Source organism: Methylobacterium brachiatum, from assembly GCF_020523825.1.
Taxonomy (GTDB): Bacteria; Pseudomonadota; Alphaproteobacteria; order Rhizobiales; family Beijerinckiaceae; genus Methylobacterium; species Methylobacterium brachiatum.
Genome location: NZ_JAJALK010000016.1, coordinates 57,672 through 100,681, shown reverse-complemented (window position 1 = coordinate 100,681; position 43,010 = coordinate 57,672). Strand labels below are relative to the sequence as shown.

The window sequence follows — 43,010 nt, the reverse complement described above, 5'->3', positions numbered from 1 at the left end:
CTCGTCAGGCTCATAACCTGAAGGTCACAGGTTCAAATCCTGTCCCCGCAACCAAATCTCTTTCGATGACTCGACCCATCGGAAAACCCGGCTCACTAACGCGAGCCGGGTTTTTCGTGTTCGGGGCCATGCTTGCCAAACGGGCTGATCGAGGAGACGGTTCAGACGTGGGATGATCCTGCATCCTCGCGTAAAGCTGCTCCCATGCCCCCGACCTTAAACCTGCCCCAGGCCGCCCGACGCTCCTTGGTCGATTCCGCGATCGAACTTATCCGCACGCAGATCGAGACCGGCCGCTGGAAGGTCGGGGCACGCATCCCGAAGGAGGCGGAACTCGCCGAGATGCTGCAGGTCGGGCGGAACACCGTGCGGGAGGCCGTGCGGGTGCTCTCGCATGCCAAGGTCCTCGAGGTGCGACAGGGGGACGGGACCTATGTCCGCCTCAACGTCGACCCGGCGGAGGTCATGCGCCGGGTTACCCATGCGAGCCTGCGCGACCATTTCGAGCTGCGCGCGCTGCTCGAGACCGAGGCCGCACGCCGGGCCGCGACCCGGCGGGACGCGGACGACGTGCGACGGCTCGAGGAGCTGCTGGCGGCGCGCGGGGAGCGTCCCCAGGACGGCGATCTCGCGGGCTTCATCGAGCGCGACATCGCCTTCCATGTCGCGGTCGCCCGAAGCGGCGGCAACGCCGCCCTCGTAGAGCTCTATCGCTACTTCGCGCTGGCCTTGCACGGCAGCACGAGCGCGGCGCTGGCCGACCGGACCTTGCCCGAGCCGGACCTCGCGGCCCATCGCCGGGTCGTCGATGCGATCCGGGACCGCGATGAAGCCGGTGCCGCGGAGGCCGCCCGGGCGATCGTCAGCCCGATCCTCGACGCGCTTGAGCGTGACGGGCCGGCTGCTGCCGATCGCTGATCGCGCTCCGTTCAGCCGGTCGCGCGCAGGGCCTGCCTGGCCAGCGCGACCGCCTCCTCATCGGTGGCGCAGGCGGCCTGCGGTGTACCGAAGGCGCGGACCAAGCCGGGGAAGGCCGCGTCCAGAGCCGCGCGCCGATCTCGGTCGGGCTCGACGATGATCAGGGCGCGGCAGCGCTCCGCCAAGGCGTCCTTGTTCCGCTTCAGCCACAGCCCGCGGGCGACCCGGTCGTCGTGCGGCTCGTCGTTTTGGCGCCCCTCATAGATGAGCACGAAGGGGGTGTTGCGCCCGAGAAGCGCGTCCATCTCTCGGCACCAGGCCGGTGCGTAGCCGGGCGTGCAGGCATCCCCATTCCGCATCCGCACGACGGGAAAGGCCGAGACGTCTTGAAGGGTGAAGGCCGCACGGTCCATGCTCCGGACTCCTTGGAATTGCGCTAAAAGATAGTTTCATCCAATCATCCTACCTTTGTTGACCGGCGGCGGCAATCGCCGTAGCGCTGGGCTCCCCAGACAGGAGCCCGACCATGTCTCCGCGCCCGCAGGATCCGCACGCCGTCGCCCCAATCGGCCAGAAGCCGCGCGCGAACCCCCGATCGTCCAAAGCGACATGCGTGCTGGCCGTGATCCTGTCCGGCTCCCCGGCGGCCCTCCACGCCGAGGACCATGTGCCCGGCGCGGGGCAACCCGGCGTCGCGTCGAGCCGGACCGCGGCACCCCGCCACCGAGCGGGCGCGGCAGCCGAAGCGGAGAGGGCGGCCGTTCACGAGCGCCCCGGGACCGATGCCGCCATCGCCCTTCCGGCCTCACGGTCACCGGCCACGGGATGACCGGGACGGATCCGGTCCCCGGCCTCGTGGCGCGGGTCTCGGCCACCGGGACGAAGACCGACACGCCACTCCTCGCGGTGCCGCAGGCCGTGTCGGTGATCCCCCGGGCGCAGATCGACCAGCAGGCGGCCCGGAGCGTCGGCGATTCCTTGCGCTACACGCCGGGCGTGTTCGCGGACACGCGGGTCGGCGGCGTGCTGGAAAGCGTGTTCCTGCGCGGCTTCGGGGGCTTCGCGGCGGGCGCGACCAACCCGCAGATCCTCGACGGCCTGCCGCTCGTCAAGGGTGGGAACTGGGCCGCGCAGGTCATCGACCCGTCCGTGCTGGAGCGCGTCGAGGTGCTGCGCGGACCGGCCTCGGTCCTCTACGGGCAGGCGAGCCCGGGCGGCATCGTCAGCATGGTCAGCAAGCGACCGACCGAGCAGCCTTTCCGCGCGGTCACGCTCACCACCGGCAACCGCAACCGGGCCGAGGCGGCCTTCGATCTCGGCGGGCCGATCACCGCGGACGGACGCTGGGCCTATCGCCTGAACGGCCTCGGCCGGCGGGTCGACACGCAGGTCGATTTCTCACGGGAGCAGCGGCTCGTGCTGGCGCCGGCGCTGGCCTGGCGGCCGGACGACGACACGCACCTCACTCTGCTGGGCTTCTACCAGAACGACCCGCACAACAACTTCGCGGGCTGGCTCCCGGCCGAGGGGAGCCTGTTCCCCAGCCCGGCCGGCCGGATCCGGCGCCGCTTCTTCCCGGGCGAGCCCGGCTTCGATGCGTACGACCGTCAGCAGGCGATGATCGGCTACGCCTTCGAGCACCGCTTCGACGAGACCTGGACCGTCCGCCAGAACCTGCGCTACGCCCATATCGATACGCGCTTCGAAGGCGTGGCGATCAATTACTTCGCCCCGTTCGGCGCGATCGCGCGCCTGCTCGAACGCTCGGCCTCCTGGTCGCGAGAGGCGGTCGACGGTGTGTCGCTCGACAACCAGACGCAGGCCGATTTCGCCACCGGACCGGTCGGCCATACGATCCTGCTCGGTCTCGGCTATCAGGGCTCCCGGGCGGACGTGAACGCCTCGGGCTTCGGCCCGGTGCCGCCGATCGACTTTACGGCGCCGGTCTACCGCCGGCCCTTCGCCCTTCCGGCTGCGCTCCCGCGCACCCGTCAGGACTGGAGCCGCGTCGGCCTCTACGCCCAGGACCAGATGCGCCTGGACCACTGGGCGGTCACGGTCGGGGGCCGGCAGGATTGGTCCCTGCTCGATACCGCCAACCGCCTGACGGCAGGGAGTTCTCGCCAGGACGACGAGGCCTTCACCGGCCGGGTCGGTGCGGTCTACCTGTTCGACAGCGGCCTGGCGCCGTATGCGAGCTACGCGACATCGTTCGAGCCGACCCTGGGCACCGGGTTTTCGGGTGCCCCGTTCAAGCCGACCCATGCGCGGCAGACCGAGGCCGGGGTGAAGTATCAGCCCCCCGGCCTGGACAGCTTCGTCGCCGTCTCGGGCTTCGACATCACCCAGGACAACGTCGCCGCCGCCGATCCGGCGCATCCGTTCTACAGCGTCCAGACCGGCGCCGTGCGCTCGCGCGGCATCGAGTTCGAGGCCCGGGCGACCCTGTCCGACAGCCTCGATCTGATCGGCGCCTATACCTATCTCGACACCACCGTGCGCCGGGACAGCAACCCGGCGCTCGTCGGCAAGCGCTTCGTCGCCGTGCCCGACCAACTGGTGTCGCTCTGGGCGCATTACCGGTTTCCGGGCGGGCCGCTCGCGGGCCTCAGCCTCGCCGGCGGGATCCGCGTCATCGGCCGGAGCGCCGGCGATCCGGCCAACAGTTTTTCCGTGCCGGCCGTGACCCTGGTCGATGCGGCGATCCGCTACGATCTCGGCGCCGCCGATCCGGGGCTCGCGGGCTGGCAAGCCTCGATCAACGCCGCGAACCTGTTCGACCGGACCTATGTCGCCTCCTGCTTCGCGGCGGGCGGCTGCTTCTACGGGAACGGCCGGACTGTCATCGCCAGCCTCGGCTACCGCTGGTGAGGGGTTAAGTCTCGATGGTGCATCATCTTCTCCCGAAAGCCGGCAACCGCCTTTCGGGATGATGCGCTACCGGGTGCCCGCCCGGCGGGTGCGGCGCTCGGCCTTGCGGGTCGCGGTCTCGCGCAGATGCTGCTCGATGGCGTCGTTGGCGCGGCCGCGCATGTGCCGGATCGCCTCGACGTCGTCGAACGTGTCGGGGAAGCGGCGCGACAGCCACAGATAGGCGCTGGCGAGACGGACGGTCCGCTCCTGGTAGTCGAGTTCCCCGGTCAGGCTCGCCCGCAGGGCCGGGACCGTGGTGCGCGCCGCCCGGGCCTGGCTCCAGCGCTCGAGCATGCCCATGGCGATCTCGTCGCGCCGGTTGATCGGGCAGACCGAGAAGGCGAATTTTTCCTCGATCGGCAGCCGCGCCCGGTCGATGACCCGCGCGACCTCCAGGATCTCCTCCAGGGCCGAGGGCTGGAACGGCGAGCCGGCATAGAAGGTCGCCCGGGCGAAATGCGTCAGCACCTCGTGGAGGCTCTGGGTCTGCATCTCCTCGGCGACCGAGCGGATCGCGCCGAGATCCGGCCGGACGAAGAAGCGCGAATCGGCCGCCGGCGCCGTGGGGGCGCCCGACAGGGCGATCCGGATCGGCTCGATGGCGACCGCGTCCGTCGCCGCCACGTAGCCGACATCCTGGTGGCCGTAGCGGCCGGCCCGGCCGGCGATCTGGCGGATCTCGGAATTGGTCAGGCCGCGCTCCTTCGTGCCGTCCCACTTGCGCACGGTCGAGAACACGATCCGCCGGAGCGGCCCGAGATTGAGCCCCATGCCGATCGCGTCGGTGGTGACCAGCACGTTGGCCTCGCCGGTGCGGAAGCGCGTGGCCTCGGCCCGGCGCACCTCCGGCGACAGGGCGCCGTAGATCGTCGCCACCCGGTGCCCGCGGGCGACCAGGATCTCGCGGTTCTCGTGCACGGCCCGGCGCGAGAACGCCACGACCGCGTCCCCGGGCTCGACCTTCTCCAGGGGGACCGGCGTGTCGAGCAGCAGCAGCGGCGACTTGCGGGTGAACGGGATCACCTCCAGCGACTCACCGGCGGCCTCGGCGGCGCGGCGGACGTAGGACAGGGCGTCGTCGGAGCCGCACACGACCACGGTCCGGGCGGGCACGCCGAACAGGGCGTTGGTCCAGGCCCAGCCGCGATCGGGATCCGACAGCATCTGGATCTCGTCGATCACCGCCACGTCGATCGGGCGGGTCAGGTCGGCGGTCTCGATGGTGCGGGCGGTGTGGGTCGGCTCCGGCTCGCCCAGGACCTCCTCGCCGGTGACCATCCCGGCCCGGAGCCCGCGCTCGCGCAGGGCCTCGTAATTCTCCAGGGCGAGCAGCCGCAGGGGCGCCAGATAGGTGCCGTTGGCGGCCGCCGTCAGCATCTGCAGGGCCGCGTAGGTCTTGCCGGAATTGGTCGGTCCCATGTGGAACAGGATCCGGCGGTTCAGCCGGCGGGCGGCGGCGAACCGCTCGATATAGGCGCCGAAGCCGACCTGATCGCGCAGGCGGCGCAGGCGCGAGCCCTCGCTCGCCACCGCCTTGGCGTGGCGCCGGACGGGGGTGAGGGTGTCGTTCAGGGAGCGCGCCAGCTTCGGCCCGTAGGTGAACACGCGGGAGCGCAGCGAACGGTCCAGATGGGCGATATAGGCGGCCGCGTCGGCCCCGACCTCGCGCAGATCCTGGATGATCTGTGCCCGCAGGCGCTCGACCGGCTTGCTCAGGGTCCGGGTGACCTCGCCGGCGCGTTCCGCCACCGTCGCCCGCAGGGTCTCGAGGCGGTGCGCCGGATCGTTCCGGGCCGCCATGCGGGCCAGGATCTCGGCCGCCGCCGGGTCCGGGGCGCTGTCGATCCGCAGGTCCAGGCGGCCATTGTCGAGGAGCGGAATCTCGGTCCGGATGGTCCAGATCACCCGGCGGTCCCGCAGGATGGCGGCCCTGAGCGCGGGGATCGCCTGTCGGACCGCCGGGACGCCGGTCTCCGCGAAGGCCCGGGCCTTCTGGCGGGCGCGCAAAACGTCGGCGATCCGCTCGTCGTCGACCTCGGCACCGAATTCCGGGAGTTCGAGATCGGCGCGCAGAGTCTCCAGATCGATGGAATCCGGGGAAAGCCCGAGCCGCGCCACGGCCTCGGACAGGTAGACGGTCGTGGGACGGAGACGCTTGCGCGCCATGAACTCACCTTCGGCCGCGGCGCTCACCGGTCGGCGCTGGACCCCGCCGTCGAACGCGTTCCTGACAAGCATCCTTGCCCGACAACCATCCTTGCGCCAGTCCGACCCCCGACGCCATCCCCGGCGCGTCAGGCTTCGTGCGCCGCCTCGGTGAGCCAGGCGCAGAAGGCGCGCACGGTCGGGTCCTCGGCCCGGGCCTCCGGGACGTAGGTGTAGTAGCTCCGCGCCGGCAGGGACGGGCCCGCGAAGGGGCGGGTCAGGCGGCCGGCCGCCAGGTCGTCGGCGATCAGGCGCTCCGGGCCCATGGCCACGCCGAGACCGTCGAGGGCGGCCTGCAGGGTCAGGTAGAAATGCTCCAGGGTCACCGAGGCCTGGGGGACCAGGTCCGGCACCCCGGCGGCGCGCAGCCAGTGCGGCCAGACCTCCGGGAGCGTCGCCGCGTGCAGCAGGGTGTGGTGACGCAACTGCCCCGGCTCCTGCAGGGGCAGGCGCTGCAGCAGGGCCGGGCTGCAGACCGGGATGCGCCGCTCGGTGAGGAACGGCTGCGCGACATGGCCGGGGCGTGTTTGCGGCCCGCCCCGGATCGCCACGTCGAACGGGTCGGCGAGGTTCGCCAGCGGCACGTTGGAGGTGGTCAGCCGGACCTCGATGGCGGGATGGGCGACCTGGAAGCCGGACAGCCGCGGGATCAGCCAGCGCAGGGTGAAGGTCGCGAGCGCGTTGACGTGCAGCAGGCGCGGCCGGCCGCGCTCGACCTGGCGGGCGGTCGCCAGGGCGACCCGGTCGAGGGCGGCGCCGATCTCGGCGGCGTAGCTGCGCCCGGCCTCGGTGAGCACCACCCGCCGGTTGTGGCGCTCGAACAGCGGCACGCCGAGCCAGCCTTCGAGCATCTGGACGTGCCGGCTCACCGCCCCGTGGGTCACGCGCAGCTCCTCGGCGGCCCGGGTGAAGCTGGCGTGCCGGGCCGCCGCCTCGAAGGCCTTCAGCGCATTGAGCGGCGGCAGGCGGCGGTGCATCGCTGTCAGGTTTCCTCACGCGAGCGTCAGCATAAGGCGTTTGTCAGCCGGGCGCGAGATCCGCATCCTGTGGTGGCCGCACAAGGATCCCAGGATGGCCCGCGCCTCGGACTTCACCGCCCCGCTCGACGACGCCCCGGACCGGGCGGCCAAGCGCATCGACGACAAGCGCACCCTGGTGATCGCCGGGATCAACCACGCCCTGCACGACGGCTACACCGACCTGATCTACGTGCTGCTGCCGGTCTGGCAGGCGGAGTTCGGCCTCGACTACGTCGCGCTGGCGCTGCTGCGCTCGCTCTATAACGGCGCGCTCGCGGCCCTGCAGATGCCGGCGAGCCGGCTCGCTCAGGCATTCGGCGCCCGCACGGTGCTGGTGCTCGGCACGCTGCTCAGCGCGGGCGGCTACGCGCTGGCCGGGGCATCGGGCGGCCTGATCGGCCTCTGCGTCGGCCTGCTGCTCGGGGGTGCCGGCAGCAGCACCCAGCACCCGCTGGCCTCCACGGTGATTGCCCGGGCCTACGGGGCCGCGGCGCGCGGTCCGCTCGGCACCTACAATTTCGCCGGCGATCTCGGGAAGGCGGCCGTGCCGCCGCTGGTCGGCTTCCTGCTGACCCTGTCGGGCTGGCGCACGGCGCTCTGGGTGATCGCCGGGCTGGGCGTCGCGGTCGCGCTCGGCGTCGGCCGCTGGCTGCCGCGTGAGTCCAGGTCACGCACGAAGCGGGCGAAGGCCGCAATCGGCACCCGTGACGGGGCCGGCGCCCGGCCCGGCTTCGGCCTCCTCGTCGCGATCGGCACCCTCGACAACGCCGCCCGCCCGGCCTTCCTGCTCTACCTGCCGTTCCTGCTGCAGGAGAAGGGCGCGGCCCTGACCACCGTGGGGCTCGCGCTCTCGCTGGTGTTCATCGGCGGGGCGCTCGGCAAGGCCGTGTGCGGCCGGCTCGGGGAGCGCCTCGGCGTCACCCGGACCGTGCTGCTCACCGAGACCGGGACCGCGGCCGCGATCCTGGCGGTGATCGCCCTGCCGCTCGCCCCGGCGCTGATCCTGCTGCCGCTGCTGGGCGTGATGCTGAACGGCACCTCGTCGGTCCTGTACGGCACGGTGCCGGAACTGGCCCCGGGCGGCCGGGTCGAGCGGGCGTTCGCGGTGTTCTACACCTGCACGCTCGGGGGCAGCGCGCTCGCGGCGCCGCTGCTCTACGGCCGGCTCGGGGATGCGGCCGGCCCCCGCTGGGCCGCCGTGGCGGCCGCCGGGACGGCGCTCGCCGTGGTGCCGCTCATGCTGGCCCTGTCCCCGCATCTGGCCCGGGGGAGGGAGGCGCGGAGGTTCTGACTCCGGCGGGGGCGGGGCGGGCCATCCGACCCTGCTTCCGTCCGTGTGTGCAGCCGATGTCTCCGGGAAACCGTATCCATCACGGCGCGGCGGGGCAGAGCACCCCGAGCGTGCTCACCCGGACCGGCTCGGACCGGCCCTCGACCGGGATCTCCCGGATCGCCGTCGGCGCGGTCTTGGCCGCGCGATAGACCGCCTCCGAGATCACGGCGACGCAGCCAAGGACCTTGGTCAGGCCCTGCAGGCGCGAGGCGACGTTGACGGTGTCGCCGAGCGCGGTGAAGCGCGCATCGGTGGCGTCGCCCATCTCGCCGACGATCGCCAGGCCGGCATGGACGCCGATCCCGTACCGGAGGGTGTGCTCCAGGTCGGCGGCCAGAAGCTCGTTCAGGGTGGCGACGTGCTCGGCGATCAGCTCGACCGCCCGGAGCGCGTCGCGGGCCGCCGGCTCGGGGTCGGTCTCGAGGCCGAACAGGGCCAGCAGCCCGTCGCCGAGGAACTGGTTGGTCGAGCCGCCGGCGTCCCGCACCGCGTCGCCGACCGCCCCGAGGAAGCGGTTGATGATGAACACCGTGTCGTAGGGCAGGCGCTCCTCGGCGAGCCGGGTCGAGCCGCGCAGGTCGACGAACATCGCCACGATGAAGCGCTCCTCGCCGGATTGCGCCCGGTCGAGCAGGTCCGCCTGCCGCACCCGCGGCGGCAGCGGGAACAGCGGCACCACAGCGAGGTCGGCCTCGGGCCGGAACTGGCAGGCGAGGCGCACCCCGGGCCCGGCGGCGATCCGCTCCAGCACGGCGCGCTCGGCCCGGCCGGCGGGGGGCGTGTCGGCGCTGCCGTCGAGCACGCGGATCCGGCAGGTCGAGCACCGGCCGCGGCCGCCGCAGACGCTGGCATGGGGGATCCGGTTGCGCCGGCTCGCCTCCAGCACGCTGGTGCCGCGGGGCACCCGGACCACCTTTCCGTCGGGATAGCTGAGCCGGATCGTCCCGCGCTTGACCTCCGCGAGGGTCCGGACGCCGCGGGCGGCGATCACCGCGGCGACCAGGCCGGCATAGGTCAGCAGCATCCCGTCCCGGATCGCGCCGAGCCGCGCCACCTGGTCGGGCAACCCGACATGGACGGGCTTGAGCGCCGCGGCGCGCCAGGCCGGGTCCTGCGCCAGGGCGAGGATTGTCCGGCCGCCCTGCACGAAGCCGAGCAGCGCCAGGACCGGCACCAGCACCGCGACCGCCAGGAGCCAGGGCGCGGCGCGCCCGAAGGCGGGCTTCAGCTGCAGCCAGAAATACAGTCCGGAGCAGCCGTGGATCCAGGCGATGACCAACATCGCCGCCTGCATCGCGCCCTGATGCGGCGCCGCGACCCAGAAGGCGTAGAGTTCCTGCGCGTAGCCCTTCTCGAGCCCCTCGGTGGCGAAGGCGATCCGGGTGCCCACGACGTGGCTGACCAGCAGCGGCGGGATCAGCAGACCGGAGACCATCTGCACGACCTCGCCGGGACGCCAGCGGAAGTAGCGGGCGGCGTAGAGCGCCTGGAGCCCGAGCAGCAGGTGGATCACCAGCGCGCCGTAGAGCAGGGCCAGGCCCAGCGGGTTGAGCCACAGCGCGGAGGCGACGCCGAGGCCGTCCTCCATGGCGTCGAGGGAGACGTTGCCGAGCGCGTGGTTGGTCAGGTGGGTCAGGATGTAGGCGAACAGGACCAGCCCGCTCCAGAGCCGGAGGCGGCGCAGGGTCAGGCCGGGCCGGATCCGGGCGCGCAGCGGGATCGGGGCGGCCTGCGAGCCTCCGGCGGAGGTTCGGAGCGTCGCGATCGACGAGGTGCGCGTCATGCTGGAGGTCCGACGAGATCGGCAGCGGGCCCGGTCTGGCCGGCCTGTCCTACCAGCAAACCGCACCCGCGGCCTCCGTTGTATTTCTACTTGCCGGCGAGTTTCGGGCCGGGACCGGTCTCGGCATCCGGCGTGAAGCCTTCGAAGAGACGGAATGGAGCCGTGCCGTATGCCGGATCCCGTCGGCGGATCGCCCCGCCTGCCCGCCGATTCGGCGCCGGGTCCGGGGCGGCAGCCGCGCGTGCAAAAAGCCGTCACCCGAACCGCCCGCCGGGCGTTGCCCAGGCTGGATGACACCCGCCGCACGACACCCGGACAGACCCGATGCCCGACCCGTTCTTCGCCCGGAGCGCCGCCGCGGTGGCCGCGGACCTGATCGGGGCGGGGCTCTGGGTCGGCGAGGCGGGGGGCATCATCGTCGAGACCGAGGCCTACGACCGGACCGATCCGGCCTCCCACAGCTTCGCCGGCCCGACGAAGCGCAATGCCAGCATGTTCGGGCCGCCGGGGCACGTCTACGTCTACCGGTCCTATGGGCTGCACTGGTGCCTGAACCTGGTCTGCGAGCCGGGCAGCGCCGTGCTGCTGCGGGCGATCGAGCCGAATGCCGGCCTGGCCGCCATGGCGGAGCGCCGGGGCACCGACGATCCGCGGCTGCTCTGCGCCGGGCCGGGCCGCCTGTGCCAGGCGCTCGGCATCACCGGGGCGATGGACGGCCTGCCGGTGGCACAGGCGCCGTTCCGGTTCGCGCCCCGGACGCAGCCCGTCACGGTCGCGGCGGATCGGCGCATCGGGATCACCCGCGGCGCCGAGACGCCCTGGCGATTCCTGCTCGCCGGCTCCCGGTTCGTCAGCCGGCCAGTGCGGCGGGTCGACCGGAATGCGGGGTGAGAGGCGGGCCCCGGACGGGGCGCGCCGTGTGTCGGAACCGGACGGACCGTGGAAAGCCCTGCTCTGCGCTTGGCCGGCACGGCAACCTCATGTATAGGTTTGTTCCGTGTGGACTGCATTTTTTGCAACTACAGGTCGGGAAGATTTCAGAAATACAAGCATTCGGACTTTCGGTGAGCCAGGACAGCCAGAAGGCTTTTGATATCGTCAGCCGCCTCAAGCTGGCGTCGAAGATTCCCGACATCCTTCGTGAGATGAGAGCGGCGGGCGCGTATTTCGGATACGACGCCTTCATCATCACCAACCTGCCGGCGGAGCACGAGATCTCCACGCAGGGCTGCGCGCTCGTGCCGGCCTGGCCCGAAGGCTGGCGGAAGCGCTATTTCGAGCGCGATTACCTGCGGATCGACCCGGTGGCGAACCACGTCAAGCGCACCACCGAGCCGTTCCTCTGGAGCGAGGCGCCCTATCGGTCCGACGAGGTCGCGGCCGCCCGGGTCATGGGCGAGGCGACCGAATTCGGGCTGTCGGAGGGGTTCTGCGTCCCGATCCACCACCTGGCCGGGCCGGGCGGCGGCGTCAGCTTCGGGGCGCGCCGGCTCGACCTGTCCGAGGAGGCCAAGGCCGCGCTGCATCTGGTCTCGATCTACGCCTACCAGCGGGCCGAGACCCTGATCCGTGAGGGCGGCCGGACGCCGCTGCGCAAGGCACCCCGGCTCACCGCGCGGGAGATCGAGTGCCTGCGCTGGACCGCGGCCGGCAAGACCAGCTGGGAGGCCTCCGAGATCCTCAGCACGTCGCAGCGGACCGTCGAGTTCCACCTCAAGAACGCCGCGCGCAAGCTCGATGCGGTGAACCGCGTCCAGTGCGTCGCGGAAGCCATGCGGCAGGGCATCATAGCGTAGCCGCGCGGCGGCTGTCGACCTCGTAATTTTACGAGGCTCATTCGGACCGGCGGCCCGGCATCACTCCCCCGACAGGGGGAATGATCCATGGTTGTGGTTATCGACGACGACAATATTTCTCAGCACGGGGCGTTGCTGGAGAAGATCTATCGGTTCCGGCACGCGCTCTTCGTGGACCGGCTCAACTGGGAGGCGTGCCGCCGGCCCGATGGCCGCGAGATCGACCAGTTCGACGGCCCCGGCTGCATCCACCTGGCCTATCTCGAAGGCGGCGAGATCACCGCCTATACGCGGCTCCTGCCGACGACCCGGCCGCACCTGCTGACGGAGGTCTATCCGCACCTGGCGCAGCGCGGGCCGGCGCCGCGGGGCGCCACCGTCTACGAGTGGACCCGCTGCGGCACGCTGCCGGCCCGACGCGAGGGGCGCACCGGCCTGATCGACCCGGCCACCGCTGGGATCTTCACCGCCGCGGCCGAGGTCGCGCGGGCGCGCGGCCTCGACGGATTGCTGGCGCAGACGCACCCGATCCTGGTCAACCGGCTGATGTCCTGCGGCTGGGACGTCGAGCCGCTGGGGCTGCCGACCCGCTACAGCGGCCACGCGATCCTGGCGGTGTACGCCCGGCTGATGCCCGACACGGTGGCGTCCTCCCGCGCGTTCTTCGGCCTCCAGGCCTCGCCCTTGCACGAGACGTCCCTGCACGCCCCGCGGGCGCCGGCGGTCCGGCTGCCTGTGCCGGCCGAGCGGAGGCTGCACGCATGAGCGTATCCGACATCCTGAACCGGGCCTGCCAGAGCGAGGGCGAGGAGCCGGCGATCGTGCGCCTGGGCCACCACGCGATCGAGCTGTGGCGCGCCGCAGAGGAGATCGGCGATCCGAGCCTGCTCGCCGCCCTGCGCCCCCTGGTGGAGCATATCGGCCGCGCCCTGGCGCGCGACGTCGCGGACGAAGCCTGCATGGACGACACGCTGCACTGAGGAACGCAGCGACGGGCTGCGGGCGAGGCCGACGGGAAGCGACGGATCCCCCGCCCGCGCCGCCACCTCAGGATGCGGGAGCGGGTGGGGGATCCGGCCACGGCCCGCAGGGTGCCGGAATGGCGGGCGGGCGTGAATCCGGCGGTGAAACACCCGAACATCCGTCCCCGGTGCGACAACCTAAGAGCCCCCGAGGGGCTTGCTGGTCCCCGGCGGGATGTGGTCAGAAATCCCGCTGTCCGGATCGCAGGAGCGAACGTGCGGATGCCACGGCCCTGATGCCCCTCGCCGACGAGCCTGCGCCGGGTCTACCGGGTGTGTCGCCGTTGCCGATGCTGCCGGTCGCGGACTTGTCCGGCCGGATCCTCGGGCTCGGCGCCGGGGAGCGGCTGGTCCTCGTCGGCATCGGTCTCGACGGAATCGGACCGTATCTCGACGCCTCCGAGGCCGCGCACAGCCTGCTGGTGCTGCGCATCGCCGGGCGCCGCAGCGCCGCCGCGATCCTCGACGGGCTGCTCGACGACCTCGCGGATCTCACCCTGGCGCGCTGGCCGGACTGGCAAAGTCCGCCGCACGCGCCGACCGCCCCCGAGCCGCACGGCCCCTGGCTCAAGGCCGCGGCCAAGCACGCCGCCGCGGGACGCCCGCCCCGGTTCCGCCGGGCGGCCCGGAGCCTGGAACTTGCGCAGCTGATGCGGGCGGTGGCGCCTTCGGGCCTCGTGCTGGTGGCCGAGCTCGATCCGGCCGCCCCGGAGCGCGCCGCTCCGGTCATCGAGGTGCTCGAATGGTGCCGCCGCCACGGCACCGCCGTCGCCGCCCTGTTCCCGAGCGCGCCGCCGCCGGTGCCGCCCTACGACCGCGCGCTCTACGGCGCCCACGCGGTCCAGCGGCCCCCGGCTCCCGTGGAGGCCCGGTTCCTCGCCCCGCCCTCGCGCGCCCATCCGGCGAGCGCGGTCGAGAAGCGCGTCGAGGCGGCCCTGCGGGCGGATGCGGAGCTCGGCCCCCTGTTCTCCGGCAACGCGACGGTGGCGCTGCCCCGGTTCGGCACGCGGCCGCGGGTCGACCTGCTCTGGGCGGCGGGCCGCGTCGTGGTCGAGCTCGACGGCCCCGAGCACCGCCTGGACCCGACATTCAGTGCCGACCGCCACCGCGACTACGAGCTGCTGGCGGCCGGCTACCTCGTGCTGCGCATCACCAACGCGCAGGTCGAGACCGACCTGCAGCGCGCGGTGGAGAAGATCCGCGACGTGGTGCGCCTGCGCCGAACGTCCGAGGGAGCGATGATCCGATGAGTGCGCCGACACCTGCCCAGACCCTGATCCTGTGGTGCCTGCTGGCCCGGCACGGCCGGGCGCCGCAGGGGGAGGTGGTGCCGGCGGTCAAGAAGGCCGACCGCGAGGCGCTGGCCGCCGCCGGGCTGATCGCCGTCGAGAAGAGCGGGCGCTCCTTCGTCCTCTCCGTGACCGACCGGGGCTGGCACTGGGCCGGCACCCATCTCGACGCCGCGCTGCCGCCGGCCTTCCGGGTGATGCAGGACTGGCTGGCTCGGCTCGGCGGCCATCTCGAACAGAGCGGGCGGACGCTCGCCGACTTCATCGGCGCCCCGCCCGAGCCGGCTGAGCCCGCCGAGACGGCTCCGAAGAAAGCGTCGGCCAAAAAAGCCCCCGCCAAGAAGGCTGCCGGCGAAAAAACCGCCCGGCCGTCCGCGAAGAAAAAACCCGGGGCGGCCGCCCTGCGCGCCCGGATCGAGGAGGCCTATCTGGCCCTCACGGGCGGTGCCCGCGCCCGGGCCGTCCGGCTCAGCGACGTGCGGGCGCAGCTCGCCGAACTCGACCGCGCCACGGTCGATGCCGGCCTCGCCCGCATCCTCAAGGGCGACAAGACCGCCCGGCTGAGCCAGCTCAGCGACCCGAAGGCCCTGACGGCGGCCGACCGCGAGGCCGCCTACAGCCCGGCCGGCGAACCCTTCCACCTCCTCTGGATCCAGGCATGACCGACGCCCTCGACGCCCTGCGCCGGGTCGATTTCGACTGGGTGCGCACCCTCGACAGCGTCTGGACCGAAGCCGAGCCCACCGGCGGCCCGAACGAGGCCCTGGTGCCGCTGCTTGTCGGCCAGATGCATGACGAAGCCCGGACGGCCGGTCAGCGGGCACCCGCCCGCGTGCTCGTCGGCCAAGCCGGCATCGGCAAAACCCATCTCGTCGGCCAATTCCGGCACGCGGTCTGGAATTCGGGCGGCTGGTTCGTGCTGCTGGACGTGCTCGGGCTCACGGATTTCTGGCGCAGCGCGGCGCTCAGCTACCTCACTGCCCTGCTGCAGACCATGCCGGACGGGCGCCGGCAATCCGACGCGGTCCTGGCCGGTGTCGCCCGCCGGTTCAAGGTCGAGGCGCAGGTCGAGGCGGCGTTCAACACGCCCAACATGGATACCCGCCGAATCGTCGACCTGCTGGTCATGGCGCTGATGAAAGTCGATGCCGCACGCGCCTTGCAGCATCAGGACGTGTTCCGGGCGCTCTGCCTGCTGCGCGCCCAGGATCTCGGTACCATCGGCCTCGCCCATGCCTGGCTGCAGGGCTACGACGCCGACCCGGCCGAGCGGGCAGCCCTCGGCTTCAAGACGCCGCCGCCGGCTCCGGTCGATCTCGTGCGCGGCATGGCCTGGATCATGGGGCTCGGCGGCCCGACGCTGGTCGCCCTGGACCAGATCGACGGCGTCATCGACGCCAGCCGCCTCGCCGCCACGGACGACCTGGACGCCACCGTGAGCCTCACCGAGGTCTTGGCCGCGGGCATCCTCGAATTACACGAGGTTGGCGGCCGCGGCATGACCCTGATCAGCTGCCTGCCAGACTCTTGGTCGCGCCTGGAGGAACGTGGGCTCAAATCCTTCCGCCACCGCCTCAAGCCGCCGATCGCGCTCCAGGGGATGAACGACAAGGTCGCGGCCGCCGCGCTGATCCGCGGCCGTCTGGCCCCGGCCTATCGGGCCGCCGGCTTCGTGCCGCCGCATCCGGAATGGCCGTTCAGCCCCGCGGCGATCGCCGCCGCCGCCGAGGCCGGGATGATGCCGCGCACCCTGCTGATGCGCTGCGACGCCGTTCGCCGCGCCTGCCTGGCCCGGGGGACCGTGCAGGTCTGCCACGATCTCCTCCACACCGAGACCGGGCAGGCCAAGGCACCGCCGGAGAACGAGTTCAACCTCGACGCGGCCCGCAAACACGCCGGGATCGACGGGCTGCTCGACGACGAGGGCGGCCTCGGCGACCTGCTGCGCGCCGCCTTCGACCTCTACGCCCTGGAGGACGACCCGGAGGATGCCCTGGATGTGGCCAGCAAGGGCGAGCCAGAGCAGCGGATTCCGCCGCTGCACGGGCGCCTGACCTTCATCCACCGGGACGAGAACGACCGGGAGCGGCATGTCTGCTACCGGGCGCTCCAGCACCAGAACGCCATCGCGTTCCAGGCCCGCCTGCGGGCGGCGCTGACGGCGTCGGGCATCTCGACCCGCATCCCCGACCGGGAGTTGCTGATCGTCCGGCGGGGCCCGGTGCCCGGGGGCGACAAGACCCGGCACCTGGTCGACACCTTCAAGGCCGCCGGCGGCCTCCTGATCGACCCGGACGAGGCGGATCTGCGCACCTTCGTGGCCCTGCGCGACCTCAAGGCCAAGGCCGACGCGGAGGACCGCCGCGACCGGTTCGAGGCCTGGCTGCGGGCTCAGAAGCCCGTGCGCGCCACCGCGCTGTTCCACCAAGCCGGCCTCGCCGAGCCGGCCAAGGTTTCCGCGCCTGCGGCGTCCGCCCCGGCGACGAAGCCTGCGGACCCGGCGCCCAAGAAGGTGCCGACGGCGCAGCCCGCGGCGGTCCCCAAGGATCCCGTCAAGCCGCAGCCCGAGAGCCGCGCTGCGCCGGAGGCGATCCCGGTCGGGCGCCGGATCAACGCCGACGCCCAGCCGGTGAGCCTGCCGATCCGGCTGCTGCCGCGGCACACGGCGATCATCGCGGGCTCGGGCTCGGGCAAGACCGTGCTGCTGCGCCGGCTCGTGGAGGAGGCGGCGCTCGCCGGCATCCCGGCCATCGTGATCGACCCCAACAACGACCTGTCGCGGCTCGGCGATTCCTGGCCCGAGCGGCCCGCCGCCTTCACCGACGCGGATGCCGCCCAGGCGGCGGCCTATGCCGAGCGGGTCGAGGTCGTGGTCTGGACCCCCGGGGTGAATGCCGGCAACCCGCTGTTCCTGTCGGTCCTGCCCGACTTTTCCGGCATCGGCGCGGATCCGGACGAGCGCCAGCAGGCGGTCGAGATGGCCGCCGAGACGCTCGGCCCGCTGGCCGGCGCCAGGAAGGGCCTGCAGCGGGGCGTGCTGGCCGACGCCCTGCGGGTCTTCGCCGAGCGCGGCGGCGGCAGTCTGGGCGACTTCATCACCCTGCTGGCCGACCTGCCCGACGGGGTGAGCGACATCGGCGAGGCCGTCAAGCACGCGGCCAAGATGGCCGACGAGCTCCGGGCCGCGGTGGCGACCAACCCGCTGCTCAGGGTGAGGGGCGCGGTGCTCGACCCCAAGCTGCTGTTCTTCGGGGCCGATCCGGCCCGCACCCGGGTCTCGGTGATCAACCTGTCGGGCCTCGGCTCGGAGGCGGCGCGCGAGGATTTCGTGAACCGGCTGCAGATGACCCTGTTCGGCTGGATCAAGCGGAATCCGAGCCCGCGCGGCATGCTCTACGTGGTCGACGAGGCCCAGACCTTCCTGCCGGCCCAGCGGGCGAGCCCCAGCCTGGGCAGCGGCATCAAGCTGGTGGCGCAGGGGCGCAAATACGGGCTCGGGCTCGTGGTGGCGACGCAGGTGCCCAAGGGCCTGCACAACCAGATCGTCTCGAACTGCACGACCCAGTTCTTCGGCCGCCAGAGCGCCCCGGCGACGATCGCGGCCGCCCAGGAGATCATGGCGGCCCATGGCGGCGCGGCCTCCGATATCGGCCGATTGGGCGCGGGCGAGTTCTACTTCGCCACCGAGGGCTCGGGCCGCCCGGCCAAGCTCACCACGCCCCTGTGCCTGAGCTACCATCCGGCGAACCCGCCGACCCCCGAGCAGGTGGTCGCGGCGGCCCGGCGCTCGGCGGGGGCGTGACCCCGGGCCCGAGCGGATGACGGGCCTGAGCCGGGGCCCTTGCGGGCGCGCATCCCTTGATTAAGTGTACCGGCGTACATTTAACGGGGGATCGATGGCGCGCATCGACGAGCCCGCCGGCTGCGTGAGGAAGCGCCCGCGCGGACGACCGACCCGGGACCGGCCGGATGGCCGGCAGGGGCTGCTGCGGGCCGCGACCTACGCCTTCGCGGCCCACGGGTTCGACGGGGCGGATATCCGCAGCATCACGCTAGCCGCGGATGTGAGCCCGAACCTCGTGCGGGTCCATTTCGGCAGCAAGGCCGAGCTCTGGGAGGCCTGCCTCGACGCCATCGTGGCGGCGGCGCAGCCGACCATGGCGGAGGTCGCCGCCCTGGCCGCGGATCCCGGGCAGCCGCTCTACGACAGGCTCCGGGCCGTGATCGGCCGCGTCGCCGCCTTCTACGCGGCCCATCCCGACGTGCGCGACTTCGTCAGCCGGCACGGATCGGAGACGCCCGAGCGTGCCGCCCTGCTGACCGAGCGCCTCCTCCGGCCGGCCTACGAGACCACGCGCGCGCTGTTCGCCGCCGGCATCGCGGCCGGGATCGTCCGCAGCAGCCATCCGGCGCTGTTCTTCGCCCTCGTCAACAACGCGGTGAGCCAGCCGCCGGCCTTTCCGACCCTGCTGAACAGGCTCGCCCCGGAGATCGACCTCGCCGAGGCCCGGGCCCGCATGACCGAGACGGTGATCGCGAGCCTGCTGCACCCGGCGACCGACTCCGCACGCGCCCCCGCCACCCCCGCTCCAGAGACAGGACCGAACGAATGTCCCGCTTCCTGACCAAGCTCAGCCTCGCGACCTGCGTCCCCGCGCCGGAATCTCGCTGAGCGCCGGGCATCGCCGGCGCCCGGACCCGCCGCGCCCCACACCCCGGACGAAGCCAAGGATCTGTCCCATGGCACCGACCGCCTCCATCCCGCAGCCCCGTCCCCTGCCGATCGTCGGCAACCTGCCGGAGATCGACCCGAACGCCCCCGTGCAGAGCCTGATGCGCCTCGCCCGGGCGCACGGGCCGATCTACCGCCTGTCGCTCGGCGGCCGGAGCCTCACCGTGGTGAGCGCGCAGGCGCTCGTGAACGAGCTCTGCGACGAGGACCGGTTCGAGAAGAAGCTGCACCGGCCGCTGGAGATGCTCCGCGACCTCGGCGGGGACGGGCTGTTCACCGCCCGCAACGACGAGCCCAACTGGGGCAAGGCCCACCGGCTGCTGATGCCGGCCTTCGGGCCGCTGGGCATCCGCGCGATGTTCGACCGGATGGAGGACATCGCCGACCAGATGCTGCTGCGCTGGGAGCGGTTCGGGCCCGAGGCGACCATCGACGTCGCCGACTCCATGACCCGGCTCACCCTCGACACGATCGCGCTCTGCGCGTTCGATTACCGCTTCAACAGCTTCTACCAGAACGAGATGCACCCCTTCGTGGCCGCCATGGTCGGCGCGCTGGAGGAGGCGGGCGCCCGCGCCCGGCGCCCGGAGGTAGCCACGAACCTGCTGCTGCGCACCAAGCGGCGCTACGAGGCCGACATCGCCCTGATGCACCAGGTCGCCGACACGCTGATCGCCGAGCGCCGGCGCGACCCGGAGGCGGCCACGCGCCACGACCTGCTCAACCTGATGCTGGAGGGGCGCGACCCGGAGACCGGCGAGCGCCTCTCGGACGAGAACATCCGCTACCAGATGGTGACCTTCCTGATCGCGGGTCACGAGACGACGAGCGGCCTGCTCTCGTTCGCGCTCTACCTACTGCTGCGCAATCCGGACGTGCTGCAGAGGGCGCGGGACCAGGTCGACGCGGTGCTGGGCGACGGTCTGCCCCGGGTCGAGGACCTGCCCCGGATGCGCTACGTCGAGCAGATCCTGCAGGAGACGCTGCGGCTGTGGCCGACCGCCCCGGCCTTCGCGGTCGCCCCCAAGGCGCCTACGGTGATCGGCGGCCGCTACCCGGTGACGCCCGCCGACACGCTGCTGATCCTCGCGCCGATCCTGCACCGCGACCCGGCGGTCTGGGACGACCCGGAGGCGTTCCGGCCTGAGCGCTTCGCCCCCGAGGCTGCCGAGAGGCTGCCGCCCAACGCCTGGAAGCCCTTCGGCAACGGCATGCGCGCCTGCATCGGCCGCGGCTTCGCGCTCCAGGAGGCGCATCTGGTGCTCGCCCTGATCCTGCGGCGCTTCGAACTGACGGAGGCGGATCCGGGCTACACGCTGGAGATCGCCGAGACCCTGACGCTGAAGCCGCACGGCTTCCGCATCCATGCCCGCCGGCGCGGGGCCGGGCGACCGCGCAGCGCCGTCCCGACGGCACCGCAGCGGCCGATGACGGCCGGCCGCACCGGTACGTCTATGCGGGAGGCGACCACGCCGCTGCTCGTGCTCTACGGCAGCAACACCGGCTCCTGCCAGGCCTTCGCCGAGCGCATCGCGGGCGAGGCCGCGGGGCAGGGCTACGCCGCCACGTCCGCGCCGATGGACGACTACGTCGAGCGGCTGCCGAAGGAGGGCGCCGTCATCGTCGTCACCGCGTCCTACGAGGGGCATCCCCCCGACAATGCCAGGCGGTTCCTGGCCTGGGTCGAGGGGCTCGGACCCGAGGCCCTCGCGGGCGTGCGCTTCACCGTGTTCGGCTGCGGCAACCGGCAATGGGCGCGCACCTACCAGGCGATCCCGAAGCGCACCGACGCGGCCCTCGCCAAGGCCGGCGCGCAGCGCGTCCGGGAGCGCGGCGAGACGGATGCCGGCGGCGATTTCTTCGGCGGCTTCGACGCCTGGTATGCCGGGCTCTGGGCCGATCTCGGCCGGGCGCTGGGGCAAACGGGCGGCCGAGGGGGCGATCAGGAGGCGGCCGAGCCGGCCGGGACCGGCCTCGACGTGGAGATCCTGCGCTCCGGCCGGGAGACGGCCCTGCACCTGACCGACCTCAACCCGGCCCGGATCCTGGAGAATCGCGAGCTGGTCGACACGGCCTCGCCGCTCGGCACGTCCAAGCGGCACATCGAGATCGCGCTGCCGGCGGGCATGAGCTACCGGACCGGCGACTATCTCGCGGTCCTGCCGCGCAACCCGCGCCCGGACGTGGAGCGGGCGCTCCGGCGCTTCGGCCTGGCCGGGGATACGCGGATCCTCATCCGCAAGGGGGCGGGCACCGCCACCGCCCTGCCGGCCGGCTACCCGGTCTACGCCGCCGAAATCCTGGCCGATTACGTCGAGCTCGGCCAGCCGGCGACCCGGGCGCAGGTCGGCCAGCTCGCCGCGGCGACCCGCTGCCCGCCCGACCGCGAAGCGCTGGAAAAGCTGGCGCAGCCGGAGGCCTACGCGGCCGAGGTGCTGGAGAAGCGCGTGAGCCTGCTCGACCTCCTGGAGCGCGTCCCGGCCTGCGAATTGGCGTTCGGGGCGTTCCTGGCGGCGCTTCCGGCGATGCGGACGCGGCAATACTCGATCTCGTCCTCCCCTTTGCGCGATCCCGCGCGCTGCTCGCTGACCCTTTCGGTGCTCGACGCCCCCGCGCGGGCTGGCGGGCGCCGGCATCGCGGCGTCGCCTCGACCTACCTCGCCGGCCTGGAGCCGGGCGCACGCCTCTCGGTGGCGGTGCGGCCCTCGCAGGCCGCCTTCCATCCGCCCGAGGACCCCACCGTGCCGATCGTCATGATCTGCGCGGGCAGCGGCATCGCGCCGTTCCACGGCTTCCTGCAGGAGCGGGCGATCCAGAAGGCGAATGGCCGGCCGGTGGGGCCGGCCCTGCTGTTCTTCGGGGCGACCCACCCGGACGTGGATTACCTCTACCGCGACGAGCTCGCCGCCTGGGAGGCGCAGGGCGTCGTCTCGGTCCGGACGGCCTTCTCGCGGGCACCGGACGGCGACGTGCGCTACGTCCAGCACCGGGTCTGGCGGGACCGGGCCGACGTCGCCGACCTGTTCCGGGCCGGCGCCACGGTCTTCGTCTGCGGCGACGGCGAGCGGATGGCCCCGGCGGTCCGGGCGACCTGCGTGCGGATCTACCAGGAGGCCCGGGCCGTCACGCCCGAGGAGGCGGAGGCCTGGGCCGACACGGTCGAGCGGGAGACCGGCCGCTACGTCGCCGACGTCTTCGCCTGACCGCCCGCCGGAACCCTCGGCAGTTGCGGCTTGCGCCGCGCGGTGCTTCATTCCCGTCGAAACGCAACGGGAAGCACACGATGGGGCCTCGGCAAGTCGATCCGGGCGCTCTATCCAGCCGTCGCGTGAGGGATTCCCAGACGAACGCCGGGGTCGAGCAGCATCCATGCGTCTGTGCCTGATCGGAGTGCTCAGTCTCGTCTTCGCGGCCTCCGTGCAGGCCGCGACGCCGGCGGGGCCGTACTGGATCGTGGCCGGCTCGTTCGCGAATCCGGACTACACCCAGGTGCAGGACGCGGCGGTCCAGCGCGCCTCGGCGGCGGTCGCCCGGTGCGGGCTGGAGCCGTTCAACGATTTCTCCGGCAAGTTCGTGGGCTTCAGCAAGGGATTCGATGTCGTGGTGGTCGGCGGCTACGCGACCCGGGCCGCGGCCGAAGCCGATCTCGCGCGCCTGCGCCCCTGCGTGCCGACCGCCTACATCCGCCAGGGGCGCTATGCCGGCGAGTGAGCGCGACGGATCGGGGCTCCGCACAGGCGGGAGGAGGGGGGACAGGATGCCGGCGGCAATCCTTCGGTGCGGCCGTATCGTGGCCCTGGCGGCCCTCGGCCTCGCGGGCGCCGCGCCGTCTGCTCGGGCCGGCTGCAACTGGGCCGACGTCGTGAAGGCCGACGAGGCCCGGGCATCGACCGTGCGGGCGGGCGCGCTGCGCACCTACTTCGTCGAGGGCGACCCGAACAAGGGATGCCCGGACCCAAGCCCGGCCTGCCGGGGACGCGCCTATCTCACCGACGGCGACGCGGTGCTGACCAGCCGGAGCGCGGGGGGCTTCACCTGCGCCGGCTTTACCAGCGCCAAGGGCGTCCTGACGACCGGCTGGCTGCCCACCGGCGCCCTGGCGGCCCTGCCCGAGACGGCGGTCGCTCCCGCGGACCTCGTCGGGCACTGGATCGGCCAGGACGCGGACCTGACCATCGCGCCGGGGGCGGGGGACGCCCTCGCGGTCAAGGGCGAGGCCTCCTGGGGGCGGAGCGATGCGCGCCGCGGCGGCGAGGGCCCGTTCCATATCGGCGCGGTCGCCGGCACGGCGCGGCCCGAGAACGGCGTCCTGGCCTTCACGATGGGCGAGGACAAGACGCTGCCCTACGCGGCCGGGGATCCGGACGATTGCCGCGTCCGGCTGTGGCGGCGCGGCCCCTATCTCGTGGTCCGGGACAACAATGCCTGCGGCGGCGCCAATGTGAGCTTCACCGGCCTCTATGCCCGCCGGAGCGCGGCCCCGCCGCCGCGATGAGCGCCGTTCGATCCGCCTCGGACACCGCGTGCCCGGCGCCGCAATCAAGGGATCGCCCGTCCATGGTTCTGTTCCGAAGCCTGTCGCTCCTCGCCCTCCTGGCCCTCGCATCCCCCGCGGCGGCGCAGGGCCTGGACGTCCCGGTGACCGTCGGCGGCGAGGCCGAGCTGGATGCCTGCGACGCGGTCGGCGAGATCGTCGGCCTCGACCCGCGGGGCGACAACTTCCTCTCGGTGCGCAGCGGCCCCGGCGGCACGCCGTACCGGGAGATCGACCGGCTGCACACCGGCGACAAGGTCCGCCTGTGCGAGGCCCGCGGGCCCTGGAGGGGCGTGGTCTATGCCCCGCGCGACCGGACCGGCGGGGCGGAGTGCGGCGTGTCCTCGTCGATCCCGCGGCGCGCGCCCTACGCGGGCCCCTGCCGCGCCGGGTGGATCCATTACCGGTACGTCCGGAGCATGGCCGGCTGATCCGGCTCCTCGCGGCGCCGAAGGCGGACAGGACAACATTCTGTTGACGCGCCGGTCCGAGAAGGTAGAAATCCTGTCGCGCTGCGAAGAACACATTGAATTGTGCCCGACCTTTACGGGCGCAGGTCTGAAATCAAACGCTGCAATGTCTGTCAGGCCGTCCGTTCCGTCGTCGATCATCTTCCCGTTCTTGCGTCGCATCACCCCGGATCCTGTGCGCGTCAGGAGATGACCATTTCCGAGCCGTCGAAGCCGCCGCAGGCGCGGTCACGTCCCAGCGCCGTCCTGAAGCTCGTCGCGGCCACCGTGCTGCTGCCGCTCTGCCTCATGATGCTCGGCCTCTGGGAGCGGGAGCGCGGCGCCGACGACTGGGCCGCCTTCGCGGCCGAGGGCCGGCAGCTGGACCGGATCGTCGCGGATCTCGAGGCGCGCGCGCCCAAGGACGGGCGCATCGACTGGAGCATGCAGTTCCGGCGCAACGGCCAGCTCTACGGCGGCCCGCTCGCCCTGGACCAGGCCCGGGCAGCGCGGAACGAGGTCGCGACCCTGACCACCGTGATGGAATGGCGCCGCCTCCTGCCGCCGGTGGTGATCGTCGGGGGCGCCATCGCGGCCGCGCTCTCGATCCTGGTGCTGCTCGCCGGCACGCTGCTCGGCCAGGTCGGGCGGACGTCGCGCGATGCGCTGGTGCGCGGCTTCTCGCTGATGCGACGGGTGATCCCGACCGCGCTCTCGGCCCAGATCCTGGCGGCGACCGCCGGCTTCGTCGCCGCCGTGACGTTCGAGGCGGGCATGCTCGTCCAGACCGGCTTCAGCGCCGGCGCGCTGAAGCTCCTGGGGCTCGCGGTGGTCGTGGTCGGCGGCGCGGTGGTCGTCGCGGGCAGCACGGTGCTCGGCCTGCGGCGGGCGCTCAGCGCCTTCGAGCCCGATCCCCTGCCGATCCTCGGGCGCGTCGTCACGGCCGCGGAGGCGCCCGGCCTGTGGCGGCTGACCGAGGCGCTCGCCGACCGGCTGGGGGCGCTCAAGCCCGACGCGGTGGTGGTCGGCCTCGGCGGCGGGTTCTTCGTCAGCGCCGGCCCGGCCGAGCTGGAGCCCGGGGGCCAGCGTCTCGAGGGCCGGATCCTCTACCTGCCGCTACCCTACCTCGCCCTGATGCGGGTCGACGAGACGGCCACGATCCTCGCGCACGAGCTCGCCCATTATGCCGGCGGCGACACGGCCTACAGCCAGCGCTTCCTGCCGATCTACGCGGGCGTCGGGCGCTCCCTCGACGCGGTGGCGGCGGGCCATCACGGCTCGTTCAGCCTGCTCGGCCCGTCCCTGCGCCTCGGCGTCTTCGTGATGGAGCGCTTCCACCTCGCCGTGCGCCACTGGAGCCGGGCGCGCGAGTTCGCCGCCGACGCGGCGGGCGCGGGCGCCACCTCGGCCGAGGCCGCGGCGCGGGCGCTCCTGCGCACCGGCGCCGTGCAGCCGCGCATCGCCGAGACGCTGGACGCCGCCGCGCAGGCCCCCGATTCGGCGCCCGCGGACCTCGTGGCGGCCGTGCTCGACCGGGTCGCCGCCCAGGGGCTCGACGATCCCGGGGCGCATCTGGAGACCGAGCAGCCGCACCCGACCGACACCCATCCGACGACCCGCGACCGCGTCGCCGCCCTCGGGCTGACGATTGACGCGAACCTGATCGCCGCCGCCGCGGCCCGGCCGCCCTCGGACGCGCCCGGGCAGCTCGCCGCCTATTTCGCCGATCCGGCCGGGCTGTGCCGGGCCGCCACGGCCGATTTCCTCGCGGCGGTGCGGGCGCAGGATGCGGCGTTCCGGGCACATCTGGAGGCGACCGCCGCGGAGATCGAGGCCGACGAGAAGGTGCTGCACGAGAACCGCCGGCCCCAGGCCATCGTGTTCGTGACGGCGGGCATCCTGTTCGGCGTCGCGGCGCTGGCGCTGGCCCTGTTCGGCCTCCCGGGTCTCTCGCCGCAGGAGGCCCGGATCGTGGCCGCCGTGGCGCTCGTCTGCGGCGTCGCCCTCGGCGGCCCCGGCCTCTACCGGCTCCGGGACGGCGAGCGGGTCATCATGGCCCTGCGTCCCGAGGGGCTGCACGTGCCGGGCCTCGACCGGGCCATCGCCTGGGACGACATCGCCGACCTCGACATGACGCTGGACCGGCTCACGATGGTCACCCGCCTGCTGCTGCCGCCGGAGGTCGCCGTGCCGCAGCGGATCCCGGGCGGGCGCGGCATCAAGGTCGATCCGAAGCGCCGCATCGTCACGCTCAAGCACGGCCTGCCGCGCAAGATGAAACCGCAGGACTTCGCCGACCTGATCGGCCGCTATCGCGACGCCGCGCAGGCCCGGCGGATCCTGGCCGAGATTGCCGCCCGACCCGTTCCTCACGAGAGCCAGGTTGCCTGAGGCTGCATGACCGCGTCCCCGAACCGCTCCGAACCCTTGCGCCTGCCGCCCCAGGGCAACGGCTGGAGGGGCGCCCTCCGGGCGCTCATCGGCTTCGTGGCGCTCGGCGGTCTCCTGGTGGCGTGCCTCGTCCACACCACCCCGACCCTGCTGACGGATTGGCAGGTCCACGCCCGGGCGCGGGCCGTCCCCAACGCGCAGGTGAGCGCGGGCACGTGCAAGACCACGGTGATCGTCCATGTCTGCGACGTCACCGTGAGCCTTCGGACGCCCACCGCCACCGTGACCCGGGAGGTCAACTACCTGTTCACCGGCCTGCATGTCGGCGATTACAGCATCGCGGTGATGGCCGACCCGGAGCGTCCGGACCTCGTCACCACCGATCTCGGCCTCGATCAGCTCTGGAACCGTACGATCACCGTCTTGGCGATCGTGCTCGGGCTGGCCGGGATCATCGCGGCGGCCGGGTTCGCGATGATCCGGAACAGGCGGGCGGCGTCGGCTGCCGCCGCGGCGTGAGGCGGAGCGGTCCGTGGCGATGCGGAGTCCCATTCCGGCGGGGCGGCCTCAGGCCCCCGGGCTCGACCGGGACGCGCCGGCCGGCCTGTCGCGGCGGGCGCTCCGGTACCGCGTGAGGAGAAGCCGGCACGGCAGGATTGCGGCGAGACAGGCCATCCAGGCCGCGAGCCAGATCTCGTACAGAGCGGCGTCCATCGCCGATTCCCCGTCGAGGCCGAGCAGGGTCGCGAGATCCTGCGGGATCCCGGGATCCGTCAGGATCACCAGGCGCAGGGCCAAGGGCGAGAGCAGCGTCGCCGCCAGGATGAGGCAGCCCGCCCGGTACAGCGGGCGGCCGGCGCCCTCGAGGGCGCCGGCAAGGCCGCCCAGCAGCGCCGCGCCGAGCCAGAGCGCGGCCGGCAGCAGGCCCGAATCCTGCTCCGGCCCGGCGGGCAGGGCCGGAAACAGCAGGAAGAACGGCGCGAGGCCCAGGCCGAGCAGCAGGGCCAGGGGCGGGGCCCGGAGCAGACGCATCACCCGGCGGCGCGCCGGATCGTCGGCGTCAGCCATCCGGGTCGCGGGCCCGGTCGAGGGCGCGCAGCACCGCCGGATCGCTGCGGTAGCGCTGCCGCAGGCGCCGCTCGTCGGCCGCGACGGCATCGCAGGTCAGGGTCTTCACGGCCGCCGCGCCGGCGGGCTTTACCGGCTCGGCCCGCGGGGGCGCGGCCTGCTGGGCGACGACCGGGGCGGCCAGGAGCGCCGGTCGGATTGTCCGTACGATCATCCCACCCCGCCATCGAGACGCTGCACCGCCTTCACCGCGGGCGTTCCCGGCCGCGCCGCGTCATCGAACCATCACCCCCGGGCGGCAAGCCAAGGCCGCCCCAACCTGCAGAAGGACCCCACCGCATGATCTCACGCCGTCTCGCCCTCGCGGCTGCCGCAACCTGGCTCTGCGTCCCGGCCGCCTGGGCCGAGCCGACGGTCGGGCTCGCCGAGCGCCGGGCGATCGCCGCCTATCGTCAGGACCGGTATCCGGCCCTGGAGAAGGCGATCCAGGAGGCGGCGGGCTTTCCCGTGCCGGTCGAGGTGGCCTGGGACCAGCTGACGATCCCGGGCGACGCGCAATACTACGCGGACGACGCCTATTTCGGGAAGACGATCTTCGAGCCGCTGGCCGCCGGGTTGAAGGAGATCACCAAGGACCAGATGGGCCGCGATGCCCTGCACAAGGCGCTGAAGTCGATCCGGGTCCGCTACGACGAGGCGAGCGCCCGGGGCTCGAACTACGCGCTCGGGCTGAAGTTCGAGGGCGGAATCCTCGACGTGAACTGGCGTCCCTTCGCGAACGTGGCCGACTTCAAGCCCCGCGTGGACGCGGTGGTCCAGGTTCTGGAGAAGGGCCTCTGAGGGCGCGCGGCGGGCCACGCGGCCACCTCCGGTAGCCCGATTCCGGCGCCGTTCCGAAAGAGGATCCGGACTTGGGCACACGGCCCCGCGACCCGCCGCGCATCATGCCTGCGGGACCCGAACCGAGCGTCCGTTCCCGTGGGGCTCCGGCCCGCCTGATCGCCGCGCTGGGCGCCATGATCCTGCCGGTCGCGCCCGCGCCGGCGCGGCAGGAGCCGGCCGCCTATCCGATGGCCTGCCACTATGTCCGCACCGAGCTCGACCGCCATGCGCATTGCGCCCGCCGCGCCGGCGCGATGATACGCCTGGCCCCGGCCCACGCCGCCCGCCTGTCGTTCCGCCACGGCCTGGCCGAGGTCGCGATCCCCGGGCTCGGCTGGCTATGGGTCCGCCCCGACGGTCTGGGGCTGCCGGTCTTCACCCTCGACAACGGGCCCGATCCGTTCGCCCAGGGGCTCGTGCGCGGACAGTACGCCGGAAAGGTCGCTTTCTACGACCGGCGCCTGCGCCGCATGCTCGCGACACCCTACGATTGGGCCTACCCGTTCAACGCCAGGGGCCAGGCCCTGGCCTGCACGGGCTGCCGCTCGGACGGCCGGGTGCCGGCCTCCATGGTGGGCGGCCTGTGGAGCCTGATCGACCGACACGGCAGGGTCCTCGAGCCCCCCGCGGCGCGCGGCGGACGAGCCTTCACCCGATATTTCGGCCACTGAGCGCCTGGTTGCGCCGCGCCGGGATGCGATCGAGGCCGGGCGGCATCACCGGCCGCCGCCCGCCGCGGCCGGACGCAGCCGATCGGAGGAGGGCGTTCTGGAGCGATCGCGGATGCCGGGCGCCTTCGGGTCGTCCGGATGGATTCTCCGCAAACCGGGCGGCACGGCTCCGATCGGAGGCGGATGGCTGTAAGCGTCCGTATGGCAGGCCCGATCGTCCCGGGGCTCACGGCACGATCCAGCGGCTGGTGAAGCGCGCGCCCTGCTTGTAGCGGGCGAGCTTGGGGCCGGCCTCGTCGCAGAGCTCGCCGAAGGGTTCGCGGGTCACGTTGAATTCGGCATCGTTCACGAAGCCGGTGACGTAGCAGACGTCCTGGTACTCGCCCTTGATCCGGTTGCGCATCTTGATCCGGGTCGTGGCCAGGGCGGTCTCCAGCGGGCGATCCTTGTAGACGGCCGTGCCGTAGTCGAGGACATGGGTCTCGGCCGACATGAACTCCCAGCGGTCGTCGCGCTGCGCCTGATAGTGCCGGGCCAGCCTTGGATGGAGATCCATGAAGGCGGCGGGCTGGACACCGGTCGCGAAGGCCCGGGCCGCTTCGCCGAGCGTCTGCTCGAAGAACCGTGCGCGCTCGCCGTACTGGGCGCGCAGGGCCTGCTCCTGCGCTGCTCGCCGGATGCCGTCCTCGTTGGCCTTGATCTGATCGAGCTTCTTGCGCTCCTCCAGTTCGCGCTGCCGCTTGAACTGCTGCTCGGCGGTGCGCGTCTTGTCCTGCTCGATCGTGTCCCGGGTCTGAGCGACCTCGGACGGCTCGATCCAGAGCGGCAGGTAGCGGTGGGGGAGGCTGTCCCGGTTCATGGCCTCGTCGAGCGCAGCGAGGTCGGCGGTGGCGGCGTAGACTGCCCCGCACGCACCGCGCTTCACCGCGATGAACGCGCCGTCGGCCGAGGTCGGAGTGACGACCGGCCGGCCCGGCAACTCGTCCCCGATCCGGTCATTGAGGCGCGCGAGGATCGCGGCATGGGCCTCGGCATCCTGCGCGGTGACCTGGCAGAGGACGCTCGACGCGTTCGAGGCGACCATGACGCCGAAGCCGTCTCCGGTCCGGCCGCGGACGCGCGCCTCGACCTCGTTCGCCCTGGCGGCCTCGGCCTGTTTCGCGGTGGCCAGCGCGCTCGCCTCCACGATATCGAGCCGCGCGAACAGGTTGCCGTTGACCGCATCGACCAGGGTGATCACCCGATCGACCGGCTCCCGCAGCAGGCGCTCGCGCTCGGCGAAGATCAGATCCTGTTTGGCGAGATCGTTCGCACCGCAGGCGGCGAGCGGCAGGTCGGGCCTGGCCCCCAGCATCGCGCTCCGGTCGCGGATCTGGCGGTTCAGGAACACGTCGGACAGGGGCGCGTGGTACAGGCAGGCGGCGGCCCGCCCATCCTCGAACACCAATTCGCCGCGCAGGTTGCGCACGACCGAGGGGGCCTTTCCGCTGTCGTTGTACAGGATGATCAGGTCGCCGCGGTCCCCCTCCATCAGGAAGCGGCTCTTGGCCGTGACCGCTCGGGCGAGCCGCGCCGCCTCGTCGATGCGGCCGCGCTTCCCGGCATAGGCCTCGGCGAGCTCCTTCAGCCGCGTGTCGGGCGTCTCGGGGGCGATGGCGGCGACTTCGGCGACGAAGCCGCTGAGAAAGGTCTGCAAATCCTGCGGGATGCCGCCCCTCTGGGTGACCTCGGCCTCGTTCTGGTCACGCTTGAGCCGCTCGATCAGCGCCGTCCGGCTACGCTCGGCCGCCTCTTGCTCGCGCCGGCGCGCATCCTGCTCCCGATCGCGTCGTTGGGCGGCATCCTGCTCCGTCAGCGCGACCTGCGCCTTGGCGACCGCCTCCGGGGCGATCCAGATCGGCAGATAGCGGAAGGTGACGCCGTCGCGGGCAAGCCCCTTCACCAGGACGGCCAGATCCTTGGCGGTCCCGTAGACGGCCCCGCATTGGCCCCGCTTGATCGACAGGAACGCGCCGTCGGCGCTCGCCGTCACATGCGTGGTCGCCCCGCGCAGCTCGGCCCGCAACAGGCCCTCATGGGGCTGGAGCAGCTGGTCGTGCAGCGCCTTATCCCCGGCAGCGATCCGGCAGATCGTGCGCGATCCGGGGCCGAAGGCGAGCACGGCCAGACCGTCCGATGTGCCGCGTGCGACCTTGGTCTCGGCCTCGGTCGCGCGGATCCCCTCCGCCTGTCGCGCGGCCTCGATATCCGACTTCGGCACGGTTCCACCGAGCGTGAAGACGCCGGTATCGACCGCCGAGGCGATGGTGCCAAACAGGCCGGCCTGCGCGCGCAACGCCCCCCGCTCGAAGACCAGGAGGTCGGCGCTCTGGTGCTGGGCGGTGGTGCAGGGCGCCAGCGCGTCCTTGACCGGCGCACCGAGGCTGCGCGCCTTCGCGACGAGTTGCTCCAGGGCGATCCGGTCGGCGGGGGCCTCCGGCACGGCGCAGGCGACGGTCCGCTCGGGATCGAAGACGAGGTTGCCGTCGAGACCGCGCACCACCGCGGCCGCGCGGGGCGAGCTGTTGTAGAGCAGCAGGAGGTCGCCGGACTCGCCCTCCACCAGGAAGCGGTTCTTGTCGGTCACGGCCCGCTGAATCGCCTCGGCCTCACGCACGCGCGGCTCGATCTGCGTGAAGCGCTGCTGGATCGTCGCGGCGATCCTGGGCAGATCCCGCGGCGGCGCGGCATCGGCCTGCTGCAGAAGCACGGCGAGTTCCGGACGCAGATCCTCCGGCATCGGGCCGTTCAGCAGCGCCTGGACGCGCTTGCGCTGCTCGTCGAGCTGACGCTGCGCCTGCAGCCGCGCGGACCGGTCCCGCTCCTCGACGCCGAGGTCCGCAAGGTACGTCTCATAGCGCCGCGCCACCGCGTCGATGCGGGCGGGCAGGCCTGGATCCGTCGCGAGGATCGCGCTCGGCGCAGGGGTCGTGGTGCGGCCGAGCTTGGCCGCGATCCCGTTGCCGAGAAAGCCGTCGCCCGACAGGCCCGCGGCCTCTGCGAACGCCACGATGGCCCGGCGGGTGACGCCGCCGTAGACGCCGTCGGCGGTCGCGTCCGCGGGGAGGTAGCCGGCATCGCGCAGCCCCTCCTGAAGGCGGACATGCTCGTCGATCGACCGGTCGATCTCCTGCCGTGCCGAAGCCGGCCCGTCCCGGCCGACCCGGGCCGCCCAGGCGTCCTTCTGGCGCTGGTAGGTCGCCGCGATGCAGGGGACGGCCCTGGCCCGCAGCGACGCGGTGACCTTGCCGCTCTCTGGAATGCGGCAGGTCTCGAGCGTGCGCTTGACCAAGTCGTTCGACTCCGCCTTCAGCTCCGCGCCCGCGTCGGGCTTGAGATGCCGCAGCGCGTAGAATGCCCGCGCCATCTCCAGATCGACCCGGCGGAGGCCCGAATCCTCGCAAATGAGAATCGGCAAAGGTGTGTTCGCCCGCTCGCAATCGAAGGACGGCCCGAGATCCCGCGCCGCGGTCGGGGTCTTGGGCGGCGCCAGCGGACGCGGCGGCTCCGAGACCGCCGCGGCGTCCTTGCGCAGGTCGCTCAGGCGCTTGCGCAAGCCTTCGGGGGCATCGGGCCTGGTGCGGGCTTCGGCCTGGGCACGCAGGCCACCCATGCGATCGAGCGCGGATATGCGCAGGGTCTCGGCCTGGGACAGGGCGCCGAGGCTGCCGATCTCGCGGTTGATCGCATCCGTATCGGGCGCGGACGGGCCCGTGCGCGCCGCGAGCTGCTGCTCGATCCGACCCTGGAGCCGGGCGACCTCGGCGCGGACGACGGGCGAGGGATCGCGCAGGTAGTTCGCCAGCGACCCTTTGAGCACCTGGAGCTGCTCGGCCCGCCCCTGGGCCTCCGCCCGGGCCTGGCGCAACGCGCGTGCTTCACCCGTCTCGACATCCGCGACGATGATCCGCGTGCCCGAGAAATGCAGGTCGATGGCCTCGCTCGGCTCGACGGCCAGGACGCGGTTGTTGCCGTCGCGATAGGCGAACGACTGATTGCAGGTGGTGGTGACCGACCAGCCGTTCTCGTCGGGGGCCGTGCAGCTGAAGCCGCGCCGCAGGTTCGGCTCCGTGAACCGCCGGCACTCCGTGACGAACCCACCGAGACGATTGTCGTCCGGGCCGATGCCCCGCTGGATCAGGCCGGCAATGTCCGCATTCCGTCGTGCCAGGGCACGATCGAGGCAGGAGCGATCGGCATTGGGCAGCCGGGCCCTGGCATCCCGCGCCGCTTGAGCCTGGGCCGCGCCGAGGAGACCGCCGAAGATGTCGAGCGGCGTGATCTGGGCGCCGGCCGGGCCAACGGAAGCGGCCAAGGCCGCGAGCAGCAGAAAACCGCGCAGTCCGCCCCGGGCCATGTCCGCACCCTGCCGCCCCATTGTGATCTGTGTCGCCGGAACTGTCGTCCCATTCAAGTTTGCAAACGACACGCAGCACGGGATTGTCGCGTCTTCGTAAACGGCATCCAGGCTTGCTTCGGAATTGAGACTTGGTGAAACCGTAAGTCGCTGCACTGCCGCCGATGACAGCCATTGCACGTGCGGAGCCGGTGCACGATGACGCGACCACAGGCGCAGGCAATCGCGCTGATCGAATCGAGGGCCCGCTCCGGGGTTGTGCAGGATCCGCGCTGACCGAGCGGTCCGGTTCCGGCCGGATGTCCGGCTCGCGGTTGACGGGCTCGGGATGTGCACAACGACGGTTTCTGCAGACGACATGCCCCGCGGCACGCGGCCGAAGGCAACCTCGGACATGCTTACGCGGTCTTCTGCGCCCCTTCCGGTATCCGCGTTCCTCGCCGAACGGATGCGGATTTCCTTGCGGTGAGCGTGTCGATCGTCGAAGCGATCGACGCCGGTGTCGGTGCTTGTGGCGGTACCAGGGGCCGGCCCAGGGTGGTGGGAGACACGGCCGCGGCTGGTCTCGTGTGCCCTGGACTGTCACGGCCGAACGTAGGGCGGTGAAAGCATGCGGCCCTACTCAAAAAAACCCGGCTACGGTGCGCGCGCGCTGCGGGACCCGGCGCCACCAATCGTGTGCTTGCTCATACCGGTTCGCGAATCGGAGGACCGTGGCCTCTGCGAAGGGCCGGGCGGCGATCTGCAGGCTGATCGGTAGGCCGCGCCGGTCGAAGCCGCAGGGCAGCGCGATGGCGGGGAGGCCGGTCAGATTGAACGGATAGGTCAGGCGCCAGGATGCCGCGAGGACGCTCTCCGGCCGCCCCGCGAGCGCAACCGTCGTCTCGTCGGTCCGCCACGCGGTCAGCGGCGTGGTGGGGGTGACGATCACGTCCGCCTCGTCCAGCGCGGCGGCCATCTCGGCCATGATCAGCCCTCGGGCCTGCTCGGCCCGGAGGTAGTCCGGACCGGTCACGAACCGGCCCATCTCCACCAGGTCGCGGACGTCCGCGGCGAAGCCCGCCACGTGGCCCTGCGCGAGGTTGCGGTCGTGGTAGGCCGTGGAGGAGGCCAGCTCGATGGCGTAGATGGCGCCGAGCCCGTAACGCAGGGCGGGCACCGTGACGTCGCGCACCGGACAGCCCTGCCGGGCGAAGAAGCCGATCGCATCCTCCACCGCCGCGGCAACATCCGCGTCGATGGCCTCGAAGAAGTGGTTGCGGATCACCGCCACGCGCAATCCGCGGACCGGCGCGTCGAGCCCGGCCGTGTAGTCCGGCACGGGGGCGGTGGCGGCTGCAGGGTCGGCCGGATCGGGGCCCGCCAGGACCTGGAGCAGAAGCGCCGCGTCGGCCACCGTCAGGGTCAGCGGCCCGGCATGGTCGAGGGACCAGGAATGCGGGACGATCCCCGAGCGGCCGATCCGTCCGTAGGTTGGCTTGAGGCCCACGACGCCGCAGAGGGCCGCCGGGATGCGGATGGAGCCGCCCGTGTCCGAGCCGAGCGCTGCCGGACACAGCCGGGCCGCCACCGCCGCCCCCGAGCCGCCGCTGGATCCGCCGGGCACCCGCGCGAGATCCCAGGGGTTGCGCGTCGGCGGCGTGACCATGCCCCAGGCGAATTCGTGCATGCGCAGCTTGCCGAGGATCACGGCGCCGGCCGCCCGCAGCTTCGCCACGCAATGGCTGTCCTCCTGCGGGAAGGTCAGAGCCCCGACCGAGGTGCCCGCCCGGGTCGGCAGGTCGGCGGTGGTGTAATTGTCCTTGATGCCGATCGGGATGCCGTGGAGCGGCCCCCGCGGTCCCGTCCGGGCGATCTCCTCGTCCGCCGCCCGCGCCGCGTCGAGGGCGCTGGACGACAGGCATACGAAGCTCTGGAGGTCGCCGTCGAGGCGCCCGATCCGGTCGAGGTAGGCACCGACGAGCTCGACGCTCGACAGCTCCCGCGCCGCGATCCGCCGGGCGAGCTCCGTGATCGGCAGGGACCAGATGGCGTCACTCATCCAGATGGCGTCACTCATGGGGCACCCGGCGATAGGGAAGGCTCGGGTCGAAGACGACCGGGGGATGGACCGCCGCGAGGTCGAGGTCGCGCAGGGTTCGGATCTCGGCCAGGACCGGCGCGAATTGCGCATGCAGATGCGCGACCCGTCCGGCCGCTTCCGGGGGCAGGCCGGCGATCGCGTGCAGCGAGTCTATCGCGCCTGGAGCGACCGCGCCGGGCCGCTCCGCGGGCGGCCGCAGGAGCATCGCGGCGACGTCCTCCGGTAGCGCGCCGGCCGGACCGTCCCTCCGCGGCATCCCGGCCACGAAGGGCACGAGCTGCCGCCGGGCCACGGCGAGGATCCGGCGCAGCTCGGCGACGGGGGCGGCGTGCTCGTCGACGCGCAGGTCGAGGCACGGATAGTCCTCGCGCGCGACGATTCTCAGCGCCGCCGATTGCTTGCCGCGCCGGTCGCCGCCCGCGTCGTCGCCGGCCTCGAGGGCGCGCATCAGCCGTTCGTCGAGGTCGCAGCCGGCGCCGTTCTCGAAGGCCCGGGCCATGGCGTCGATCACGCCGGGGGCGGCCAGCATGTTGCCCTGCACGGCGTAGCCCGGTCCGGTGCGGTGCCCGGCCTCTGCCGTGCAGCCGGCGCCGGTCCAGGCCGCGGCGGCCCCGCCCGCATCCACGAGCCCGATCTGGCGCAGGTCCGACCGGTCGTCGGTCTCGAGCGCCGCGGCCAGGGCCGCGTCCGACGTCTGCCCTCCCGCAAGCCCGTCGAGGATGCGCAGGGCGAGGTAGGGGTTCACCCAGGATTGGGTGGTCACAGCCCCGATCCCCGCACGGATGTACGGGCAGAGGCCGCCCACAGCCGGCACGGCGCTCGCCACTGCGACGCCGAGCTGCCCGGTCCGGGAACAATGGGCGGCGATGGAGAAGGTGTTGAGTTCCATCGTGCCTCACACCGCGAGATGGTCGATGACGCGGGCCTGCGCATCCGGGGCCTTGGCCGAGCCGCTGTCGACGATCTCGCCGAGCTTGAGCACGGCGTAACGGTCGGCGAGGCCCAGCGCGAAGGCGACGTGCTGCTCCACCACCAGCATGGACAGGCCCGTTGCCCGCTCCGCCAGGAGCACGGCGCGCAGGCGCTCGACCATCGAGGGCTGCACGCCTTCGGAGATCTCGTCGATCAGGAGCAGGCGCGGGCGCAGCATCAGGGCGCGGCCGAGGATCAGCATCTTCTGCTCGCCCCCGGAGAGCGTGCCGGCGCGCTGGGCGAGCCGGTCCTTCAGGAACGGGAAGTGGCCGACCAGGCGCTCCAGCGCGTCCGGGAGGTGGCGGTCGGACGGGACCGCCAGGCGCAGGTTGTCGCGGATCGACAGGTCCTGGAACAAAGGCTGCTCCTGCGGCGCGTAGCCGACGCCGAGCGCCACGAGCTTGGCGGGGGAGAGGCCGGAGAGCGCCTGCCCGCCGATGGTGATCCTGCCGCCGCGCAGGGTCACCATTCCCAGGACGGTCTTGAGCAGGGTTGTCTTGCCCATGCCGTTCTTGCCGAGAAGGGCGACGATCTCGCCCGCGCCCACCGCCAGGGACACGTCCTTCACGATCGAGACGGCGCCGTAGCCGCTCGACACGGCATCGAGGGTGAGGGCGGCTCCCGCCGGCTCGGTGCGTCGTGCGGCCTCAACCATGGGCGCCTCCCGAATAGATGGTCCGGACCAGCTCGGAACCGACGACCGCGTCCACCGTGCCGTCGAGGACCAGGCGGCCCTGGTGCAGCACCACGATCCGGGACGAGATCTCCCGCACGAAATCGAGGTCGTGCTCGACCAGCACGGCGGCGATCCGGCGTCCGGCGGTCAGGGCCTTGAGGACGGTCCCGATGGTGGTGCGCTCGGCCTTGGTCAGGCCGGCGGTGGGCTCGTCGAGCAGGATCAGCCGCGGCTCCAACGCCACCACCATGGCGAGTTCCAGCGCCTGCTTCTGGCCGTGGGACAGGAGGCGCGCGGGCTGCGTCAGCAGGCGGTCGAGGCCGGTCATCCGCAGGACGTCGAGGGCCGCCTGCGGAAGGCCCAGCGTCGGGTCCCGGCCGACCGGGTTCAGCCCGTCATGCGGGGCCCGCGCGAGCCGCAGGCAATCGGCCACCGACAGGCTCTCGAACACGCTCGCAACCTGGAACTTGCGCCCGACCCCGAGCCCGACGATCCGGTTCGGCGTCAGCCCGGTGATCGCCGTGCCGCCGATGGCGATCGCGCCGGTGAAGGGCTCGGTGCCGTCGCTGAGGCAGCGCATCAGCGTGGTCTTGCCGGCACCGTTGGGGCCCACGAGGCTGACGAGCTCGCCCGCGCGGATCTCCAGATCGATGCCCTCCAGCACGGTCAGGCTGCCATAGGCTTTGGCCAGGCCGTCCACTTTGAGGATCGGAGCATCCGTCGCTGCCGCGGCGGCGGTAGCCTCCCGTGCCATCAGGACGGGGGCGGCGCGCTCGGGCCGGCCGAGCGGCAGCGCCCGCCACAGCCGGCCGGCGAGGTCGGCGAGCCCGCCCGGTAGCAGGATGATGATCGCCACGAAGGCCGTCCCCAGCAGGAGCTGCCAGAGGAAGGGCAGATCGCCGGAGAGATTGGCCGCGAGGTAGTCGATGGCGATCGTGCCCAGCACCGGGCCGAGCAGCGTGCCGCGGCCGCCGAGCGCCACCCAGATCACCAGTTCGGTGCCGAACAGGAAGCCGGCATTCTCGGGGGCGACCACGCCGGAGGCGTTGGCGAACAGGAAGCCCGCGAGCCCGGCCACGGCGGCGAGCGCGGCGGTCAGGAGGATCTGCAGGCGCCGGGGATTGAGGCCGAGATAGGCGCAGCGCGCCTCGTTGTCGCGCAAGGCCACGAGGGCGCGCCCGGCATCCGACCGGACCAGGATCCAGGCCGCCAGCGTGACGGCGATCAGGGCCAGCGCCGCGAGGCGGAAATAGCCCTCGCTCTCGAAGGGCAGCACGTCGAACCCGACGAGGCCGCTGCTGGAGCCGGTCCATTCCCCGCCCGAATAGATGAGCTGCACGACGACGATCGGGACGACCAGCGAGATCACCGAGGCGTAGAGCGGCGTCGAGCGGTGGTAGAAGGACAGCCAGCCGACCGCGAGCCCGAGCAGGGCCGACGCGACCAGCGCCGCCGCGATGGCCGCGGCGATCCCCAGCGGCGTCGCCCCGTAGGCGGCGAGGATCATCGCGGTGGCGTAGGCGCCGATGCCGAAGAACGCCGCCTGCCCGAAGGTCAGGATCCCCGCGAAGCCCCAGAGCAGGTCCACCGTGACGGCCAGCACCGCGTAGATCATCGAGCGGGTCAGGACGTTGACCGCGAAGGTGTCGAGGAAGAGCGGCGCGATCCAGAGAGCCAGCGCCGCCAGGGCCGCGGCCACGAAGGGCGCGGCGCGGGACAGGCGGCGTCCGCGGGGCGCCGCGGCGGCGCGCTCGGCGACGGGAAGGGTCTCAAGCACGGGAGAAACCTTTCGGGCTGATCCGCAGCACGAGAGCCGCGAGCACCGCGACGGCGATGCTGCCCAGGATCGGGCTGATGAAGGTGCTGATCAGGACCTGCGCGGCTCCGAAGACGAGGCAGGCGGCCGCGAGCGCCAGGAAGGACGCATCGGCCACCATCACCAGCATGAAGGCGCCGATCAGCCAGCTCACCCCCATGTTGGGATCGACGCTGGTCAGCGGCGTCAGGAGGACGCCGGCCAGCGCCGCCAGGCCCGCGCCGATCATGAACACGACGAGGCGCACCCGCCCGGTATCGATGCCGAGGCTGCGGGCCAGGGTCTCGTTGATGATCACCGCCCGGGCCGACAGGCCGAGCCGCGTCCGCTCGATGGTGAGGGCGAACAGGATCCCGATGACGAGGGCGATGCCGAGGGCCACGAGCCGGTAGGCGGAGTACTCGACGCCCAGGACAGCGACGGTGCCGGCATAGAGGTTCGGGGTGAGCTGGACGTCGCGGCCGAAGGCCAGGGTGATGAGCTGGCCGACGACGATCCCGAGCCCCCAGGTGGCCAGGATCGCGTCCAGCGGCCGGCGGTAGAGGGGGCGGATGATGAAATGCTCCGCCAGCCCGCCGAGGGCCGCGCCGACCACGAAGGCCAGGGGCAGCGCCGCCCAGGGATTGAGCCCGAGCTTGGCCGTCACCACGGCGCAGTAGGCGCCGACCGTCAGCCACGCCCCGTGGGCGAAGTTGATGATCTTCAGGACCCCGAAGATCGCGAGCAGGCCGATCGAGACGATGAACAGGATCGCCGCGGTGGTCAGGATGTCGAGGGTGAGGAGCATCGGGGTTTCCGGGTGCGCGGGATCGGCAGAGGGCGCGGCGGGTGACGAGGCGCGCCCTGCCCCGCGGAGGCTACGATGATCACGGATCTCCGGTGGACGCCGGCAGTGGTGGCAGGGCGCGACCTGCCCCCTCTCCCGCACGGGAGAGGGGACCCGCGCTTCATCTCGGAGCCGCGTAGCGGCAGCGAGAACGGGGAACCGATTGCCTCCGAGAGGGCTGGAGATCGTCGGATCCCTCAGCCCCCGCCCTTCAGGGCAGCTTCGGGCACTGCTCGCCGGGATCGACGTCCTTGAAGGTGCCGGCGACCTTCACGGTGCCGTCCTTCTGGATCTGGCCGAGATACATGGTCAGGGGGGCGTGATGCTGCTTGCTCATGCGGATCGTGCCCCGCGGCCCGGTCACGCTCACAGCGGGCAGGGCCTCGAGCACCTTCGCCGTCTCGGTTCCGCCCGCCTTCTCCACGGCGGCCTTGTAGAGGTAGATCGCCTCGTATTCCGGCACCGAGAGATCGTTGGGCGTGCGCAGCTCGGCGCCGAACTTCGCCTTCATGGCGGCCAGGAAGGTCTTGTTCTCCGGGCTGTCGATCCCGGTCACGTAGGAGGCCGAGAGGTAGACGCCCTCGGCGTCGGCGCCCATGCTCTTGGCGGTGCCCTCGTCCAGGGCGAGGTTGGCGAAGGGCAGCAACACGCCGGCGCCGCGCAGCTGCTTGGTGAGCGTGACATTCGGCGCGCCGCCGGCCGTGGAGGTGATCAGCGCGTCGGGCTTGGCCTCCTTCAGCTTGGAGATGATCGCGGTCCAGTCGCTGCCGTCCATCGGCAGGTATTCCTCGCCCACCACCTTGCCGCCGGTCTTCTCGGCGTAGCTCTTGGCGAAGCCGAGCATGCCGCGGCCGAAGGCGTAATCGCTGCCGATGAGGAAATAGGTCTTGGCGCCCTTGGCCTTGAAGGCGTCGACCACCGGCGGCACCTGCTGCTCGGGCACCCAGGCATTCACGAACATGTTCTTGTTGCAGGAATGCCCCTCGTAGAACGAGGTGTAGATGTACGGCACGCGACCCTTGGTGACGGCGGGCAGGCCGGCGTTGCGGGCCGCGCTCGTCTCCATCGAGATCAGGACGTCGACCTTCTTCTGATAGATCAGGCCGTCGAAGGCCTTCTGGGCGCCGGCCGCGCCGGAGGCGTCGTCGGCCACCTCCAAAACGAGCTTGCGGCCGAGCACGCCGCCGCTCGCATTGATCTCCGCGACCGCGAGCTCCGCCGATTGCACCACCGAGGGGGCGACGACGCTGTTGGCCCCCGACAGGCCGATCGGCACGCCGATGACGATCGGCTTGCCGTCGGCGGCCTGCGCGGCCGAGGCCGCGAGCACGAGCGCGGCGGCGGTGCCGATGAGAGAACGTGTCACCATGAATGGGCTCCTGGAAAAGACGATGCGGGGCGGGGTCAGCCGTAGATGTCGGTCCGGCGGTCGCGCAGGAGAGAGTTGAACGCGTTCAGGTCCTTGCGGCCGGCCTCGTCGAGATCGACCAGGGCCGAGAGGGTCTCGGTCCGGTCGCGGCTCGCCGGGCCGGCCAGGGGCCAGCCCTTGGGGCCGATGATCAGGCTCTGGCCCTCGAAGGGCTGGCCGCGCTCCACGCCGACCCGGTCGGCGCAGGCGATGAAGAGGCCGTTCGTATGGGCGGCGGCCCGGTGCAGGGTGTTGGCCATGGCGGCCTCGCCCGCGGGCTGGTCGGGCATCGGCACCCAGTTGGTCGGGATGCAGACGATCTCGGCGCCCCCGAGGGCGAGCTGCCGGAAGGTCTCGGGGAACCAGCCGTCGTAGCAGATCGCGATCCCGATCTTGCCGAGCGCCGTGTCGAAGACCGGGAAGCCGAGATCGCCCCTGGCGAAGAACACGTTCTCCTGGTCCCAGAGATGCGCCTTCCGGTAGGTGCCGATGTAGCCCTGCGGCCCGACGATCACGGCGGCGTTGTAGAGGGTCGCGCCCGCGCGCTCGGCGATGCCGGCCACGATGTGCACGCCGAGTTCCGCCGCGAGCGCCGCCCAGGCCCGGGTCGTCGGCCCGTCCGGCACCGGCTCGGCGAGGGAGGCCGCCTCCGCGTCGGATTCGAACACGTAGCCGGTGCTGGCGAGTTCGGGCAGGACGATCAGGCGGCTGCCCTCCGCCGCGGCGGCGCGGATGAGATCCGCTCCCCGCGCGATATTGGCCGCCACGGCACCGAATTGCGGCTCGAACTGGATGCAGGACACCCGTAACGGCGGGCGTGCGGGATCGCTCGCTTGGATCATGCTGGCTCCAAAACGCAAAAAGCCCCTGGGCGCGGACATCATCCGCGGACCAGAGGCTCCAAAGCCGAGATGTGATGCAGCAATCCTGCTGCGGGGCAACCTTGCCCGGTAAGACTACGATACGCGCCTGAAGACGCGCCGCAAGGCGATATTTGCGGCACGATGCTGCAGTCAGGTCTTTTCCGCCAACGCGATGCGCAGGCCGAGGCCGCTCATCGCCTCGTGGGCCGAGACCACGCTCTCGGCCACGCTCGCCATCGGCACCCGTGAGGCGGTCGCGCGATCCCGGAGCATCCTGTAGGCGGCCTCCTCGTCGATCCGGTTGAGCTCCACCAGCAGCCGGACCGCCTTCTCGACGGTGCGGCGGCCCTTCATGGTCTCCTCCAAGCGGTTGATCTTGCTGGTCAACCGGCCCTCGTAGCCGCGCCGGTAGCGCGCCAGGGCGAACTGGGTCAGCACCCCGCGCGGGTGGAGCGGCTTGTTGAGCACGCCGTGGGCGTTGACGTCGGCGATCGCCTTCAGGGATGTCGGGCTCTCGTAGGCCACGATGGCGATGACGGCGGGCTCGATCTCCTCGATCGACGGCAGGAGGTGCATCACCTGCGCGTCGTCGAGCTGGATGAACAGCGTGTCGATGTCCGGCGGCAGGGCCGCCGGCGGCGGCCAGACGAGGGAGACCGCGCAGCCGAGGCGCCGGAGCTGCTCCAGGAGCGCGGCGCCCTCCTCGTCGCTCGGATGGATGACCAGGGCGCGAGCCCGCCTCAGGTCGTCCAGGATCTTGCGGGCGGGCGCCGTCACGCGGCCATCCCCTCGTCGAGCCAGTTCGTCTCGAACCGGGACCAGGCGAGGTACGGATCGGGCCGCACCGGCCGGCGCGCCCGCCAGACCACGTCGAATTGCCCGTCCGGGCGGGCGATGCCGATCCCGGGGGTGAGCCAGATGTGGCGCGTCTCGCTGTCGAAGGCGAGTTCGCCCTCCGGTGCCGC

Annotated in this window: 35 protein-coding genes (1 of these 35 only partly in view); 19 read left to right on the top strand and 16 right to left on the bottom strand. The window is 72.3% G+C overall.

What is annotated here, in order from left to right; genetic code table 11:
- Positions 1 to 204 precede the first annotated feature (204 nt).
- Positions 205 to 918 carry a FadR/GntR family transcriptional regulator gene (locus LGR69_RS26250; protein ID WP_230367867.1) on the top strand — a complete coding sequence of 238 codons (714 nt, stop codon included), beginning with the start codon at positions 205 to 207 and terminating at the stop codon, positions 916 to 918.
- A gap of 11 nt (positions 919 to 929) precedes the next feature.
- Here LGR69_RS26250 and LGR69_RS26245 read toward each other — a convergent pair whose 3' ends face one another.
- Positions 930 to 1,331, bottom strand: coding sequence for a hypothetical protein (locus LGR69_RS26245; protein WP_230367866.1), 402 nt, complete (start codon positions 1,329 to 1,331; stop codon positions 930 to 932).
- A gap of 412 nt (positions 1,332 to 1,743) precedes the next feature.
- On the opposite strand from LGR69_RS26245, the gene LGR69_RS26240 reads away from it, so the two are divergent.
- On the top strand, positions 1,744 to 3,789 hold the full coding sequence (locus tag LGR69_RS26240; protein WP_230367865.1) for a TonB-dependent siderophore receptor: 2,046 nt from the start codon (positions 1,744 to 1,746) through the stop codon (positions 3,787 to 3,789).
- Positions 3,790 to 3,855: 66 nt separating this feature from the next.
- On the opposite strand, the gene LGR69_RS26235 is transcribed toward LGR69_RS26240, so the two are convergent.
- Both LGR69_RS26235 and gcvA read right to left on the bottom strand, forming a co-directional pair.
- Positions 3,856 to 5,997, bottom strand: a complete 2,142-nt coding sequence (locus LGR69_RS26235) for a helicase-related protein (protein ID WP_230367874.1) — start codon at positions 5,995 to 5,997, stop codon at positions 3,856 to 3,858.
- A 128-nt stretch (positions 5,998 to 6,125) separates the two neighbouring features.
- The gene (gene gcvA, locus LGR69_RS26230; protein ID WP_230367864.1) at positions 6,126 to 7,013 is read right to left on the bottom strand and encodes a transcriptional regulator GcvA; all 888 of its coding nucleotides are present in this window, start codon (positions 7,011 to 7,013) and stop codon (positions 6,126 to 6,128) included.
- 94 nt (positions 7,014 to 7,107) lie between these two features.
- Here gcvA and LGR69_RS26225 point away from each other — a divergent pair, with 94 nt between their 5' ends.
- Positions 7,108 to 8,346, top strand: coding sequence for an MFS transporter (locus LGR69_RS26225; RefSeq protein ID WP_230367863.1), 1,239 nt, complete (start codon positions 7,108 to 7,110; stop codon positions 8,344 to 8,346).
- 79 nt (positions 8,347 to 8,425) lie between these two features.
- Here LGR69_RS26225 and LGR69_RS26220 read toward each other — a convergent pair whose 3' ends face one another.
- Positions 8,426 to 10,171, bottom strand: a complete 1,746-nt coding sequence (locus LGR69_RS26220) for an adenylate/guanylate cyclase domain-containing protein (protein ID WP_230367862.1) — start codon at positions 10,169 to 10,171, stop codon at positions 8,426 to 8,428.
- A gap of 324 nt (positions 10,172 to 10,495) precedes the next feature.
- On the opposite strand from LGR69_RS26220, the gene LGR69_RS26215 reads away from it, so the two are divergent.
- From LGR69_RS26215 to LGR69_RS26150, 14 genes are all read left to right on the top strand, one after another.
- Entirely contained in the window at positions 10,496 to 11,062 is a 567-nt protein-coding gene (locus LGR69_RS26215; protein WP_230367861.1) for a DNA-3-methyladenine glycosylase, read from the top strand.
- A 173-nt stretch (positions 11,063 to 11,235) separates the two neighbouring features.
- Entirely contained in the window at positions 11,236 to 11,967 is a 732-nt protein-coding gene (locus tag LGR69_RS26210; protein ID WP_007568045.1) for a LuxR family transcriptional regulator, read from the top strand.
- 87 nt (positions 11,968 to 12,054) lie between these two features.
- The gene (locus LGR69_RS26205) at positions 12,055 to 12,732 is read left to right on the top strand and encodes an acyl-homoserine-lactone synthase (protein WP_230367860.1); all 678 of its coding nucleotides are present in this window, start codon (positions 12,055 to 12,057) and stop codon (positions 12,730 to 12,732) included.
- Positions 12,729 to 12,947, top strand: a complete 219-nt coding sequence (locus LGR69_RS26200) for a hypothetical protein (protein ID WP_007568040.1) — start codon at positions 12,729 to 12,731, stop codon at positions 12,945 to 12,947. The genes LGR69_RS26205 and LGR69_RS26200 overlap by 4 nt, the downstream gene beginning before the upstream one ends.
- A 278-nt stretch (positions 12,948 to 13,225) precedes the next feature.
- Complete coding sequence (locus LGR69_RS26195; RefSeq protein ID WP_230367859.1) at positions 13,226 to 14,239, top strand: endonuclease domain-containing protein; 1,014 nt, start codon at positions 13,226 to 13,228, stop codon at positions 14,237 to 14,239.
- Positions 14,236 to 14,940, top strand: a complete 705-nt coding sequence (locus tag LGR69_RS26190; protein ID WP_230367858.1) for a hypothetical protein — start codon at positions 14,236 to 14,238, stop codon at positions 14,938 to 14,940. Before LGR69_RS26195 ends, LGR69_RS26190 begins: the two co-directional genes overlap by 4 nt.
- Positions 14,937 to 18,080: an ATP-binding protein gene (locus LGR69_RS26185; protein ID WP_230367857.1), complete on the top strand. Its 3,144-nt coding sequence runs from the start codon at positions 14,937 to 14,939 to the stop codon at positions 18,078 to 18,080. The genes LGR69_RS26190 and LGR69_RS26185 overlap by 4 nt, the downstream gene beginning before the upstream one ends.
- 94 nt (positions 18,081 to 18,174) lie before the next feature.
- Positions 18,175 to 18,903: a TetR/AcrR family transcriptional regulator gene (locus tag LGR69_RS26180; protein WP_230367856.1), complete on the top strand. Its 729-nt coding sequence runs from the start codon at positions 18,175 to 18,177 to the stop codon at positions 18,901 to 18,903.
- Positions 18,904 to 19,018: 115 nt separating this feature from the next.
- A complete protein-coding gene (locus tag LGR69_RS26175) occupies positions 19,019 to 22,213 on the top strand; it encodes a bifunctional cytochrome P450/NADPH--P450 reductase (RefSeq protein WP_230367855.1) in 3,195 nt (1,064 codons plus the stop codon).
- Positions 22,214 to 22,379: 166 nt separating this feature from the next.
- Positions 22,380 to 22,721, top strand: a complete 342-nt coding sequence (locus LGR69_RS26170; protein ID WP_230367854.1) for an SPOR domain-containing protein — start codon at positions 22,380 to 22,382, stop codon at positions 22,719 to 22,721.
- A gap of 46 nt (positions 22,722 to 22,767) precedes the next feature.
- A complete protein-coding gene (locus tag LGR69_RS26165) occupies positions 22,768 to 23,505 on the top strand; it encodes a hypothetical protein (RefSeq protein WP_230367853.1) in 738 nt (245 codons plus the stop codon).
- 62 nt (positions 23,506 to 23,567) lie between these two features.
- Positions 23,568 to 23,975 (top strand): integron, encoded by a 408-nt coding sequence (locus LGR69_RS26160; protein ID WP_230367852.1) that lies wholly within the window; start codon positions 23,568 to 23,570, stop codon positions 23,973 to 23,975.
- A gap of 306 nt (positions 23,976 to 24,281) precedes the next feature.
- Positions 24,282 to 26,384 (top strand): M48 family metalloprotease, encoded by a 2,103-nt coding sequence (locus tag LGR69_RS26155; RefSeq protein ID WP_230367873.1) that lies wholly within the window; start codon positions 24,282 to 24,284, stop codon positions 26,382 to 26,384.
- Between the two features lie 6 nt (positions 26,385 to 26,390).
- Positions 26,391 to 26,903, top strand: coding sequence for a hypothetical protein (locus tag LGR69_RS26150; RefSeq protein ID WP_230367851.1), 513 nt, complete (start codon positions 26,391 to 26,393; stop codon positions 26,901 to 26,903).
- Positions 26,904 to 26,951: 48 nt separating this feature from the next.
- Here the strand turns inward: LGR69_RS26150 and LGR69_RS26145 are convergent, their stop codons facing one another.
- Both LGR69_RS26145 and LGR69_RS26140 read right to left on the bottom strand, forming a co-directional pair.
- Positions 26,952 to 27,452, bottom strand: coding sequence for a hypothetical protein (locus tag LGR69_RS26145; RefSeq protein ID WP_230367850.1), 501 nt, complete (start codon positions 27,450 to 27,452; stop codon positions 26,952 to 26,954).
- Complete coding sequence (locus LGR69_RS26140; RefSeq protein ID WP_230367849.1) at positions 27,445 to 27,666, bottom strand: hypothetical protein; 222 nt, start codon at positions 27,664 to 27,666, stop codon at positions 27,445 to 27,447. The genes LGR69_RS26145 and LGR69_RS26140 overlap by 8 nt, the downstream gene beginning before the upstream one ends.
- 125 nt (positions 27,667 to 27,791) lie before the next feature.
- Here LGR69_RS26140 and LGR69_RS26135 point away from each other — a divergent pair, with 125 nt between their 5' ends.
- Both LGR69_RS26135 and LGR69_RS26130 read left to right on the top strand, forming a co-directional pair.
- Positions 27,792 to 28,292: a hypothetical protein gene (locus LGR69_RS26135; RefSeq protein WP_007568010.1), complete on the top strand. Its 501-nt coding sequence runs from the start codon at positions 27,792 to 27,794 to the stop codon at positions 28,290 to 28,292.
- A 71-nt stretch (positions 28,293 to 28,363) separates the two neighbouring features.
- Positions 28,364 to 29,005, top strand: coding sequence for a hypothetical protein (locus tag LGR69_RS26130; RefSeq protein ID WP_307355803.1), 642 nt, complete (start codon positions 28,364 to 28,366; stop codon positions 29,003 to 29,005).
- A 226-nt stretch (positions 29,006 to 29,231) separates the two neighbouring features.
- On the opposite strand, the gene LGR69_RS26125 is transcribed toward LGR69_RS26130, so the two are convergent.
- The 10 genes from LGR69_RS26125 to LGR69_RS26080 all read right to left on the bottom strand — a co-directional run.
- Complete coding sequence (locus LGR69_RS26125; protein ID WP_230367848.1) at positions 29,232 to 33,401, bottom strand: peptidoglycan-binding protein; 4,170 nt, start codon at positions 33,399 to 33,401, stop codon at positions 29,232 to 29,234.
- Positions 33,402 to 34,023: 622 nt separating this feature from the next.
- On the bottom strand, positions 34,024 to 35,442 hold the full coding sequence (locus LGR69_RS26120) for an amidase (RefSeq protein WP_230367847.1): 1,419 nt from the start codon (positions 35,440 to 35,442) through the stop codon (positions 34,024 to 34,026).
- Between the two features lie 10 nt (positions 35,443 to 35,452).
- Positions 35,453 to 36,373, bottom strand: coding sequence for a DUF1028 domain-containing protein (locus LGR69_RS26115; RefSeq protein ID WP_230367846.1), 921 nt, complete (start codon positions 36,371 to 36,373; stop codon positions 35,453 to 35,455).
- 6 nt (positions 36,374 to 36,379) lie between these two features.
- Positions 36,380 to 37,111 carry an ABC transporter ATP-binding protein gene (locus LGR69_RS26110; RefSeq protein ID WP_091859104.1) on the bottom strand — a complete coding sequence of 244 codons (732 nt, stop codon included), beginning with the start codon at positions 37,109 to 37,111 and terminating at the stop codon, positions 36,380 to 36,382.
- On the bottom strand, positions 37,104 to 38,909 hold the full coding sequence (locus LGR69_RS26105) for a branched-chain amino acid ABC transporter ATP-binding protein/permease (RefSeq protein WP_230367845.1): 1,806 nt from the start codon (positions 38,907 to 38,909) through the stop codon (positions 37,104 to 37,106). Before LGR69_RS26105 ends, LGR69_RS26110 begins: the two co-directional genes overlap by 8 nt.
- Entirely contained in the window at positions 38,902 to 39,735 is an 834-nt protein-coding gene (locus LGR69_RS26100) for a branched-chain amino acid ABC transporter permease (RefSeq protein WP_230367844.1), read from the bottom strand. The genes LGR69_RS26105 and LGR69_RS26100 overlap by 8 nt, the downstream gene beginning before the upstream one ends.
- A 250-nt stretch (positions 39,736 to 39,985) precedes the next feature.
- Positions 39,986 to 41,143 carry a substrate-binding protein gene (locus tag LGR69_RS26095; RefSeq protein ID WP_230367843.1) on the bottom strand — a complete coding sequence of 386 codons (1,158 nt, stop codon included), beginning with the start codon at positions 41,141 to 41,143 and terminating at the stop codon, positions 39,986 to 39,988.
- Positions 41,144 to 41,178: 35 nt separating this feature from the next.
- Complete coding sequence (locus tag LGR69_RS26090; RefSeq protein WP_230367842.1) at positions 41,179 to 42,024, bottom strand: nitrilase family protein; 846 nt, start codon at positions 42,022 to 42,024, stop codon at positions 41,179 to 41,181.
- 171 nt (positions 42,025 to 42,195) lie between these two features.
- The gene (locus tag LGR69_RS26085) at positions 42,196 to 42,822 is read right to left on the bottom strand and encodes an ANTAR domain-containing response regulator (RefSeq protein WP_122161690.1); all 627 of its coding nucleotides are present in this window, start codon (positions 42,820 to 42,822) and stop codon (positions 42,196 to 42,198) included.
- Positions 42,819 to 43,010, bottom strand: the end of a protein-coding gene (locus LGR69_RS26080; RefSeq protein ID WP_091859121.1) for a transporter substrate-binding domain-containing protein. 963 nt of this gene lie beyond the right edge of the window; only the last 192 of its 1,155 coding nucleotides appear in the window; its start codon lies beyond the right edge, outside the window; it ends in the stop codon at positions 42,819 to 42,821. The genes LGR69_RS26085 and LGR69_RS26080 overlap by 4 nt, the downstream gene beginning before the upstream one ends.

Coding starts and splice junctions, on each gene's coding strand:
- LGR69_RS26215 (WP_230367861.1), top strand. CDS start 10,496: ATGCCCGACCCGTTCTTCGCCCGGAGCGCCGCCGCGGTGGCCGCGGAC.
- LGR69_RS26125 (WP_230367848.1), bottom strand. CDS start 33,401: ATGGCCCGGGGCGGACTGCGCGGTTTTCTGCTGCTCGCGGCCTTGGCC.
- LGR69_RS26180 (WP_230367856.1), top strand. CDS start 18,175: ATGGCGCGCATCGACGAGCCCGCCGGCTGCGTGAGGAAGCGCCCGCGC.
- LGR69_RS26185 (WP_230367857.1), top strand. CDS start 14,937: ATGACCGACGCCCTCGACGCCCTGCGCCGGGTCGATTTCGACTGGGTG.
- LGR69_RS26135 (WP_007568010.1), top strand. CDS start 27,792: ATGATCTCACGCCGTCTCGCCCTCGCGGCTGCCGCAACCTGGCTCTGC.
- LGR69_RS26140 (WP_230367849.1), bottom strand. CDS start 27,666: ATGATCGTACGGACAATCCGACCGGCGCTCCTGGCCGCCCCGGTCGTC.
- LGR69_RS26205 (WP_230367860.1), top strand. CDS start 12,055: ATGGTTGTGGTTATCGACGACGACAATATTTCTCAGCACGGGGCGTTG.
- LGR69_RS26200 (WP_007568040.1), top strand. CDS start 12,729: ATGAGCGTATCCGACATCCTGAACCGGGCCTGCCAGAGCGAGGGCGAG.
- LGR69_RS26190 (WP_230367858.1), top strand. CDS start 14,236: ATGAGTGCGCCGACACCTGCCCAGACCCTGATCCTGTGGTGCCTGCTG.
- gcvA (WP_230367864.1), bottom strand. CDS start 7,013: ATGCACCGCCGCCTGCCGCCGCTCAATGCGCTGAAGGCCTTCGAGGCG.
- LGR69_RS26090 (WP_230367842.1), bottom strand. CDS start 42,024: ATGATCCAAGCGAGCGATCCCGCACGCCCGCCGTTACGGGTGTCCTGC.
- LGR69_RS26220 (WP_230367862.1), bottom strand. CDS start 10,171: ATGACGCGCACCTCGTCGATCGCGACGCTCCGAACCTCCGCCGGAGGC.
- LGR69_RS26250 (WP_230367867.1), top strand. CDS start 205: ATGCCCCCGACCTTAAACCTGCCCCAGGCCGCCCGACGCTCCTTGGTC.
- LGR69_RS26160 (WP_230367852.1), top strand. CDS start 23,568: ATGGTTCTGTTCCGAAGCCTGTCGCTCCTCGCCCTCCTGGCCCTCGCA.
- LGR69_RS26095 (WP_230367843.1), bottom strand. CDS start 41,143: ATGGTGACACGTTCTCTCATCGGCACCGCCGCCGCGCTCGTGCTCGCG.
- LGR69_RS26170 (WP_230367854.1), top strand. CDS start 22,380: ATGCGTCTGTGCCTGATCGGAGTGCTCAGTCTCGTCTTCGCGGCCTCC.
- LGR69_RS26225 (WP_230367863.1), top strand. CDS start 7,108: ATGGCCCGCGCCTCGGACTTCACCGCCCCGCTCGACGACGCCCCGGAC.
- LGR69_RS26145 (WP_230367850.1), bottom strand. CDS start 27,452: ATGGCTGACGCCGACGATCCGGCGCGCCGCCGGGTGATGCGTCTGCTC.
- LGR69_RS26165 (WP_230367853.1), top strand. CDS start 22,768: ATGCCGGCGGCAATCCTTCGGTGCGGCCGTATCGTGGCCCTGGCGGCC.
- LGR69_RS26235 (WP_230367874.1), bottom strand. CDS start 5,997: ATGGCGCGCAAGCGTCTCCGTCCCACGACCGTCTACCTGTCCGAGGCC.
- LGR69_RS26175 (WP_230367855.1), top strand. CDS start 19,019: ATGGCACCGACCGCCTCCATCCCGCAGCCCCGTCCCCTGCCGATCGTC.
- LGR69_RS26195 (WP_230367859.1), top strand. CDS start 13,226: ATGCCCCTCGCCGACGAGCCTGCGCCGGGTCTACCGGGTGTGTCGCCG.
- LGR69_RS26115 (WP_230367846.1), bottom strand. CDS start 36,373: ATGGAACTCAACACCTTCTCCATCGCCGCCCATTGTTCCCGGACCGGG.
- LGR69_RS26100 (WP_230367844.1), bottom strand. CDS start 39,735: ATGCTCCTCACCCTCGACATCCTGACCACCGCGGCGATCCTGTTCATC.
- LGR69_RS26150 (WP_230367851.1), top strand. CDS start 26,391: ATGACCGCGTCCCCGAACCGCTCCGAACCCTTGCGCCTGCCGCCCCAG.
- LGR69_RS26110 (WP_091859104.1), bottom strand. CDS start 37,111: ATGGTTGAGGCCGCACGACGCACCGAGCCGGCGGGAGCCGCCCTCACC.
- LGR69_RS26245 (WP_230367866.1), bottom strand. CDS start 1,331: ATGGACCGTGCGGCCTTCACCCTTCAAGACGTCTCGGCCTTTCCCGTC.
- LGR69_RS26240 (WP_230367865.1), top strand. CDS start 1,744: ATGACCGGGACGGATCCGGTCCCCGGCCTCGTGGCGCGGGTCTCGGCC.
- LGR69_RS26120 (WP_230367847.1), bottom strand. CDS start 35,442: ATGAGTGACGCCATCTGGTCCCTGCCGATCACGGAGCTCGCCCGGCGG.